The sequence below is a fragment of the Luteolibacter rhizosphaerae genome (assembly GCF_025950095.1).
GTDB classification, from domain to species: Bacteria; Verrucomicrobiota; Verrucomicrobiia; order Verrucomicrobiales; family Akkermansiaceae; genus Haloferula; species Haloferula rhizosphaerae.
Genome location: NZ_JAPDDR010000007.1, coordinates 1 through 57,152, shown reverse-complemented (window position 1 = coordinate 57,152; position 57,152 = coordinate 1). Strand labels below are relative to the sequence as shown.

General features: G+C 62.8%; 52 protein-coding genes and 1 pseudogene (1 of these 53 running past the window's edge). 23 read left to right on the top strand and 30 right to left on the bottom strand.

The annotated features are described in order from the left end of the window. The 3 genes in view from OJ996_RS14235 to OJ996_RS14225 are tightly spaced (at most 59 nt apart) and all read left to right on the top strand, a layout consistent with a single transcriptional unit that may run on beyond the window. Positions 1-1,138, top strand: the 3' portion of a protein-coding gene (locus OJ996_RS14235; RefSeq protein ID WP_264514280.1) for a PQQ-dependent sugar dehydrogenase. Its footprint begins 1,508 nt before the window's first position; 1,138 of the gene's 2,646 nt are visible here — the last part of the coding sequence; its start codon lies beyond the left edge, outside the window; it ends in the stop codon at positions 1,136-1,138. Between the two features lie 53 nt (positions 1,139-1,191). Next, entirely contained in the window at positions 1,192-2,535 is a 1,344-nt protein-coding gene (locus OJ996_RS14230) for a tetratricopeptide repeat protein (RefSeq protein WP_264514279.1), read from the top strand. A 59-nt stretch (positions 2,536-2,594) separates the two neighbouring features. Beyond that, positions 2,595-3,251, top strand: coding sequence for a L,D-transpeptidase (locus OJ996_RS14225; protein WP_264514278.1), 657 nt, complete (start codon positions 2,595-2,597; stop codon positions 3,249-3,251). An 83-nt stretch (positions 3,252-3,334) separates the two neighbouring features. On the opposite strand, the gene OJ996_RS14220 is transcribed toward OJ996_RS14225, so the two are convergent. After that, a complete protein-coding gene (locus tag OJ996_RS14220) occupies positions 3,335-3,751 on the bottom strand; it encodes a cytochrome b562 (protein ID WP_264514277.1) in 417 nt (138 codons plus the stop codon). A 35-nt stretch (positions 3,752-3,786) separates the two neighbouring features. After that, positions 3,787-4,701, bottom strand: coding sequence for a histidinol-phosphatase (locus tag OJ996_RS14215; protein WP_264514276.1), 915 nt, complete (start codon positions 4,699-4,701; stop codon positions 3,787-3,789). Between the two features lie 102 nt (positions 4,702-4,803). Here OJ996_RS14215 and mutS point away from each other — a divergent pair, with 102 nt between their 5' ends. After that, positions 4,804-7,290 carry a DNA mismatch repair protein MutS gene (gene mutS, locus OJ996_RS14210; RefSeq protein WP_264514275.1) on the top strand — a complete coding sequence of 829 codons (2,487 nt, stop codon included), beginning with the start codon at positions 4,804-4,806 and terminating at the stop codon, positions 7,288-7,290. A gap of 5 nt (positions 7,291-7,295) precedes the next feature. On the opposite strand, the gene bioA is transcribed toward mutS, so the two are convergent. The 6 genes from bioA to OJ996_RS14180 all read right to left on the bottom strand — a co-directional run bounded on the left by bioA (position 7,296) and on the right by OJ996_RS14180 (position 12,758). Then, positions 7,296-8,534 carry an adenosylmethionine--8-amino-7-oxononanoate transaminase gene (gene bioA, locus OJ996_RS14205; protein WP_264514274.1) on the bottom strand — a complete coding sequence of 413 codons (1,239 nt, stop codon included), beginning with the start codon at positions 8,532-8,534 and terminating at the stop codon, positions 7,296-7,298. 219 nt (positions 8,535-8,753) lie between these two features. Further along, entirely contained in the window at positions 8,754-9,602 is an 849-nt protein-coding gene (locus tag OJ996_RS14200) for an ABC transporter permease (RefSeq protein ID WP_264514273.1), read from the bottom strand. Continuing rightward, positions 9,599-10,519: an ABC transporter ATP-binding protein gene (locus OJ996_RS14195; RefSeq protein WP_264514272.1), complete on the bottom strand. Its 921-nt coding sequence runs from the start codon at positions 10,517-10,519 to the stop codon at positions 9,599-9,601. The genes OJ996_RS14200 and OJ996_RS14195 overlap by 4 nt, the downstream gene beginning before the upstream one ends. Positions 10,520-10,524: 5 nt before the next feature. Further along, on the bottom strand, positions 10,525-11,040 hold the full coding sequence (locus tag OJ996_RS14190) for a prepilin-type N-terminal cleavage/methylation domain-containing protein (protein ID WP_264514271.1): 516 nt from the start codon (positions 11,038-11,040) through the stop codon (positions 10,525-10,527). Further along, positions 11,037-11,669 (bottom strand): hypothetical protein, encoded by a 633-nt coding sequence (locus OJ996_RS14185; protein ID WP_264514270.1) that lies wholly within the window; start codon positions 11,667-11,669, stop codon positions 11,037-11,039. Before OJ996_RS14185 ends, OJ996_RS14190 begins: the two co-directional genes overlap by 4 nt. Before the next feature lie 57 nt (positions 11,670-11,726). Beyond that, positions 11,727-12,758, bottom strand: coding sequence for an L-threonylcarbamoyladenylate synthase (locus OJ996_RS14180; RefSeq protein ID WP_264514269.1), 1,032 nt, complete (start codon positions 12,756-12,758; stop codon positions 11,727-11,729). A 99-nt stretch (positions 12,759-12,857) separates the two neighbouring features. Between OJ996_RS14180 and OJ996_RS14175 the strand changes: the two genes are divergently transcribed. Beyond that, entirely contained in the window at positions 12,858-13,409 is a 552-nt protein-coding gene (locus tag OJ996_RS14175) for a shikimate kinase (protein WP_264514268.1), read from the top strand. 4 nt (positions 13,410-13,413) lie between these two features. Here OJ996_RS14175 and OJ996_RS14170 read toward each other — a convergent pair whose 3' ends face one another. Further along, positions 13,414-14,322: an endonuclease/exonuclease/phosphatase family protein gene (locus tag OJ996_RS14170; RefSeq protein ID WP_264514267.1), complete on the bottom strand. Its 909-nt coding sequence runs from the start codon at positions 14,320-14,322 to the stop codon at positions 13,414-13,416. 150 nt (positions 14,323-14,472) lie between these two features. On the opposite strand from OJ996_RS14170, the gene queG reads away from it, so the two are divergent. After that, positions 14,473-15,513, top strand: a complete 1,041-nt coding sequence (gene queG, locus OJ996_RS14165; protein WP_264514266.1) for a tRNA epoxyqueuosine(34) reductase QueG — start codon at positions 14,473-14,475, stop codon at positions 15,511-15,513. Positions 15,514-15,561: 48 nt separating this feature from the next. Here queG and OJ996_RS26580 read toward each other — a convergent pair whose 3' ends face one another. The 6 genes from OJ996_RS26580 to OJ996_RS14140 form a co-directional block, all read right to left on the bottom strand. After that, the gene (locus tag OJ996_RS26580; RefSeq protein WP_425605563.1) at positions 15,562-15,957 is read right to left on the bottom strand and encodes a type II secretion system protein GspG; all 396 of its coding nucleotides are present in this window, start codon (positions 15,955-15,957) and stop codon (positions 15,562-15,564) included. Continuing rightward, positions 15,954-16,334, bottom strand: a complete 381-nt coding sequence (locus tag OJ996_RS14160) for a type II secretion system protein GspG (protein WP_264514264.1) — start codon at positions 16,332-16,334, stop codon at positions 15,954-15,956. Before OJ996_RS14160 ends, OJ996_RS26580 begins: the two co-directional genes overlap by 4 nt. Beyond that, positions 16,331-16,819, bottom strand: coding sequence for a type II secretion system protein GspG (locus tag OJ996_RS14155; protein ID WP_264514263.1), 489 nt, complete (start codon positions 16,817-16,819; stop codon positions 16,331-16,333). Before OJ996_RS14155 ends, OJ996_RS14160 begins: the two co-directional genes overlap by 4 nt. Further along, positions 16,749-17,066, bottom strand: a complete 318-nt coding sequence (locus OJ996_RS14150) for a type II secretion system protein GspG (RefSeq protein WP_264514262.1) — start codon at positions 17,064-17,066, stop codon at positions 16,749-16,751. The genes OJ996_RS14155 and OJ996_RS14150 overlap by 71 nt, the downstream gene beginning before the upstream one ends. 338 nt (positions 17,067-17,404) lie before the next feature. Further along, positions 17,405-17,803, bottom strand: a complete 399-nt coding sequence (locus OJ996_RS14145) for a type II secretion system protein GspG (protein WP_319800691.1) — start codon at positions 17,801-17,803, stop codon at positions 17,405-17,407. An 87-nt stretch (positions 17,804-17,890) separates the two neighbouring features. Further along, positions 17,891-19,021 (bottom strand): citrate/2-methylcitrate synthase, encoded by a 1,131-nt coding sequence (locus OJ996_RS14140; RefSeq protein ID WP_264514261.1) that lies wholly within the window; start codon positions 19,019-19,021, stop codon positions 17,891-17,893. A 168-nt stretch (positions 19,022-19,189) separates the two neighbouring features. Between OJ996_RS14140 and tsaB the strand changes: the two genes are divergently transcribed. Then, positions 19,190-19,870, top strand: coding sequence for a tRNA (adenosine(37)-N6)-threonylcarbamoyltransferase complex dimerization subunit type 1 TsaB (gene tsaB / locus OJ996_RS14135; protein WP_264514260.1), 681 nt, complete (start codon positions 19,190-19,192; stop codon positions 19,868-19,870). A 6-nt stretch (positions 19,871-19,876) separates the two neighbouring features. On the opposite strand, the gene OJ996_RS14130 is transcribed toward tsaB, so the two are convergent. The 4 genes from OJ996_RS14130 to OJ996_RS14115 all read right to left on the bottom strand — a co-directional run bounded on the left by OJ996_RS14130 (position 19,877) and on the right by OJ996_RS14115 (position 22,711). Next, positions 19,877-20,605, bottom strand: a complete 729-nt coding sequence (locus OJ996_RS14130; protein WP_264514259.1) for a methyltransferase domain-containing protein — start codon at positions 20,603-20,605, stop codon at positions 19,877-19,879. Further along, positions 20,602-20,979: a cupin domain-containing protein gene (locus OJ996_RS14125; RefSeq protein WP_264514258.1), complete on the bottom strand. Its 378-nt coding sequence runs from the start codon at positions 20,977-20,979 to the stop codon at positions 20,602-20,604. The genes OJ996_RS14130 and OJ996_RS14125 overlap by 4 nt, the downstream gene beginning before the upstream one ends. 7 nt (positions 20,980-20,986) lie before the next feature. Further along, positions 20,987-22,186: a M29 family metallopeptidase gene (locus tag OJ996_RS14120; protein WP_264514257.1), complete on the bottom strand. Its 1,200-nt coding sequence runs from the start codon at positions 22,184-22,186 to the stop codon at positions 20,987-20,989. 69 nt (positions 22,187-22,255) lie between these two features. Continuing rightward, positions 22,256-22,711 carry a bifunctional nuclease family protein gene (locus OJ996_RS14115; RefSeq protein WP_264514256.1) on the bottom strand — a complete coding sequence of 152 codons (456 nt, stop codon included), beginning with the start codon at positions 22,709-22,711 and terminating at the stop codon, positions 22,256-22,258. A gap of 105 nt (positions 22,712-22,816) precedes the next feature. On the opposite strand from OJ996_RS14115, the gene OJ996_RS14110 reads away from it, so the two are divergent. Together OJ996_RS14110 and dinB are read left to right on the top strand one after the other, a co-directional pair. Continuing rightward, on the top strand, positions 22,817-23,818 hold the full coding sequence (locus tag OJ996_RS14110; RefSeq protein ID WP_264514255.1) for a metallophosphoesterase: 1,002 nt from the start codon (positions 22,817-22,819) through the stop codon (positions 23,816-23,818). A gap of 77 nt (positions 23,819-23,895) precedes the next feature. After that, positions 23,896-24,930: a DNA polymerase IV gene (dinB, locus tag OJ996_RS14105; protein ID WP_264514254.1), complete on the top strand. Its 1,035-nt coding sequence runs from the start codon at positions 23,896-23,898 to the stop codon at positions 24,928-24,930. 3 nt (positions 24,931-24,933) lie between these two features. Here dinB and OJ996_RS14100 read toward each other — a convergent pair whose 3' ends face one another. The 5 genes from OJ996_RS14100 to OJ996_RS14080 are packed head-to-tail and all read right to left on the bottom strand — an operon-like array spanning position 24,934 to position 30,953. After that, the gene (locus tag OJ996_RS14100) at positions 24,934-27,942 is read right to left on the bottom strand and encodes an FAD-dependent oxidoreductase (protein WP_264514253.1); all 3,009 of its coding nucleotides are present in this window, start codon (positions 27,940-27,942) and stop codon (positions 24,934-24,936) included. Continuing rightward, positions 27,939-28,982 carry a thrombospondin type 3 repeat-containing protein gene (locus OJ996_RS14095; RefSeq protein WP_264514252.1) on the bottom strand — a complete coding sequence of 348 codons (1,044 nt, stop codon included), beginning with the start codon at positions 28,980-28,982 and terminating at the stop codon, positions 27,939-27,941. The genes OJ996_RS14100 and OJ996_RS14095 overlap by 4 nt, the downstream gene beginning before the upstream one ends. 4 nt (positions 28,983-28,986) lie before the next feature. Then, on the bottom strand, positions 28,987-30,033 hold the full coding sequence (locus OJ996_RS14090; RefSeq protein WP_264514251.1) for a hypothetical protein: 1,047 nt from the start codon (positions 30,031-30,033) through the stop codon (positions 28,987-28,989). A 52-nt stretch (positions 30,034-30,085) separates the two neighbouring features. Beyond that, positions 30,086-30,445, bottom strand: a complete 360-nt coding sequence (locus OJ996_RS14085) for a hypothetical protein (protein WP_264514250.1) — start codon at positions 30,443-30,445, stop codon at positions 30,086-30,088. Positions 30,446-30,461: 16 nt separating this feature from the next. Beyond that, positions 30,462-30,953, bottom strand: a complete 492-nt coding sequence (locus OJ996_RS14080; protein ID WP_264514249.1) for a hypothetical protein — start codon at positions 30,951-30,953, stop codon at positions 30,462-30,464. A gap of 155 nt (positions 30,954-31,108) precedes the next feature. On the opposite strand from OJ996_RS14080, the gene OJ996_RS14075 reads away from it, so the two are divergent. From OJ996_RS14075 to OJ996_RS14035, 9 genes are all read left to right on the top strand, one after another. Further along, positions 31,109-31,657 (top strand): sigma-70 family RNA polymerase sigma factor, encoded by a 549-nt coding sequence (locus tag OJ996_RS14075; RefSeq protein WP_264514248.1) that lies wholly within the window; start codon positions 31,109-31,111, stop codon positions 31,655-31,657. A gap of 13 nt (positions 31,658-31,670) precedes the next feature. After that, positions 31,671-33,257, top strand: a complete 1,587-nt coding sequence (locus OJ996_RS14070; RefSeq protein WP_264514247.1) for a LamG-like jellyroll fold domain-containing protein — start codon at positions 31,671-31,673, stop codon at positions 33,255-33,257. A gap of 63 nt (positions 33,258-33,320) precedes the next feature. Continuing rightward, positions 33,321-33,782, top strand: coding sequence for a VOC family protein (locus OJ996_RS14065; RefSeq protein WP_264514246.1), 462 nt, complete (start codon positions 33,321-33,323; stop codon positions 33,780-33,782). Positions 33,783-33,784: 2 nt separating this feature from the next. Further along, entirely contained in the window at positions 33,785-34,351 is a 567-nt protein-coding gene (locus OJ996_RS14060) for an NAD(P)H-dependent oxidoreductase (protein ID WP_264514245.1), read from the top strand. Then, entirely contained in the window at positions 34,311-36,242 is a 1,932-nt protein-coding gene (locus OJ996_RS14055; protein ID WP_264514244.1) for a monovalent cation:proton antiporter-2 (CPA2) family protein, read from the top strand. Before OJ996_RS14060 ends, OJ996_RS14055 begins: the two co-directional genes overlap by 41 nt. Positions 36,243-36,349: 107 nt before the next feature. Further along, entirely contained in the window at positions 36,350-36,949 is a 600-nt protein-coding gene (gene wrbA / locus OJ996_RS14050) for an NAD(P)H:quinone oxidoreductase (RefSeq protein WP_264514243.1), read from the top strand. Positions 36,950-36,961: 12 nt separating this feature from the next. Further along, entirely contained in the window at positions 36,962-38,470 is a 1,509-nt protein-coding gene (locus tag OJ996_RS14045) for an esterase/lipase family protein (RefSeq protein ID WP_264514242.1), read from the top strand. Between the two features lie 44 nt (positions 38,471-38,514). Then, on the top strand, positions 38,515-39,288 hold the full coding sequence (locus tag OJ996_RS14040) for a rhomboid family intramembrane serine protease (protein WP_264514241.1): 774 nt from the start codon (positions 38,515-38,517) through the stop codon (positions 39,286-39,288). A gap of 81 nt (positions 39,289-39,369) precedes the next feature. Then, positions 39,370-39,627, top strand: coding sequence for a hypothetical protein (locus OJ996_RS14035; RefSeq protein WP_264514240.1), 258 nt, complete (start codon positions 39,370-39,372; stop codon positions 39,625-39,627). A gap of 16 nt (positions 39,628-39,643) precedes the next feature. On the opposite strand, the gene OJ996_RS14030 is transcribed toward OJ996_RS14035, so the two are convergent. Continuing rightward, positions 39,644-40,144 (bottom strand): very short patch repair endonuclease, encoded by a 501-nt coding sequence (locus tag OJ996_RS14030; protein ID WP_264514239.1) that lies wholly within the window; start codon positions 40,142-40,144, stop codon positions 39,644-39,646. Positions 40,145-40,241: 97 nt separating this feature from the next. Between OJ996_RS14030 and OJ996_RS14025 the strand changes: the two genes are divergently transcribed. Continuing rightward, positions 40,242-40,895, top strand: coding sequence for a dioxygenase family protein (locus tag OJ996_RS14025; RefSeq protein WP_264514238.1), 654 nt, complete (start codon positions 40,242-40,244; stop codon positions 40,893-40,895). Here OJ996_RS14025 and OJ996_RS14020 read toward each other — a convergent pair. Next, complete coding sequence (locus OJ996_RS14020; protein WP_264514237.1) at positions 40,892-41,800, bottom strand: cation diffusion facilitator family transporter; 909 nt, start codon at positions 41,798-41,800, stop codon at positions 40,892-40,894. The two genes, OJ996_RS14025 and OJ996_RS14020, sit on opposite strands and share 4 nt — an antisense overlap. Before the next feature lie 122 nt (positions 41,801-41,922). Here OJ996_RS14020 and OJ996_RS14015 point away from each other — a divergent pair, with 122 nt between their 5' ends. Beyond that, positions 41,923-42,696 carry a hypothetical protein gene (locus OJ996_RS14015; RefSeq protein WP_264514236.1) on the top strand — a complete coding sequence of 258 codons (774 nt, stop codon included), beginning with the start codon at positions 41,923-41,925 and terminating at the stop codon, positions 42,694-42,696. On the opposite strand, the gene OJ996_RS14010 is transcribed toward OJ996_RS14015, so the two are convergent. The 4 genes from OJ996_RS14010 to OJ996_RS13995 all read right to left on the bottom strand — a co-directional run bounded on the left by OJ996_RS14010 (position 42,671) and on the right by OJ996_RS13995 (position 49,826). Further along, the gene (locus OJ996_RS14010) at positions 42,671-47,074 is read right to left on the bottom strand and encodes a cadherin domain-containing protein (RefSeq protein ID WP_264514235.1); all 4,404 of its coding nucleotides are present in this window, start codon (positions 47,072-47,074) and stop codon (positions 42,671-42,673) included. The two genes, OJ996_RS14015 and OJ996_RS14010, sit on opposite strands and share 26 nt — an antisense overlap. Positions 47,075-47,178: 104 nt before the next feature. Further along, a complete protein-coding gene (locus tag OJ996_RS14005) occupies positions 47,179-48,084 on the bottom strand; it encodes a tetratricopeptide repeat protein (RefSeq protein WP_264514234.1) in 906 nt (301 codons plus the stop codon). 9 nt (positions 48,085-48,093) lie between these two features. Further along, positions 48,094-48,672, bottom strand: a complete 579-nt coding sequence (gene recO, locus OJ996_RS14000) for a DNA repair protein RecO (protein WP_264514233.1) — start codon at positions 48,670-48,672, stop codon at positions 48,094-48,096. Positions 48,673-48,785: 113 nt separating this feature from the next. Further along, complete coding sequence (locus OJ996_RS13995) at positions 48,786-49,826, bottom strand: HD domain-containing protein (protein ID WP_264514232.1); 1,041 nt, start codon at positions 49,824-49,826, stop codon at positions 48,786-48,788. A gap of 513 nt (positions 49,827-50,339) precedes the next feature. Here OJ996_RS13995 and OJ996_RS13990 point away from each other — a divergent pair. The 3 genes and pseudogenes from OJ996_RS13990 to OJ996_RS13980 all read left to right on the top strand — a co-directional run. Further along, a complete protein-coding gene (locus tag OJ996_RS13990) occupies positions 50,340-51,215 on the top strand; it encodes a hypothetical protein (protein ID WP_264514231.1) in 876 nt (291 codons plus the stop codon). A gap of 44 nt (positions 51,216-51,259) precedes the next feature. Next, positions 51,260-51,937: pseudogene (locus OJ996_RS26575) on the top strand (hypothetical protein); the annotation flags it as partial. Positions 51,938-52,600: 663 nt separating this feature from the next. After that, positions 52,601-57,152: RHS repeat domain-containing protein (locus OJ996_RS13980; RefSeq protein ID WP_425605566.1), on the top strand; the 4,552-nt coding region annotated here is incomplete at its 3' end.

Genomic DNA, 57,152 nt, shown 5'->3' with positions numbered 1-57,152 from the left:
GGTCCTGAGCTACGAATGGACTCTGGAACCGGGTGGCAAGAAGCTCGGCTCGGAGCGCGAGATCGGCACGACCATCGCGGAGCCGGGCAACTACAGCATCGGGCTCGCGGTGCGTGATCCCCAAGGCGGTGTCGGCCGTGTGAGCGCCGCCATCACCGTGGGCAACCATGTCCCGGAGATCCGCTTCCTGGAGCCGGCGGATGGCACCTTCCTCACCCCGGGCAAGCCGCTGCGCTACCGGATCGAAGTGAAGGATGTGGAGGATGGCGATGGTTCGCAGAAGCCGGACGAGATCGGCTACCGGACCTTGGTCAATGCCCGCTGGGAATCCGGCGGATCCGCCGATGGCTCGGAGACCGGGCTCGCGCTGATGAAGCAGAGCGATTGCTTCAACTGCCATGCCGTCGACCAGAAGCTGGTCGGTCCACCGCTGCTGGAGATTGCCAACCGCTATCGCGGCAAGCCGGAAGCGGTGGAGCCCGCGGTGCAGCGGATCCTGAAAGGTTCATCGGGAGTTTGGGGCGAGGTGGGGATGCTACCGCATCCGCAGATCAATTTGGATGAAGCCCACTTGATCGTGCGCTGGATCTTCGCACTTGAGCCGGGCAAAGCCTCTCCCGCGATGATGCGCGGGCTGAGCGGGGAGATCACCGTGCCCTCCAGCCCGGAGCCGCTCGGAGGAATCCTTGATGCCGCCTACACGGATACCGGGAAAGGCGTGGCCGGGCCGCTCGGTGGCAGCGCGCAGGTGCGCCTGCTGGCGCGCAAGCTCCAAGCGGAATCGGGAAAGGTCGAGGGTGCCCGCCTGCTCGGCGGCGAGGGTTCGGAGGGGCAATTCGTCGGGGCGATCGATCATGGCCACCGGATCTCCTTCGGCAGGGTGCAGCTTCAGGACAGCAGCACGGTCAGCTTCCGCGTCTCCAGCGGGAATGTGGGCGGCTTCATCGAGCTGCGCGATGGTGCGGCGGATGGCGCCCTGCTCGCCAAGGTGGAGGTGAAGAATACCGGGGCCTGGGGCAACTGGGTGGAACTGACCGCGCCTTTGGAAACCAAGGGCTCCGTGGACTTGTCCGCGTTCTTCGTGAAACCCGGCAATGGCGGACTCATGAATCTCGACTGGCTGCGCTTCAATCCCTGAACACGCAGGGCATTTGACCGGGCCCGCGAATTCCGCTTTCTTCCGATCAACGCATGAGCCGTTTCATCCTGCCTTGGTTCGCGACTCTCCTCACCGCCGGGGCCTCTCCGAAGCTGGATTTCGCGCTCGGCATCCTAGCCGAGCAGCGGGGCGATGGCCTGGCCGCTGCTGCCGCGATCGAGAAAGCACGGCTCGCCGATCCCGCAGCCTACCCGCTGATGACGCGCGCGGCGGAGCGGCTGCAGGCTGCCGGTGACATCGAGGGAGCCTCCACGCTCTACCGCGAGTTTGCCAAGGCGGCCCCCGGGCGATTGGACGCCCAGCTCGCCTATGCCGATTTCCTGCGCGGTGCTTCGCCCGATGATGACTTCGCGACCAAGATTGCCCGGGACACCTTGGAGAAAGCTCGCGCCGATCATCCGGAAAATATCGCGATCAAGAACCGGCTGTTCCGGATTCACGAGGCGCTGGGAGAGCGGAGTGAATCCCTGAAGCTTTTCGAGGAGCTCGCCGCTCCGGATGCGGACGAGGACCGCACTATGGCCGCCGTGAACATGGCGCGCACCCTCTTCCCGAAGGATGATCCGAAGGCGCGGGAGAGGCTGGATGAGCTGCTGAAGCAAGCGGTCGCCCGTTCCCCCCGGAATCCGGTTCTGGCCCGCACCGCCAGCGAACATTTTCGCAATACCGCCCGGCTTCCCGAATCGATCGAGATGCTTGCGCTGCACGTCGCGGCGGATCCGACTTCGCTGGATCTGCGGATCCGCTTGGGCATTCTCCAGCTGGCCGCCGAGCGGACGGAGGAGGGCGAGAAGACCCTGCTGGAGGTATTGGTCATCAATCCCCGCCAAGCCCTCGCGCACCACTCCCTCGCCAAGCTGTATCGGAAACAGGGGAAAGCCGATGCCGCCCGCCCCCATGCTGCGGAGGCGCTGAAGATCCGCGGTGGAGATCCCTCGGAGTTCGCCGCCTTGGCGGATGAGTTCCTTGAGGCAGGCCAGCCGCGCGAGGCCCGGCTCCTGCTGGAAAAGGCGGTGTATTTCAACATGTCCGACGCCGAACTCGCCGCGAAGCTCGCGGTGGCGACCCGTCGCGATCCGGAGATGCGCGAGCGGGCATCCCGGCTCTTCCGCGAGGCCGAGTCCCTTGCAGGTGGAGAAGGTCCGGCGAAGGATCCGGTCTTTCTGAGCGAGTTCGCGGAATCGCTGGTGGAGGGTGGTCAGAAGCTGGCCGCCGAGGAGCGGCTACGCCTGGCGATCCGTGCTTTCCCGGCGGAAAAGAAGAAGGAAACCGCTGCGGCGCTCCGCCGCCTTGCCGGGCTCTGGCAGGAGGGAAATCGTAACGCCGAAGCGGCCAAGGCCTTGCTGCAGAGGGCGGAAGGTCTGGATCCTCGTTAGATCTTAAGGGATTGCGCCCCGCGGAAAGGGAGGGTATAGACCCGGCCCCAGCCAGCCACATGAATTCCTCGACGTCCTTTCTGAGCCTCATCGCCAGCGTCCTCGCCCTCATCCTCGCGAGCTGTGCGAACAAGTCCGTGACGAGCGGTCCGGATGGCAAGCCGATCGACTCCGCCGGCAAGCCCGTGAATCCCTTCCCGCCGGGAACCTACGATCACTTCAAGGCCGAGCCGGACTATCCCAAGACGATGAAGAGCTGGAAGAACGACCAGCTTCTTTCAAGCGTAGGCACCGAGGAGACGCGGATCCTCATTTCCCTCAAGACCCAGCGCGGCTTCCTCATGAAGGGCGACGAGGTCATCATGGATTACCCGGTCTCCAGCGGCATTCCTTCCCGCCCGACACCTCCGGGGAACTACAAGATCCTCGAGAAGCTGGTGGAGAAATCCTCCAACTCCTACGGCAAGGTCTACGACGCCGAGGGCAACCTGGCCGATGGCGAAACACCGAAGGATGTGCCGGAAGGCGGCAAGTTCACCGGTGCGCCGATGCCCTACTGGATGCGCCTGACCTGGGATGGCGTGGGCCACCACATCGGGATCATTCCGCGTTCGCGCCGTCCCGCCTCGCACGCCTGCATCCGCGGCCCGCGCGCCGTGATGCCGGTGGTCTACAGCAAGGTAAAGGTCGGCACGCCGGTCTCCGTGGAAGACTGAACTTTTCAAAACGAAAAAGCCCCCGTCCGCATGCTGCGGACGGGGGCTTTTTGTATCTGAGAATCAAGCGGGGCAGGGGAGCTTCACTCCTCTTCTTCCATAAAGGTGTCGTGACCTTCTTTCTTCGAGCCCTTGATGCTGTCCACCAGGGTGGCGACCTTGTCGAGATCCTTGGCGATGAAGGCGGACTCCACTTCGCAGAGGGTCACGAAGAGCTTGCCCATCTGTGCACGGTAGGCGGCCACGCCCTTTTCCTTCACGTCGGCCGGAGCCTTTTCCAGCATGGAGGGAATCAGTGGGATGGCCTTCAGCACGGCCTCCTGCGCTTCGCGGGCAGAAGCGGCACCCTTGGCGGGATCGGTCTCCTTGCGGAAGCCCTTGTAGGCGTCATCCAGCTTCTCCATTTCCTTGGCGAGCGGCGTGTCGTCCTGGGCGCGAACCTGAACGGGAGCGAGCACGGAAGCCGCAAGGAGGATGGCCGGGAAAATGATTTTCTTCATACGCACGCGCATACAGCGCGGAGCGTGCCGACCTGTCAAGGTAGGGCTCCCAATCGCACCGGCTCCTCCACGAGCGAGGCGAGCGCCTCCTGAATCGGGACATCGCGGCGGGTGCGATCGACGAAGAAACTGACCTGTTTGTAGCCCGCTTCGATCAGGAGTTGCAGGGCCTCGGCATAGCCGTCGCCGACGCGCTCGGGGGAGTGTGCATCCGCGCCGATAACCACGGGAATCCCGCGCTCGTGCATGAGTGCGAGCTGGGAGAGCGAGGGATTCATCTCGGGCAGGCTCTTCAGCATCCCGCTGGTATTGAGCTCCATCGCCACACCGGTGGCGGCGATGCGGTCGAGGGCGCGGCAGATATCGTCGCGCAGACGCTCGAAGTCCCACTCCGAAGGCGACTCGTTTTTGACCAGATCCGGGTGGGCGAGGGTGTCGAAAAGTCCGGTCTCCGCGGACATGGCCAGGTGCTCGAAGTAGATCTGCTGGTAGGCGAGGGTATCGCCGCGGTAATAGAGCCTGCGGTAGGGGGCGAGCTGGTAGTGCACCGAACCGAGGATATGGCTGAGCGGGGCGCGGGCGTGCAGCTCCTCCAGCCACGGCTCCACGCCGGGGAAGTAATCGCTCTCGATCCCGGTGCGAACATCCAGCGAGCCGGCATAGGCCTCGTGAGTGGCGGCGATCAGATCGAGGTAATCGCCATACTGCTCCGGGCCCATGCGGATATGGGCGGAGTTCCCGTCGGGTAGCGGACAGTGACAGGTGAAGGTGATGCCCCTGAGATTCCGCGCGGCGGCTACCGCGGCGAATTCAAGCGGCTCGCCGAAGGCGTGCTTGCACAGGGGAGTGTGGCAGTGGGACTCGTAGAGCAATGGGGCGGGGCCGCTGGCGCTGGAGTTCGGGCTCACATCCGGATCTTCGCCGCCCGGGGCCGATTCTGCCAATCGCATTCCTTCATCTCCGTGATTCCACGGTGTTATTGACCAGGCGGGCGCGGGTTGGCTGCCATCCCCCTTGCCTCCCGCTCCGTCACTTCCCAAACTCCGCGCCAGATGTCCGCACCGACGCTCACTCCGATGATGGCGCAGTATCAAGCGATGCGCCGCTCGCTGCCTGACGACGTGCTGCTGCTCTACCGGCTGGGCGATTTCTACGAGATGTTCTTCGAGGACGCGAAGAACGCCGCGCCGATCCTGAATGTTGCTCTGACCAAGCGGAACGCCATCCCGATGTGCGGCGTGCCCTACCATGCGGCGGACAACTACATAGCCCGCTTAGTGCGCGCCGGGAAGCGCGTGGCCATCGCCGAGCAAACCAGCGAGCCGAAGCCGGGGAAGATCGTTGAGCGTGAGATCACCCGGATCATCTCCGCGGGCTCGGTGGTGGAGAGCAACCTGCTCGACGACCAGCGGCCGAACTACCTCGCCGCCGTGTTCATCCTCGGCAAGCTGCGCGGGCTGGCCTGTGTGGACCATTCCACCGGTGAGTTCACCGTGGCGGAATTCACCGATCAGGCGCAGCTGGATGACGAACTGGCGCGCCTGACTCCCTCGGAGCTATTGATCTCGGATGAGCAGATCGCCCACTTCGGCGCGCTGCCGGCCTCCCAGCCCTACGATGGCTACGCGTTCCTGCCGGATCCTGCGCGGCAGATGCTCTGCGATCACTTCGGTGTGCACTCCTTGGATGGCTATGGCTGTGCGGATGCCCACTCCGCCGTGGCGGCTGCGGGCGCGATTCTCCACTACCTAGTCCATCAGCTCCGCCGTCCCTGCGAGCACATGCGTTCGCTGCGGATGCGGGAGAACGGGCGACACGTGTTGATCGATGCCGCCTCACAGCGGAACCTCGACCTGATCGATTCCCGCTCCGGCAAGAAGCACACGCTGCTGGGTGCGCTGGACCGCACCAAGACCCCGATGGGGGCGCGGCTCCTACGCGATTGGATTCTGCATCCCCTGCGCGATCAGGAGGTGCTCTCCGCGCGCCATGACTTCATCGGCTCGTTGGTAGCGCAGCCTTTCATCCTCTCGAAGTGCCGCGAGTCCCTGCAGGGGATCCGCGATATCGAACGCACCGTGGGTCGGCTTTCACAGGGTGCGGGGAATGCCCGGGACCTGCAGTCGCTGGCCATCTCACTGGATAACATCCCCTCGCTGCTCGACGACCTATCCAGCCTATCCGATTCGCGGTTCGCGATCGGCAATCCGGAGTCGCTCCAGACCTTCCCGGAGCTGGTGGAGCTGCTCCAATCCTCCTTGGCCGAAGAGCCGCCCGCCAATCTCAAGGACGGCGGGATGATCCGGGACGGGCACTCGCCGGAACTCGACGAGCTGCGCTCGCTCTCCCGCGATGGCAAATCGTGGATCGCGAAGCTGCAGGAAGACGAGCGCAAGCGCACCGGCATCGACTCGTTGAAGGTGAAGTTCAACAACGTCTTCGGCTACTTCATCGAGATCACCTCCTCCAAGCTTGCAAAGGTCCCGGATGACTACACGCGCAAGCAGACGATGGCGAACTGCGAGCGCTACATCACCCCCGCGCTGAAGGAGATGGAGAACAAGGTGCTGGGTGCGGAAGAGCGCGCCAAGCAACTGGAGCAGGAGCTTTTCCTCCAGCTCCGCCAGCAGGTCTGCACACGCCTCGTGGAGTTGCAGCGCACCGCGGCGGCCATCGCGGAGATCGATGTGCTCTGCGGTCTGGCGGAGACGGCCCAGCTTCACGGCCACGTTCGCCCGGTTCTGGAGGAGTCGCGCGGCCTGCTCATCTCGAATGGCCGCCATCCGGTGCTGGAGCAGACTCTGGTGGAGGAGAAGTTCGTGCCGAACGACACCACCTTCGATCCTGTCGACTCGCTGCTGCAGATCCTCACCGGCCCGAACATGGCGGGTAAGTCGACCTACATCCGGCAGGTCGCGCTGGTCACCCTCATGGCACAGATCGGGGCCTTCGTTCCGGCGGAGAGCGCGGTGGTAGGCATGGTGGACCGGATCTTCTGCCGCGTCGGCGCTTCGGATGATCTCTCGCGCGGTCAATCGACTTTCATGGTCGAGATGAACGAGACCGCGCTGATCCTGAACCACGCCACCGAGAAGTCACTGGTGATCCTCGATGAGATCGGTCGCGGCACCGCGACCTTCGACGGGCTTTCGATCGCGTGGGCGGTGGCCGAACACCTCCACGACATCATTGGATGCCGCACGCTCTTCGCCACCCACTATCACGAGCTCACCGATCTTGCGAACACCCGTGCCGCCGTCGCGAACTTCAACGTCGCCGTGCGCGAGTGGAACGACGAAATCATCTTCCTGCGCAAGATCCTACCGGGTGCCGCGGACAAGAGCTACGGCATCCAGGTGGCGCGTCTCGCCGGCCTGCCGAAGCCGATCATTGATCGTGCGAAGGCGATCCTCTCGCACCTTGAACTTCACTCGACCAAACCCGACGCGAAGAAGCAGGGCCCGAAGGCGAAGAATACCCGCCAGCCCACGATGCCGGAGCCGAATCCACCGCAGATGGATCTCTTCGGCGAGATGTGAGGCGATCAGAGGCTTTTCCGCAGCGCTGCCACCGTCAGGCGGATCTCCTCTTCCGTCGCGCAGAGCGGGAGCATGATCACGATGGTGTCCCGGATCGGTCGGGTCAGGACGCCATGGTTCCGCATCGCGAGGCAGGTTTGCGTGCCGAGGCCTTCGGCCAGTTCGACCCCGGCGACGAAGCCGCATTGTCTTACGGCCTTCACCTTGGGCGAATTAAGTCCGGCCAATAGTTCCGCGAGCAAGGCGATCTTCGGCTGCAATCGATCGAGGGTCTTTTCTTGCTCGAAGAGCTCCAGGCTCGCCAGCGCGACCGCGCATCCCAGCGGATTCGCCGTGTAACTATGCCCATAGTAGAATGCGTTCTCCGCCGGTCCACGGAACGCATCGTAAACATCCGAGGTGGTCAGCGTTGCAGCCATCGGCATGTAGCCGCCGGTGAGGCCCTTCGCCACGCACAGGAAGTCCGGGATGACCTGCTCGTGCTGGCAGGCGAACATCTTCCCGGTGCGGCCGAAGCCTGTCATCACCTCGTCGAGGATCAGGTGCACTTCATGCGCATCGCACCATTCCCTCAGCTCCCGAAGCATCCCCTGCGGCCAAGGGCGCATCTCGTTGACACCTTGGATCATCGGCTCGATCACGACCGCGCAGGCCTGACGCACCGCCTCGCCGGGCAGATGCCGCAGCGCTTCCATCCCGCTCACGAAGGTCACCGGTGCCCCGTGCTTGCGGAAGCGCTCGTGGAATCGCGAAACCCCGCCCAGCGAGGCCGCGCCCATAGTGTCCCCGTGGTAGGCTTGTTCGAAGGCGATGAAGCCGTTGCGATCCGGCTCGCCGCGCTGCTGGCGATACTGGATTGCCATCTTCATCGCGCACTCGATCGCCGTGGATCCATCGTCGGAAAAGAAGACCCGCTCCAAAGTATCCGGGGGGAAGAGGGCGCAAAGTCGCGCGGCCAGTTCGCTCGCGCGCGGATTCGCGAACCCGAGGTAAGAGGTGTGCGCCACCTCGCGAAGTTGCCGCTCGATCGCTGCATTCAGCGCGGGATGGCCGTGGCCGTGAATGTTGGTCCATATCGAGGAATTCCCGTCGATGTATTTCCGGCCCTCTGAGTCCCGAAGCCACACGCCTTCGCCCCGGACCAGAATCAATGGGTTGGATTCAACCCATTGGTCCTGAGGGGTGAACGGGTGCCAGCAATGGGCCTTGTCGGCTTCGATCCAGCCTCGCGTGTCCTCGCGCATCGGGGTGATTCTTGCCGGGGATGAGGCGTCTGGGAACGGCGAAGTTTGCGACCCTACGCGATCAGGGAATAGGTCAACTGCAAATTTCGTGGGAGTCTGATCACGTTCCCAAGAGGAACCCATTCGAACGATCTCCCTCTCCGCGGGCGATCGGCAGCTCCGGGGAAGGCGACCCCCGGTGACCCGCCGATCGCCCGCTGTGTTTTTCAGGGGACGGGTTCAGGTCTTGAAATCCCGCAGCCGGAAGGCTGTGAAGCCGATCAGGAACAAGGTCGCGTTCAGGCCGAAGAGGAAAGCATAGGACCCCGCGATCTTCGGCCATGAGATGGTGTTCTCCAGCAGGTAGACCCAGTTGCTCATCCGCCAGGTCACGAAGTACTGCTCGTAGGGTCGGAAGAAGGGGAACTCCTGCAGCACGAGGTCCACGAAGAGGATGCTCAGCGCCACGATGGTTGCCGCCGCCGGCTTCATCTTGAAGCAGGAGAACATGAAGGCGATCGAGGAGAGCGTGATCATGCTGATGCCGATGCCGAGCGCCGCCATCGCGATCCGCCCCATCCCGTCGCCCCAGGTGGCGAAGGCGGAGAAGACCTTCATCTTGTAGTTCCACACGAAGAGCCCGCCATCGAAGCCCAGCGCGATCACGGACATGAGGTAGCCCGTCACGCCGACGAAGATCACGAAGCTCACCGTGTAGATGGATACCGCGGCATACTTCAGTAGCAGAATCCGCAGCCGTGACACGGGGCGGGCGAGCACGAGTCGCAGGTTCCCGTCCTCGGACTCCTTCGCCACGATGTCTCCGGCGACCAGCGCGAAGTAGATCGAGCCCAGTAAGAACATGCTGAAGCCCATCACCCAGTAGGTCACCGTCAGCGAGCTGTAGTATTCATCGAAGCCGAAGCCGTTCGTCTCGATCAGCGTGCGCATGGTGCGCTGGCTGCCGGGCAGCTTGAAGACGAGCAGGATGATTGCCTCCATCACCAGGAAGACGATGTAGCCGAGGTAGGTCCGCTGGCGGCCGAAGAGCTTGCGGAGTTCGCCCCCGAGTTGGCTGAGGAAATTCATGCGGCAGGGATGAAGGGGAGGGCGAGGTCTTTGGACGGGGTCGCGGTGATCTCCAGGTAGAGGTCTTCCAGCGATCTCCGGACCGGCGCGAAGGCGGAGACGCGGATGCCGCTGCCGACCAGCGCCGCTACCACGATGGCGGGCTCCAGATCCGGAGGCAGCGCGATCTTCCCGGGGCCGATGATCCGGGCGCCGTTCAACTCCAGGAAGGGCGCGGCCTGAGACCACGGCTCCAGATTCACCTCGTAGACGGGAGCCTCATCCTGCAGCGACTTCAGGGAGCCCTCGTGCACCAGCTTGCCCTCGCGCAGGATCGTCACCCGGTCGCACATCTGTTCCACCTCGGCCAGCAGGTGTGAGTTGAAGAGCACGGTCATGCCGCGCTCGGCACGGAGATCGAGAATGAAATCGCGGAACCACTTTATGCCTTCCGGGTCCAGCCCGTCGGTGGGCTCGTCGAGCAGCAGCACTTTCGGTTCGGGGATCAGCGCTTGTGCCAGTGCCAGCCGCTGCCGCATGCCGTGCGAGTACGAGCCTACCTTTTGGCGGATCCGTTCGGTCAGGCCCACGCGTGCTACCACCTCTTTCGTAGCCGCAGCATCGAAGCGGCCCGAGTAGCCCGCCAGGATCTTCAGGTTATCCCAGCCGCCCAGATACTCATAGAAGGCCGGGCTCTCGAAGATGGCGCCGACCTGCTGCAGGGCCGCCGCGTGATTCTTCTGCACCGAGATATCCCCGATCCATGCCTCGCCTTGGTCCGGCTCCACCATCCCCAGGATGATGCCGAGCGTCGTGCTCTTGCCCGCGCCGTTGTGGCCCAGCAGGCCGTGAATCTCCCCGCGCTCCACTTGGAAGGAGACATTTTGCAGGGCGGGCCTGCCGCCGAAGGATTTGTGTAGGCCGGAAACGCGGAGCATGAGGTCTAGCGGTTGACGCCGAATTGGACTTTGCTGGAGGCGGAGAGGTCCGCGTAGAGAAAGTTCACGCCCGGGTCCCCGGGGTGCCAGTCCTCCTTGTCGGTCACCAGCGGGATACGTTGGTCCGCCCCGCTTTTCCCGAAGAACTCCAATTGCCGCCGGTTCCTGCCGCTCTGGGAACTGTTCCAGATGTAGCTGCAGCCGGACTTCTCGCAGATCTCGTGATCCGCCGGGCAGTGGAAGACCTCCGGATTCGGCAGATAGCTCGCCAGCTCGGTCTCCAGTACCGGTGTGTCCTCCGTCTTGGATTTCCGCCCGGCGGCGATCGCGGGCATGGTCTGCGCGTTGTCCTGCAGGTAGCCCTCCAGCGCCACGCCGATCTGCCGCAGGTTCGAGAGGCAGGCCGCGCTGCGGCCGCGGGCGAGGATCGCATTGCCGATGGGGAAGGCGATTGCTGCCAGTGCCGCCACGATCAGCAGCACCACCAGCAGTTCCGTCAGCGTGAATCCCTTGGCCTTCATCGCGAACCGGGTCCGAATTCCTGACCGCGCAGCCCCTGCATCACCTCGTTCATCGATTCCATCAGCGGGGCCAGGTCCAGCTTCGTGTCCGAGCTGGCCTTCTCGAAGTAGGCACGCATCCCCTCGGAAGCGATCGTCTCCAGCAAGTCATCGCCCAGCTCTTGCGCCCGCGACATCTCCTCGCCGGTCTTGCCGCTCTCGATCTCACGCAGGCCCCGCTCCACGAACTCCTTCCGCTTCTCGGGCGGGAGCTGGTCGATCGCTTCCATGAATTTGCCCATCGATTCCCGCACCGTCAGGTCGATGAAGAGCCTCTTCTCGTCCGGGCTCATCAGGCGGAAGAGCCGTTCGGTCGAGCGGTCGTCGCGGTTCCGCTCCCGCTCCGCGAAATCGAGGCGGTTCACGAGGCCGGCCACCTCGCGTAGCTTGCCCTCGCGCTGCTTCGCCTTGGCGGCATCCGGCGGGGAGCTCTGGCCGGACCAATCCTCAAAGGCTGCCGCTTCCACTTCCTTGGCCACTTTCTCCGCCGTGATCTGGCGGGAGCCCGCGTAGGCACGCACTGCCGCCACCGCCCCCCACAGGAGCACGAGGAACACCAAGGACTGGATCAGGATCTTTTTCCGGTGCATCGGATCGACCCCGAAGCTAGGCCCGATTCTAACACGCGCAAGGGCGGGAGCGTGACGCTAGCGGGGGGCGGAGGCCCGGCGCAGGCGGTCCATGATTGCCACGCCCAGACCGGTCTCGCTCACCGGCTCGGCCACGATCGCGTCCAGACCCTCCTCGTCGAGCACCCGCATCACGTGGAAAAGGCGCACCGCGGCCTCCATCAGCTTGCCGCTGCCGGGGCTCAGTTCCTCCACCCGCTCCCACTCGTGCAGGTCCACGTAGCCGGCCTTCGGGTCGCCGCGGTAGCTTAGCAGGCCGTATCTCTTGCCCTCTTCCGGGCGGAAATCCTCCGGCTTGTCGAACATCAGGAGCGGCGTCCGCGGCGCGTAGTGGCTCTCCAGTTGGCCCGGGGCATCGGGGCGCTCGCTGATCTTCTTCTCGATCACCACCTTGCCGAACTTCTGGAGCTCCTCCTTCGTCACCGGTCCGGCCCGCAGCACGCGGATTAGCGGCTTCTGCTCGCCGGCCCGGTTCTCGATCGTGATGATCGTGCTCTCCAGCCCTTCGCGGCAGGCGCCGCCATCCACGACCAGCGGGATGCGGCCTTCCAGCTCCTTCATCACCGCGCTGGCGGAGGTAGGGGAAATCCGGCCGAAGCGGTTTGCGCTCGGGGCCGCGATCGGGCGGCCGAGGGCCTTGCCGATGCTCCGGAAAATCACATTCCCGCTCTGCCGCACCGCTACGGTCGGCAGGCCGCTGGTCACCAGATCCGGGACCTTGTCCGATTTCGGGAGGATGATCGTCAGCGGCCCCGGCCAGAAGGCTCCGGCCAGGCTCTTCACCGTCCCGGCGATGTCCTCCGGCAGCACCGCCACCTCCGCCAGTTCCTTGAAGGAGGCGATGTGGACGATCAGCGGGTCGAAGGCCGGGCGCTCCTTCGCCGCGAAAACCTTCGCCACCGCATCCGCGTTGAAAGCATCCGCAGCCAGCCCGTAGACCGTCTCCGTCGGCACGGCCACGATCTCGCCCTTGGCGAGCGCGGCGGCAGCCTCGCACACGGCGGACTTCATGTCTTCTTCGTCGGCGGAAATGATGCGGGTCTCGGACACGGCCGGAGTTTGGCGCTAAGGAATCCACCCGGCCAGCCCGTATTTACATTTGCAGAGTTGGCACTTCCCGACATTACTTCCCGCCATTACAATCCGAGCATGAGCCCTATCGAAGACCTACCGAAGAACATTGTTCTCGTGGGGCTTATGGGCTGCGGAAAAACCACGGTGGGCCGCAAGCTGCAGGGCCTGCTCGGTTACCCGATGATCGATACCGATCACCTCATCGAGGAGAAGGCCCGGCTCTCGATCTCGGAGATCTTCGCCCGCCGGGGCGAGACTGCCTTCCGCGAACTGGAAAGCGCCGTCCTGAACGAGCTCTCCGCCCCCGGCACCCCGCGCCGGATCATCGCCACCGGTGGCGGCATCGTCGGTCGCAAGGCGAACCGCAAGCTCCTCTCTCGCCTCGGCTACGTCGTCTGGCTGCAGGCTCCGGTCGATGTCATTCTCCAGCGCACCGGCCGGAACCGGGACCGGCCCCTGCTCCAGACCGAAAACCCGCGGGAGAAGATCGAGAAACTGCTCGTCGAGCGCAGCCCGCTCTACCACGAGATCGCCGATCTCGAGCTGGAGACCTCCGGCCTTGAGACCGAGGAAATCGCCTGCGGGATCCTTGAGAGCGCCCGCTACCACTTCGCGGCGAAGCCCTGAGGCTTCAGTCCACCGTCTCCGCCAATACGGGGAAATGATCGGAGGGCAGCTTTACCCGGTAGTCCTCGAAGGTCACCTCCTTCGGGAAATTCCCTGACTTGCTGTCCTCCGGATCCGCCGTCGGTGCCGCCCGGTAGGAGTCCGTCAGGATGCCATAGCGCCGCACCGGCACGCCCTTCGAGACGAACACATGGTCGATCCGGCTCTCGGTTTTCGCATTGCCGTCGAACTTGTTCGGCGTCCCGTTCAGGGCGAAGCGGACCTTGGCCACATCGTGGGAGTCGTCCAGCCGCGTGGAATCCTTGAGCAGCTGGTAGCTCTCGCTGTGCTGGTCGACGTTGAAGTCGCCGGTGAGATACACCGGGGCCTCGCCCGCGATCTCGATCTTCTTTAGCACCAGCTTCACCCCTTCCTTGCGCGAGACCTCGCCGCGATGGTCCAGGTGCAGGCTGAAGGCGTAGAACACCTTCTTGTCCGCCTTGCGCAGCAGCTTGGCCCAGCCGCAGATCCGGGGCAGGGAGGCATCCCAGCCCTTGCCCGGCTGGTCGGGCGTTTCCGAAAGCCAGAAGAAGCCTTCGTCCTGCAGCTCATACTTCTCCTTCTTGAAGAAGATCCCGATGTGCTCGCCCGCCGCCTTGCCGTCGTCGCGGCCATGCATCGAGCAGCCGTAGTCCGGAAGCAGGCGGCAAAGATCCTCCATCTGGTGGTGAAAGCCCTCCTGCGTGCCCAGCACATCGAAGTCGTGGAACTGGATCAGGCTTGCGATCACCGGTGCCCGCTGGGGCCAGCCGTTCCCGGCCTGCACGTCGCCCTTGTTGTCGTAGCGGATGTTGTAGGAGCCGATGATCGTGGCCTGCGTCAGCGGGGCCGCGGAAACCAAGGCCGCCGCCGTCCAGAGCTTCGTCAGATGCATGCCGGGAGGGAACTGGCATCGCGCCCGGATGTCAACGGGGGGGCCTACGGGGGCGGGAGCTCAGTCCGAAAGGCCCCGAGGTCGAATTTCCCGGATCGGGCAGGCCCCGAGCATTCTTGATGTTTCCCCACGCTCTCCCACAGTCCTTGCATGCAGCCCGCCGACGCCATCAAAGCCCTCGCCCGCGAGGTCGGCTTCGATGATTGCCGGATCGCCGCAGCGGCTGAAGCGGGGCATGCCGATTCCTTCCGCGAATGGATCGCCGATGGTTGCCATGGAGAGATGGCCTGGATGGAGCGGACGCCGGAGCGCCGATGCGATCCTCGCGAGTTGCTACAGGGCTGCAAGGCGGTGGTGACATTGGCGCTGAACTACTATCCCGGTAGTAATCCGGCGCAGGGCTACCGCATCGCCCGCTACGCTTGGAGTGACGATTATCACGACATTATCGAGAAGATGCTCCGCCGCATGGATGAAGGCATGCAGGCGCTCGGCGGCACCCAGCGCTTCTACGTCGATACCGGCCCGGTGCTGGAGCGGGATCACGCCAGCGCCGCCGGCCTGGGCTGGAACGGGAAGTCCACCGTGCAGATCCACAAGGACCTCGGCACTTGGTTCTTTCTCGCCGAGTTGCTGACGACGCTGGAATTGCCCGCGGACAAACCCTTTGGCGACCATTGCGGCAAATGCACCCGCTGCATCAATGCTTGCCCGACGAATGCGATCACCGCTCCGCATCGCGTCGATGCCCGCCGTTGTATTTCCTACCTCACCATCGAGCACAAGGGGCCGATTCCCGAAGAGTTCCGCGATGCGATCGGCGACCGCCTCTACGGCTGCGACGAGTGCCTCGAAGTCTGCCCTTGGAACAAGTTCGCCAAGCTCTCCCGCGAGTCCCGCTTCCATGCCCGCGAGAACGTGTTCGCCCGGAAGCCCCGCGACTTCCTTGCTCTAACAGACGAGGAGTTCCGCGCTGTCTTTTCCAAGTCCCCGATCAAGCGCATCAAACGGCCGCGCTTCTTGAGGAACGCGTGCGTGGTGCTGGGGAATACCGGGACGCTGGAGGATCTGCCTGCACTTGAGAAAGCGGCTGAGGATCCGGATCCGCTGGTGGCGGAGCATGCGGTGTGGGCGATCGGGAAGATCAGGGCCCGAGTTGGAGTAGGGACCGGGATGGATAGGATGGATTAGATAAGAGGAGATGGGGCGCTCTTTGTGGTGAGCGCTGGATGTGTCCGTCTATTCAGGGGGGAGAGAAGAGATGTCGTCCTCTGTTCCGTCGATCCCATCCTTCCCGGCTGACCAGATCTCAAAGCGCCCCGGATCGCCTTCCCGTAAACGGATGTAGCGATAAGCCCGGCCCCACCGATCGCAAGGAACCTCTCTCATCATGGCCTTCCAGCGCTTCGGCAGAGACGGAACGGTAGGCCTTTCCACGAGCGCTTTAAGCCCCTGTTCCGTGGTCGGAAGATGCCCGACCCTTTTCTGGTAGGTAAGAAGCGACGCCCCTAGTGAGTTGAAATCCCGGTCTTCCTTAGTTGTGACACATCCGCTGGAAGGTAGGAGGAGATCCCGATAGCAATAGCCGGCTCCCACCAAACAAGAAACAAGGAACACTAGGATGTAGTCCTTCATTTTCCAGTGCCGGTATCGAGCGATGAAAGGTCATCTTTCGTCCCGAAAGTTCCATCGGGACCTGACGAAAGGAATTCGTGCGTGTCTCGATCCGATTTCCGAACCCGGCGGTAGGTATAGTGGTTTCCCCATGGGTCGATGGGTAGGCGTCCGTAGTGCGGATATAGCTCCTTCACCAGAACTTCGAGATCAGGAGGCAACTCCTTTCCCTTCTCACGATATGCGGATAGATCAGATTCAAATAGGACGAAATCCTGATACGCCCGGGATGCCCGGACGCCGTGTGCAACTCCGGGGATGACGATGCGGATCACCAGCAAGGCAAGGGCACAGGCACAAGCCACGAAGATGAGCGCCGGACGGAGCAATCGCTTCATGGGTAGACTGAGGAGAGGACGTCGCTAGTTCCGAACTTCTTGTCTTTTCCCGCGCTGATCACCTCGAAGGCTCTCTTGCCGGATCCAGACACGAGTCGATAGCGGTAAGGCGTTTCCCAAGGGTCCTCAGGAACTTTATTCGCAGTCTCTTCCCATTTTTCAGGAAGGCGGTCGGAGGAAGGCCGACTCACCACGGCTTCGATACCCTGTTCCGTGGTCGGGTAGCTCCCGGTCTTGCGCCGGTAGGCTTCGATCGAAGATCCGATCGCATTGAAATCCGCATCGACTCGCTGGAGTTTGGCTCCCGATGAAGGGAAGCCCGTCAAACAAAGGAAGCCAAACGCGAGGACAGCCATCGCCACGATGGTGAATGAAATGGAAAACGCTTTCCACATACGATTGCGGATACCTTGCTCAAGGAGAGTGGTAGATATTGTCGTCCTTGGTGCCAAAAATTCCGTCGCGTCCTGCGGAACGCAGTTCAAAGTCAGAAGGATCGCCTCCTTCAAAGCGCCGGTAGCGATACTCGCGATTCCAAGGATCGGTCGGCACGCGGTCCGCAATCTTCGTCCATCTACCGGGGATCGGGGCGGTGTCCGGTTTATGCACCAAGGCTTCCAGTCCTTGTTCCGTGGTTGGATAGAAGCCCGCGTTGAGGCGGTAGGTTTTCAGGCTCGAGCCGATGGCATTAAAGTCCGCATCGGTGCGGCTAAGCTTATGGCTGCGCGGCAACAGCTCTAGAACGTCGGCGTAGAACTAAGCTCCCCCGCCAAGCATGGTCAGGATGAGAATCCCCGTGATGACTTTCAGCACTTGAACCAGCTTTCTCATCTTCCGTCTTTGATGAAACCCGCCGGACAGAAGAACTGCCGCTGGATTTCCCAAGAGCGGATTCTTTGGAGATATGATTCTTGTAGGCTCGGAGGCTCTTCCCAATTCCGACAAAGTCTTCATTCACCCGGCTAAGCTTGCATTTATCCTGCCAAGGCCACGAACGATCATGCCATCGAAGCGCGCTCATCGCGAGAACCAACATGCATGGCATCGCCAACCAAGAGTTCATGGATCCACTACTCGAGCTCTAGAGAGGAGAGGTCATCCTTGGTCCCCAAGAGGCCGTCCTTCCCGGCAGAGAAGAGCTCAAAGATTCTTTCGTCGTCTTCAGGGAGTTTTCGATACTGATACGGATTGTTCCAAGGGTCGGTCGGCACGCGGTCCGCAATCTTCGTCCACCGGCCGGGGATCGGATTAGTGTCAGGTTTGTGCACCAAGGCTTCTAGTCCCTGCTGAGTCGTAGGGTAGAAGCCCGCGTTGAGCTTGTAAGTCTTCAAACTCGCAGCGAGAGCATTGAATTCACCGATCAGAGGATTGTACACGGTGCCTCGTGGAACCAACCCGAGCAGATCACGGAAGAGATACACTCCTCCCGCCATAACGGTGAGAACAAGAACTCCAGCGGTAGCTTTCATGGCATTCTTAAAGAGAAACCCGCCCAACAAAAAAACTGCCGCCGGATTTCCCGACGGCAGTTTTTAGAGAGCGGTTCGCAGGACGCTTCAGCGCTCACCGATCGGCGGCACCGGCACCGGACCCTTCGGCCCGATGTAAAGGGTGAGCGGGCGATACAGGCGGCTGTCGCGGAGCTGCTCCAACACCTGTGCGGTCCAACCGGAAGTCCGCGCGATCGCGAAGATCGGGGTGAAGAGATCGGTCGGGATGCCCAGCGAGTAGTAAACCGTGGCGGAGTAGAAATCGACGTTCGCGTTGAGACCCTTGCGCTCGCGCATGATCTCCGCGATGCGGTCGGACATCTGGATCCACTTCGGTTCGCCGAGTTCGCCGGAGAGCTTCACGGCGATATCGCGCAGGTGCGGGGCGCGGGGATCGAGCACCTTGTAAACGCGGTGGCCGATGCCCATGATCTTCTCCTTCCGCTCCAGCTTGCCTTCCACGAACTCATCCACCTTTGAGGGGTCGCCGATCTTCTCCAGCATGTGGATCACGCCTTCATTGGCGCCGCCGTGCAGCGGGCCCTTCAGCGTGCCGATCGCGGAGGTCACAGCGGAATACATGTCGGACAGCGTCGCCACCGTCACGCGGGCGGAGAAGGTGGAGGCGTTCATGCCGTGGTCGGCATGGAGAATGTAGGCCACGTCGAGGGTCTTGGTGGCGGTCTCGCTCGGCGTCTCGCCGGTGATCAGGTAGAGGAAGTGAGCGGCCTCCGAGAGGTCCTCGCGGACCGGCGGCAGTTCCAGCCCCTGGCGGTAGCGGTGGAAGGCTGCGATGACCACCGGCACCTTCGCCACCAGCGAGTAACCGATCTCCTCGACCTTCGCCAGATCCGGCTCACCGATCGCCACCCGGTTGTCGTAGAGAGCGAGCATCGAAACCCCGGTGCGCAGCACGTCCATCGGGCTGGCGTCCTTCGGAGCCGCCTTCAGGAAATCCAGCACTCCTTGCGGGAGGGCGCGGTCGCCGCGCAGGCGCTTCTCCAGCGCATCCAGCTCGGCCTGTTTCGGCAGGCGGCCCTTGTAGAGCAGGAAAACGACCTCCTCGTAGCAACAGTTGGCCACGAGGTCGTCGATCGAATGACCGAGATAGGTCAGGCGGCCTTCGGCACCCTCCACGTTGCTGAGAGCGGATTCATTGGCGATGACTCCTTCGAGGCCTTTGGCGTAGTCGGTCATGGGGTTGTTCGGGACGGGTTACGGGTGCTGAATTTGCACGGAAGAAAGCGGGTCGCGCGGAGGGCTGCAAGGGGAGAATCCCGCGCTAGCCGGAAAGCCTCGCAGACTCCTTGGATTCCGGGGATTGCAGGGTTGCGGACGGGCAGGGGATTGGGGGAAGCTCGGCGTGTGCCGGAGCCCGCCAGACTCTTTATCGAAAGCAGCACGCCCCGTGCCTCGCTGGCACTCCTGCGTGGCAGCGAGCTCGTGTTCGAGGAGTCCTTTATGGGCGATCGCAGCCACAATGCCCTGCTTTTCGACCCGCTGCAGAAGGCCATCGCCCTGTTGGAAACGGGAGAAACCCTCGCAACCGTTGTGATCGGCACCGGCCCCGGCAGCTACAGTGGTACCCGCGTGGGCATCGCGGCGGGGCAGGGGGTGGCGCTCGTCCATGGCTGCCCGGCCACCGGTCTCAGCTCGCTGTTAGCCGTGCCTCCGGCCCGCGGCCGAGCCCTCGCCATCGGCGATGCCCGCCGCGGCAGTGCCTGGCGGGTGAGGATCGAGGGCGGCAGTTTGTTAGGAGAACCGGAGCTTTGTCCAAATGCGCTGCTAGAAACCGAGATCGAGGCGGTCCTCGCGCAGGGTATCGCCGTCTTTTCCTTGGAGCCCGTCGATCGCCTCGGCTTGCCGGAAGAGCTCGTCGCCCGCATCACCGTCGAGCATCCGGATGCCCGGCAACTGGCCACCGCGTGGGCGAATCTCCCGGCGGAAGAAGAATCCCGGATTTCAGCGCTGCCGCCGCAGCCGGTTTACCTCCGCCCGCCGCACATCACCGAGGCCAAGGCCGGCCACCCCCTTCTGCGGAAGTGAGCAGGGCTATTTCCGTCGCCACAGCGTCACCATCGAGCTGGTCCACTGGAACTTCCGCGCCGTTTCCCGGATCAGGAAGGGCTCGTCGGTCACCTTGAGCAGCTCGAAATCGTGGGCCAGTTCGTCCTGCAGCCAATCCAAGGTGCTGCCGACCGGCCAGTTCTCCGGCGGGGTGAATTCGCCCAGCCAGGTGCAGGGGGTCGCCAGCACCAGTTCGCCCCCGGGCCTGAGCAGCGAGGGCAGCCGCTTCAGCAGCACCGCGGGGTTGAACAGGCGGCACAGCAGATTTGCCGCATGCACCCGGTGGAAATCGCCCAGATCCGCGCGCAGCGAAGTCGCGTCTCCCGTCTCGAAGCTCACCGCCCCGATCGGCAGGTCCTGTGGCACCCGTGCCTCCAGCACCGTCCGCAGGTTCGCTTCGTCGTGGCGCTGGTAGTTGAGGGGGCCGCCTGCGAGCGCCGCGGCTGCCTGAATGAAGCTGTGAGAGTAATCGATCCCCAGCACTTCCGAACTATCGCGGGAGAGCTCGTAGGTTGAACGACCCACCGCGCAGCCCAGATCAAGGGTCCGGGCCACTTGGCCCGGGGAGAAATGTCGGGTGGTCCGTACCGCGAAATCGAGCGCCTCCTTCATTCCCGGAGGGGCCTCCGCCGGCAGGATCTCGTCCGCCTTCCCGTAGTGGAAGAGCAGGTATTCCGCGAGCAGCCGCTCGCTTTCGTAGGGATTCGCGCTCAATGGACCGGGACCTCTCCGGGTTTCACGGCCGACTCATCGTAGTAGAAGTCGGCGTCGTCATGCTTCGGCACGGGGATGTTCAGGATTTTGAGCTTCCCGATCGCCCGATGGCGGCAGCCCGGCCGGATCATCACCGTGCTCAGCGGCTTCACCGGCACCAGCTCGCCATCCAGCTCCAAGAAGCCTTCGCCCTCCAGCACCACGTAGATCTCCGTCGTCTTGAGATGATAGTGGCTGGTGGGCTCTTCCTTCACCTCCAGATAGTGGGCGGATGCGGGAGCGTCCGGCTGGTCCACGAAGGCACGCCGCGTCGTTCCGCAGCAGCACTCGATCGGCGGCAGCTCGCTGAACTCGACCTGATGATAGCGCTTCATGGCTGTCTCAGCCTGCGAGCGCATCCATCAGGTAGCGCGCCGGACGGAAGTTTTCGATCAGCACCTCATGCTGCGTCCCGCGCTTCATCCGCACCTGCTTGATGTTGAAGTTCGGCGTCTTGTGCGGCGCGAAGAGAATGTCGTCGTGGGTCGAGTTCTCGTGCTTCTTGAACATTTCCGGCACGATGTCCCCGCCGAGATGGTCGTCGCGGCCCGTAGCAAGGTGGCAGGTGCCCAAGACCTTCTCGTCCTGGATGTCCGCGTAGGAAACCGGCAGCACCTGCGTGCCGAAGCCCAGCTCGCCGAGCGTCCCGGTCATGGGGTCATCCTGAAGCCGCTCGTTGTGGCGGTCGATCGTTGCCTGGTTCCCGGCGATCAGGTCGGAGCGCAGGATGCAGCGGTTTTCCACCGTCAGCAGGCCCAGCGTTCCATCCTCATACTTCATCGGGAAGTGCCCGCGCGCATCCTGTGGCACGAAGTAAACTTCACCCGCCGGCAGGTTCGCGATGTCCGGCTTCGTGCCTTGGCAGAGACCGTGGGACTTCTGCGCCTCCTGGCCATTCAGGCCCAGCCAGGCCGTGAGGATCCGGCCATCTTCCAGCTCGAAATCGATCTCGATCTCATCCGCCTTGGTCAGCGCCAATCGGAGCTTCTCCGCATCGACGGAGACCTCCTCGTAATCCACTGCCAGCCCGGAGCTCAGGATGATGTCGTTCAGCCCGTGCAACGTCGCGCCGCGGAAGCCGAATTCCTTCGCCTTCGCCGTCAGCGGTGCCGTCGCGGAGAAGGTGGAGATGCAGAGGATCAGGTCGAAATTCGGGTAGATATCCCGGTCCAGCGAGAGTTTCGTGCCGGTCGTGTCCCAGACCTCGTCTTCCAGATCGAGGTTCGAGCCATGGGTAGTCTTGTAGGCGAACATGTCGCCGCCGCTCATGCCCAGCTCCTTCATCGCCCCGTCCTTCAGACCCAGGTAGAAGGCTTCGTGGGCTTTCTTCTGCACCGGAAAACCCTCTGCCTTCAAGAAGGCCAAATCCTTGATCAGCCCGGCGGGCTCTTCGAAGTCGGTCAGGATACAGACCCGGCATCCCTGCGTCGGCTTGAACACCGTCCCCAGCAGGCGGACGAGGTCGAAGGGCGGGAATTGCCGGTTTTCGGGGTGGAGCAGGATTTCCTCGGAAAGGTAGTGAGGGAGGCTGGCGGTCGGCATGGCCACCCAAGCTAGGAGTGAACCCTACCTGCGCAAGGGGAGTTTCATGCAAAGGTTGCAAAAATCCCGTCACCCGCCGAGGTCCATCCCCTTGTCCTTCATCTCCTGCAGCACCGCCGTCATGTCGTCGAGGGATTCCCACAAGTCCTTGACCACGAAGATAGGCGACCCGGATCGGACGGCGATGGCGATGCAGTCGCTCGGCCGGGCATCCAGCTCCACGATCTTGCGTTCCATGATCTCGTTCTCCGCCTCCAGGATCAGGCGCGCATAGTAGATCTCCTTCTCCAGCGCCACGATCACCGCCCGGCTTACCTTGGCCCCGAAGGCTTCCAGCGTGAAGAGGTAGAGATCGTGCGTCAGCGGTCGCGGCGGCGTCTCCCCGGCCAGCGCCGCGTTGATCGAGGCACCGATCGCCAGGTCGATGTAGAACACGATCGATTTCTGCCCGTCGCCGAGGAAAACGGCGCAACCGGCAGGGGTGGGGAGGAGGGCGATGGGTTCGACGCGGACCAGTTCAGGCACGCTGCACTTGTCGTCCCGCTTCGTGATCTTTCCAAGGTGAAATCACGTCTAAACCTCCGTGGAGCGCGGACCGTATATGCGTCCGAATCCAAGCCCTCCTCCGCCATGGCCTATTCCATCAACCGCCGCCGCGCGCTCAAGACCCTCTTCTGCTCCAGCGTCCTCATGCAGCAGAATCTTGCCAGCCACGTGCCCGCCCAGACAGCGCGGGCCGTGGGCTCCCTTGATCTCCTCGCCCTCGGGGATTTCGGCACCGGCGACGAGCGGCAGAAGGCCGTTGCCCGTGGCATGGCCCGCTATGCCGCCAGTCTCGGCAAGAAGCCGGATGGACTCCTTCTCCTCGGCGATAACTTCTACGGCGCCATGCCCGGCGGCGTGAAGTCCCCGCGCTGGCGGAGCGGCTTCTCGGATATGTATCCGGGCAAGGATTTCCCCGGTCCCTGCTGGGCCATCTTCGGCAATCACGACTACCACGACACTCCCGGCAACGAGCAGGCCCAGCTCAACTACGCGGGCTCGCTCAAACGCAAGACCCGTTGGACCTGTCCGGCCAAGTACTACCGCGTCGATCTCCCCGCCATCAACCCGCAGGTCACCCTGCTTATGATCGATACCAACTGGGAGTCGATCAACCGTGCCGTCCACGGCGACAAGCGGCCTTGCTGGATGAAGGCGGAGGAACTCGAAGCCCAGATGAAATGGCTCGGCGAACAACTCGACTCGAAGCGCGCTCCATTCACCATCGTTGCCGGCCATCACCCCGTCTACTCGGATGCCTCCCATGGCGATACCAAGGAGCTGGTGGATGACCTCGCCCCCCTCCTCGAAAAGCACGGCGCGCACCTCTACCTCTGTGGACACGATCATGACCTCCAGCACCTGGAGTTCGAGAAGCACCGCACCTCCTTCGTCCTCTCCGGCGGCGGCGGCGCCCGCCTCTACAAGACCGGCGAGACCCGGAAGGGCTCGACGGTTCTCGATGTCCACGGTTTCACCCACCTCTCGATCGCGGACAAGCTCATGACCGTCCGCCACGTCGATCCGAACGGGAAGGTCGTCCACGCCTTTACCAAGGCGGTCGATCACAAGTGGAAGATCCTCGCCTGAGGCTCACGGCATTTATCCGGCAGGCATCTCCCGCCCTTGCCCCCGGTGGCTCCTGCGCGGACACTCCCGCGTCTTCCATGCGAAAGATCGTCCACATCGACATGGATTGCTTTTACGCCGCAATCGAGGAACGGGAGAATCCCGCTCTCGTCGGGAAGCCTGTGGGGGTGGGTGGCAGCTCGCATCGCGGCGTGCTCACCACCGCGAATTACGAGGCCCGCAAGTTCGGCTGCCGTTCGGCCATGCCTGTCTTCAAGGCGCTGCAGCTTTGCCCGCAGCTGATCATGGTGCCGACCCGCTTTGAACTCTACCGCTCCGTCAGCGCCCAAATCCGGGCCATCTTCGGCCGCTTCACGGATAGCATCGAGCCGCTCTCGCTGGATGAAGCCTACTTGGATGTATCGCATCTGAATTCGCCTGCCGCCGTCGTCGCCCGCGAGATCCGCACCCAGATCCGGGAGGAAACCGGTCTCACCGCTTCAGCCGGCATCGGGCCGAACAAGCTTATCGCGAAGATCGCCAGCGATTGGAACAAGCCGAACGGGCAACACGAGGTCACGCCGGAGAATGTGGAGAGTTTCATGGCCGCCCTTTCCGTCCGCCGCATCTGGGGGGTCGGTGGCAAGATGGCCGCCAAACTCGAAAGCGTGAACATCCGCACCTGCGGCGATCTCCAGCGCTTCGACAAGCTGGAGATGGCCCGTCGCTTCGGTCGTTGGGGCCTCGAACTCTGGGAACTCTGCCGCGGAATCGACAACCGGGAGGTGCAGACCAAGCGCATCCGCAAGTCGATGAGTACGGAGAGCACCTTCCGCGAGAACCTGAACTCCGTGGAAGATCTCCGTCCGCGCATGCACTCGATGATCGAGGAACTCTCCGCCGATCTTGTCCGCTACGAGGACCGCGTGATCCGTTCCCTCGTCCTCAAGATGAAGTTTGCCGACTTCACCCGCACCACCGCCGAGCGCGCGCATTCTTTCGTGGAGCGCGACATCTTTGAGGAACTGCTGGCCGAAGCTTGGCAGCGGGGAGAGGGCAAAGGAGTCCGCCTCCTCGGCGTCGGCGTCCGTTTCAAGGATCCCGAGCAAAAGTATCAGCTGGACCTGCTGTGAGGATCAGGGCAGCGGCTTGCCGCCGGAGAGCTTCCACTTGAGGAGAGGCAGGGTGACCTTGCCGATACCTTGCGATACCGGATGAACCCCATCCGGTACGAAACCCTGGAAGGTGGCAAGGTCACCCTGCTGAAGGGCCGCCCAGTTCGGGTGATGGTCGATGAGAAGCAGGCCGCGTTCGGCGGCGACTTCCCGATACATTTGATAGTAGGAAGGGAGATTCGGCCGCAGGGTGGCGGAGGCATTGCTGCCGGCGGGGGAATCCCAGACGGTATTCATGGTCTGGAGGATGATCTCCGCGGCGGGGTTCTGCCCTTTGATCGCATCGATCATGGTGATGAGGTTCGAGCGTGCCTGCGCAACCGAGAGCTGCGGGGTGCCATCGCTGTAGAGGAAGGCATCGTTCATCGCGAACTCGATGAAGACGGTGTCGGGATTGTGGGCGAGGACCTTCGTGTTGAGCTGGGCGAGACCTTCCGCTGAGTTCTTCCCGCTGAGGCCGCTGTTCACGACAGTGAGGAGGCCGGGATATTCGGCGGAGAGCCATGAGTTCATGCCTCCGACCCATGCTCCGCCCGCGGTGAGGCTGGTGCCGTAGACGACAACCTTGCGCGGCTGCCCTGCAGCGAGCGCCGAAACGAGGGAGGATGGTGCGGTATCGAGGGCGACACGGAAGAAGTCACGCGGGCGGCTCTTCTGGATCGGCAATGTGTAATCCGCGAAAGAAGTCGGAGATCCGGTTGGCCAGAGGGAGAAGGCGAGCTGGAAGTTTGCGGGGCCGGAGGGCGAAAGTCCGGGCCGGGTAATGCGGAGATCGAAGATGTTCTCCTCCGTGAAGAGACCGAAGAAGGAGGGGTGACCCTTCACCGCATTGATGAAGGGTTCATCGGAAACATAGGGGTCCAGACCGAGGGTGATTTCCTGCGCATCGGTCATGCCGTCATTGTCGGTATCCTCATAAGGGTCGACGGGGAAGAATCCCACCGCATCGGCGATGACGTAGCCATTGGCTGCCGTGTTCTTTACGGTGATGCCTTCACCCGGTGCACCGGTGAATTGATAGAATCCGACGAGGTTCCACTTGCCGCCATTGGCGCGCTGATCGACGGCTTGAAGCGAGGTGCCTCCGGCGTGATGGATCTCGACGGCAGCATTCGATGCGCGATTGGTATGGGCGGTCCAGCGGAGGAAGACACGCTGGAATCCGGTGGTGCCCGCGGGCAGGGCGAAGCGGACTTGCTTGGTGCCTTGGCCGGCGTTGTTGTCGTGAAGGTAGTCGCTGCCAACAAAGCCGGTAGCAGAGGTGCCGGAAAGCCAATCGCCGGTGACGGTGACGAGGGCCGTATCGGTATTGTCCACGATCGAGGTGGGCAGGCCGATCGAGGTATCGCCCAGGGCCTGACCGGCGGAGAGCAGAAGCGGACGGAGTTGGGCGTAGGGCACGCTCTGCACCGCGATGTCCTGATCGATGGCGTAGGATGCGGCGATGGCGGCGGACTGCGAGAGTGCCATGAAAACCGGCTCCATGCGGATGGAGCCGAAGGCCATGTGCGAGGCAGAGAGGCTCCAAGGCACGAAGAGATTCGGGCACTGCCCGATCTTCGGGACGATGGAGCGATAGGAAATCGGATAAGGATTCGCGAGCGAAAGCTGAATGTCGCCCTCGTTCTTCACCATGCCATTCTTCACATGGCGTTGCACGTTGTGCGAATCCATGGCGTAGGCGGCCAGTCCCACGGAATCCGGCGCCACGAGGGCACCGGTGCAGTGGTGCTGGTTCATCACGAAGTCGGAAACCATGCGGCGCGCCTCGCGAACGTAGAGCTGATAGGGCCAGTTGCCGTTGTCGGTGAACTCGTCGGCAGGCAGTCCCCACTTCGCGTAATTGTTGCGGATGGACTCCGGGACGCGCGGGTGATTTTGAAGCGTCCAGACGAGGCCGCGCTGCCAGTTCTCGTGCTGCTTGGCGAGGGCGAGTCGGGCGTCGTGATCGAGGGTGGTCCAGTCCCAGCCGGGGCCGTAGTTCTTGCCGATGAAGTCGGTGGAGATGCCTCCGGTGTTGTTCGAGTCGGTCTTGCGATTCGGCATCAGGTCGAACTTAAAGAAGCCCGAGGTTTGGCCGGCCTCGATCGAGCGGAAGAGGAGTTCGTAGTCAGCCTCGTTGTAGCCCGGTGGTTGGGCGATCATCACCCGGTTCGCGACGGTGTCCGTAAGGACCATGCGGAAGCAGTAGGCCTGCAAGCGATGATCGGCACTGCCATCCGTACCCCCCGGTCCGGAATTCACGCCGGGTAGCAGGCCGCTGGCGGCATTGCCGGGCGTGAGGTAAGGATCGATGTTGTCACGGAGCTGGTTCTTGGTCGCCCCGGCGGCTTGGATGCCGTTCACGGTTTCGCCATGAGTGGCATTCGCTTCACGGCCGACGGTGAAGCTCACGCCCGCTCCGGGAAGCAGGTCGCCTTCATAGCTGGCATCGATGAACATCTTCCCGGCGTACTCGCTGCCGTCTTCCAAACGGATGTGCGCGATCTTGCCGGAGTTCATGACCACGCCCTCGTCGAGGTCGAGACGCCCGGTCACGACGGTGACGCTTTGTTCCGTGAGGAGCTGGTTAAAAACCGCTTCGGCAACCTTGGGTTCAAAGACCGAAGCGATCTCCAGAGTGGCATTGAAAGCGGGCCCGCCTTGCCCGGCATTGCCATAGCTTTCACGCGTCTGCCAATTCCATGCCGAGCCCTGCTGATAGTGCAGGTAGAGCCGGTGGTAGAATTCACGACTGAGGCCGCCGAGGATCGAGGACTTGCCGAGGTCGGTCCAGCCGAGGCCGCTGGTGGTCAAGCCGCCGAGATGCGCGGTGGGCGAGACCAGCACCACGCTCTTGCCGGAGCGGGCGGACTGGACCGCAGCGATGACCCCGCCGGAAGTACCGCCGTAAACGACAACATCCTTTTGAACCGGGACGGCGGAAGCGGTGGCGATCGAGGCGGCAGCGAGAATGAGGAAGCGGTTCAAGGCGTGGCGAGGTGAGTGCGAAGGAAAAGGCGGGCGGGTGGAGCAGGAATCGGCTCAGTGATTGTATCGATCACGGCACCATCCGGTTTCACGAGATCGACCGAGTAGCTCGGGGTCCCAGAGAGAGAGATCGAGGGACGGCGCAGGCGGGCATCGAAGATCTCGTTGGCGGAGTGGATGCCGAAGAGTCCCGGGTTCGCCCGCACGGCGGCGATGAACTGGGTGTCGGGAAAGAAAGGATCGAGGCCCAAGGTTTCTTCCTGCGAATCGGTGAGGCCATCGCCATCGGTGTCCGGATCGGTGGCGGGAACGTATGGCGTCACATCCGCGAAGGTTTGGCCGATACGGATCTCATCCACCAGCGTGGAGCGTCCGTTCTGCGCGGCCACACGGATGCGGTCGAACTGCAGGCCATCGATGCTCAGCGAACCATGGGGCGCGCCGGGTTCGAAATCGAGGGCAGGGTTGAAATAGACATCCAGCCGATCGAGCGCGGGATCTCCGCCGCCGCCATCCGGAACGAGGTGGATCACGGCGAGCACCGGCGCTCCGATGGTGGTGGTGTAGGCCGCGGAATTCACGAGGCCTCCGGCACGACGAGCCAGACGGAGATTCTTGCCGCCGGCGTGTTCGATGGCGAAGCGCGCATCCGCATTGGCGAGGCCGTTGTCATAGAAGGACACGCCGATGAAGTCGGTAAAGTTCCCTTGCGGCTGGATGAGCATGGAGATCCATGCTTCGCCATTGTGGTCACCGACTTCGCGCGAGCTGATGGTGGTGGCCGCACCGCCGTCCGCCGTATCGAGCGCGGATCCCGAGGTCACGAGGGTATTCCCGATGGAGTCGGAAAAGCTAAGTCCCGGCGAGGTGACAATGACCGGATTGGTCCCTTGCCAGGCGGTGGTCCAACCGCTCCCGCCGGACCCGGCGAGATCACCGTCCGGGTAGGAGAAGTTATCGTGGATCAGGAGATCCGCGTGGAGAAGGCCCGCGCCCGACCCGATGAATGCAAAGACCAGCGTGGTGAGTTTCGTCGTCATGGCTTCAGGGGTTATCGAGCGTGACACGGAGGAAGTTCTTCCCGCCCGGGAGAACGACGCTGCGGGTGAAGGTCTCAAGCGGTGGCCATGTGCTGAGGTGGGTGCTGTGCTGCACCTCGAATGTGAAGCCGACCGGATCGTTCCCGGTCTGCGGCAGCACTACCCCGCCATTGGTCAGCTGGAGCATGCCCGCGGAATCATACAGCCCGAAGTAGTCGGGATTCGCCTTGATCGCTGCGACGAGGCCGGCATTCGACACGAAGGGATCGAGCCCGAGCACCGTCTCTTGTCCGTCGGTCAGGCCATCTCCATCCGTGTCGGGGTCGCCCCCGGGTGTGTGTGGCGTGACATCGGCGAAGGTCGACCCCACGCGGAACTCATCGACGAAAAGCGTGGCTCCGTTCTGCCCGGCGATGCGGACCGTATCGAAGTTGAAGTTCGCGGCTTGGATGGTCCCATCCGGCTGCGAAGGAATCGCGGCGAAAGGAGGATCGATGAAGGCTTCCACCTTGTCCGGAGAGGTCCCGCCCTCGGTGAGATGGAGCACGACCAGGTGAGTGGTGCCGAACACCCCCTTCAGGGTATTCACGTTGGCAGGGGTCACCGAGTTCCCTAGCGTGATCGAGGATGACGTGTCCACACTCGTATTGCTGATAGAGAAGAGCGCGGTGGAGCCGCGATAGAAGCTGACCCCCTCGAAAAGGGAATTGCTGGCCGGGAGGCGGTAGAGGAAGGAGATCCAGACATCCGTAAGCGGGCCACCCGAGACCGTGCGGAAGTTCCGGGTGGTGGCGGAACCGGTGGTTTCCATGCCTAGGCCTGAGACCGTGAGCACATTGCCCAAGGAATCCGTGTAGCTCATGCCGGCGGAGGAAATCACGCCGGAGGAACCGTCTTGGGTCCATGCGGCATTCCAACCGCTGCCACCCGCGAGCGAGGTCACTCCGGTCGCGGCGGTGTAGTTGAAGGGTTCGTAAACGAGTTCAGCCGCCCAAGCATGGGAGAGCGTGAGGAGTGCAAGGGGGACGAAAGTGAAGATGGGGTTTTTCATCGGCTTGTGAATTGGCCGGCAGAGGGCCGGGGGTCTTGGGAACCAGCGCGTCTCAGGCCCGGCGGCGGAAAAGGAGGAACAGACCGAGCGAGCCCAACAAAGCGACGGAGGGCTCCGGCACGGAGACGATCTGCAACGAGTTCAGGAAACCGCGGCGGTCGACGGCGTCATTGCCTCCATCGATCGCGAGGAAGAAGGATTGACCCTCCAGAATGGTGAAGGAGATGGCCTGGTAATTCTCCCCCTCGACAAAGGAGTTATACTGCCCCGAGTAGCCGGCCGCAGCGTAGCTGGCATTCGTCTGTGTTTCGGCCACCAGCGAGGCGAAACTGAATGAGGAAGAACTCGCGCCGACGCTCGAGTACATGTTCATCGAATACCCGGTGGCATTCGAATTGGTGTTTCGGGCCATCACGTAGGCGACATAGTCACCCGCCGCGAGGCCATCCAGCCGCAGGCCGATGGCAGCGCCGGTAGTGGTGGCCGCCCCGCCGCCGAAGAATCCGTCCCGGCCCGCCGCTACTATTATCACCGTAGATCGATCCGGTGCCGAGCAGGCTCTGCTGGCCCGGGACCGCTCCACCGCTGCCTGCGAGCGCGAGGTTGGTGATATTGGTCCCGAAATCGATGGTGCCGTTGCCGCCGGTGCTTTCCTGGCCGAGATCCATCGTGACTCCGCTGGCGGCACTGCCGTCGCCATAGACGAGGTCGTTGCGGTTGGCGGAAGTGGTGACGGTGTTCCAGGAGGTCTGGCCACCGGGGATACCACCCGCCACGTGACCGGGACTAAGGGCCAAGTACGGGGCAGCAACGACGGAGTTCGACGCCGGATTTCCGAAGTCGAGCAAAAGGTTTACGGCCGACACGGGGGTGACCGATGCGGCAAAGATCATGCCGCTGGCAAGCAGGAGGGTTTTCATGGGTTTCCTGCTTGAATGGCGGGCGGAATGGGGAACTTAGCATGCGAAACGGGAAAAAAGTCCGCATCAGCCCGGGTCGCGCACAGGGCGTGATTATTTCGGGCCCGGATGCTAAGTTCCGGGTCGCCCGCTGCATACTAAGGGGACGGGAACCGATGTCCGAGGAGCTGAAAGGAATGAACCAGGAGGAAGCCCACACCGCGGCGGTGCAGGGCCTCTTCCTGCAATTCCAGCCCGCGGTGCGCGGCTATGTGATCTCGATGCTGCCGGACTTCTCCTTGGCCGACGATGTGATGCAGGAGATCTTCCTGGTGGTAACGCGGAAGGCCGCGAGCTTCGAGATCGGCACGAGCTTTCCGGCTTGGGTCAAGACGATCGCGCGCTTCAAGGTGATGGAGGCGATGCGGGCCGGGCGAAGCAAATGCGAGACGCTCTCCGAGGAAGTGCTGCAGGCGCTGGACGCGGAGCGGACGGAGTTCCGTAGCGGCGGGGACGAGCGCCTGCACCTGCTCGCTTCCTGCATGGACGAACTGGCTCCACAGGCCCGGCGCTCGATCGACTTTCGCTACAAGCAAGACCATCAGCCGCCGCAGATCGCCGAGCTGATGGGCTGCACGGTGCAATCGGTGAATGTGACGCTTTCACGAGCACGCGCTTTCCTTCGCGAGTGCGTGCTGCGCAAGATGGATGCGAGCAAGATCTGAGTCCTTCCCAGCCATGTTCGACGAAGCCAGACTGGAGCGCTTGATCGCCGCCTATTTCGACCAAAAATTGACGGCGGAGGAGAAGCGCGAGCTGGAGGAGATGCTGCTGGCCTCCTCGCGAGCACGGGAGATTTTCCTGGATCGCTCGGACTGGCACGGGCTTTTGCGGGAGCAAGCACTGCAAGGCCAGATCTCTTTGCTCTCCGAGGACCCGGCGGGTGCGATCACCAAAAAAGTCACCCCCTTCCGCAAGAAGGCGTGGGAGGTAGGGGCGCTGGCCGCTTGTATTGCGCTTGGCTGGTGGGTCTTCCCGCGCAGCCCGGAAGAGCCGTCCAAGATAGCGGGCAAGAAGGTATCCAGTAATCCGGATCAGGTCGCGATGCTGGCGCAGGCGATCGACGTGAAGTGGGAGACGGGCAGCGGGAGCTTCGGCGTGGGCGCCGCACTGCCGCGGGGCTGGCTGAAGATTTCCAGCGGCACGCTGCGGCTCGATTTCTACAGCGGCGCGCGGGTGATTCTCGAAGGCCCCGCTGCGATCGAGTTGCTTTCGCCCGATCTGGCGCGGCTGGAGACCGGCAGGTTGACCGCACGGGTTCCCCCTCCGGCCGAAGGCTTCACGGTACTGAGTTCGACGCTGAAGGTCGTGGACCGCGGCACGGAGTTCGGCATGAACGTGAGTGGCGCGGAGGCCTGCGAGGTGCATGTCTTCGACGGGGAAGTGGAACTGCAGGGCGACCTTCCAGCCACCGCGGAGAAGTCGCTGCAAGAAGGTAAGGCGATCGCGATCCGTAGCGGACAGTGGAGCGCCTTCCCTGCCGACCGTTCCTCCTTCATGGATACCGCCACGGTGATGTCGGCCGCCGCCAGGGAAACGGAGAACCGCTGGAAGGCATGGAGTGCATCCTCCCGAGCCCTGCGCGACTCCTCCGACCTGAAGATTTACTTCGATTTCGAGGACTTGGAAGCGGGCGATCCGATCTTGCGGAATCTGGCGGGTGCCGCCGACCATGGGTCGGATGGCACGGTGATCGGTTGCGATCCTCTGCCAGGGCGCTGGGGTAGGAAAGGGGCGCTCGGGTTCGCGAAGACGAGCGATCGGGTGCGTTTCCGTGCGACCGGAACGACACCATCCATGACCCTGGCGGCGTGGGTGCGGGTGGATAGCCTGCCGCAGAGCCACAATCACCTGTTCTCCATGTCGCCAGAGAAGCAGGGCGAGGTACACTGGAAGATCGACCGGAGCGGCCGGCTGGTGCTCGGCATCCGGGCGGAGGCGAAGCTGAGCTACGATGCTTGGGAGCGGCTGGAGAGCCCGCAGATCGTGACCGAACAGGACTTCGGCCGCTGGGTCTTCCTCGCCTCGGTAATCGATGGCGAGAAGGGACTGATCAAGCACTACGTGGACGGTGAAGAGGTCGCGAGCGGACCCTTGAAGCGCCGGACTGCCTTGCAGTGGGGAATGGCGAATCTTGGAAATCTCGATGCGGTCGTGCCGGAGCGGCAGGATGCAGGCGGAGCCCGGAGTTTCAACGGCCGGATCGACGAGTTCGCGCTCTTCGCCCGTGCCTTGAGCCCGTCGGAGATCGCGGATCTGAAGTGATGACATCTCTGCCGCCCATCCGGGCTGGCGAAGGACTGCGGCCCGTGCCACAGAGGGGATGCCATGAGCAATTCCAACATTCCCCAAGGCTACCATTCCATCACCCCGTCCCTTACCGCTCGCGATGCCAAGGCCGCGATCGACTTCTACATCCGTGCGTTCGGTGCGGAGCTCCTGTTCAAGCTGGACGGCCCCGAGGGCAAGATCGCCCACGCGGAGCTCCAGATCGGCAACTCGCGGATCATGATCTCCGACGAGTATCCGGATTACGGATCGATGGCGCCCGAGATCGGCAAGGGCGGGACCTTCATGCTCTACGTCGAGGACGTGGACGCCGCCTTCGCCCAAGCGGTGGGGGCTGGAGCGGCGGCGGTGCAGGAGCCGACGGATATGTTCTGGGGCGACCGCGCGGGTCGGATCAACGATCCGGTAGGATACCGCTGGACTCTGGCGTCCCATGTGAAGGATGTTTCCCAAGAAGAGATGGAAGCAGCGATGAAAGAGTGGGGAGAAGGGAACGCCTGACGATGGGACAGGTCCTGGTGATTTTCGCCCATCCGGCCTTCCAGCGGTCGCGGGCGAACCGCGCCCTGTTGCGGGCGGCTAGTACGACGGAGGGGGTGACCGTTCATGATCTTTACGAGACCTATCCCGACTTCCTGATCGACGTGCGCGACGAGCAACAACTGCTCGAGAAGCACGATGCAGTGGTGCTGCAGCACCCCTTCTTCTGGTACAGCAGCCCGGCCCTGATCAAGGAGTGGCTGGATCTGGTGCTGGAGTACCGCTGGGCCTACGGGGAGGGCGGAGACGCGCTGCGCGGGAAGATCCTGGCACAGGCGATCACCGCCGGGGGACCGGTCAACGCCTACCGTCGCGAAGGCCCCAACCATTTCACGGTGCGCGAACTGCTCGCCCCTTACGAGCAGACGGCCCGGCTCTGCGGCATGGGATATGCCGAGGCCTACGCGGTGCACGGCGTGAACCATCTGGACGAAGCGGCGTTGGCCGAGGCCGCCCGCGGCTACCAATCCTGGCTGGAAGCCCTGCGCGATGGCAGCGCGCCACAGTGGCTGGCTCCTCCCTCCTCCTGACCCATCATCCACCGCCGTGGCCTTCGAGAGCTTTTTTACGCAAGCCTTCATGTATCTGAGCGCGGCCCTGATCGCCGTGCTGGTAGGGAAGCGTCTGGGGATGGGTGCCGTGCTCGGCTACCTGATCGCCGGTGCCCTGATCGGGCCCTTCTGCCTGAAGTGGGTGGGCGGCGAGAGCGAGCAGATCACTCACTTCGCGGAGTTCGGCGTAGTGATGATGCTCTTCCTCGTGGGGCTCGAGCTGCAGCCGACCCATCTGTGGAAGATGCGGAAGCAGATCTTCGGGATGGGCACCATGCAGGTGCTGCTCTCGGCGGTGGCGGTGGGCGCAGTGACCATGGCCTTCGGCTGTGGCTGGAAACCTGCGCTGGCCATCGGGCTGATTCTCGCGATGTCGAGCACGGCGATCGTCTTGCAGAGCCTGAGCGAGCGGAACCTGATGAAGACCGATGCGGGACAGAGCTCCTTTGCGGTGCTGCTGTTTCAGGACCTTGCGGTGATTCCGATCATGGCGCTGCTGCCGCTGCTCGCGGCGAAGCATACGGGGGGCGATAATGGACAGGGTCACGGCCATGGCCATGGCGGAGCGGAATGGATCGATCGCTGGCCGACCTGGGCACAGCCGCTGATCACCATCGGCGCGGTGGTCCTGATCGTCCTGGTGGCGCGCGTCGCTGTCCGGCCTTTCTTCCGGGCGATCGCGAAGACCCGTCAGCGCGAGGCTTTCACCGCGGCAGCGCTGCTGCTCGTGATCAGCGTGGCGCTCCTGATGACCAAGGTGGGGCTCTCGGCAGCGCTGGGGACTTTCATGGCAGGTGTGGTGCTGGCGAACAGCGAGTACCGGCACGAGCTCGAAAGCGACATCGAGCCCTTTAAGGGCCTGCTGCTCGGCTTGTTCTTCCTCGGGGTCGGGACCGGGATCGATTTCGGGCACATCGCGAACAACATGGGTTTGGTCTTCGGCGGGGCGGCGGCGCTACTGCTGGTGAAGGGCGGCGTGCTCTTCGCGCTCTCGTGGTTGCGCGGTGCGCCTTGCGGATCGGCGATGATTTTCTCCTCGGCCCTGGCGGCCGGGGGCGAGTTCGCCTTCGTGCTGATCACCTTGGCCGCGGGTGCCGCAGTTTTCCCGGAAGAAGTCTCCCGGACCTTGGTAGCTGTGGTGGCGCTGACCATGGCGGTGACGCCGCTGCTGATCATGGCCAGCCATCGCTTCAGCGAGCGGGGCAAACCGAAGGACAAGCCGGAGCGGGAGAGCGACGTGGAGGATCTGGGTGCGCCGGTGATCATCTGCGGTTACGGCCGCTTCGGCCACGCGGTGGGTCGGTTGCTGCATACCCAAGGAATCGAGTGCACCGTGCTCGACAATGACTCGGATCAGGTCGAGACGCTGCGCCAGATCGGTTTCAAAGTTTACTACGGCGATGCCGGTCGACCCGATCTGCTGCTAACGGCAGGTGCTGCCCGGGCGAAGATCCTGGTGATCGCGCTGCGCGACCCCGAACTGGCGATGCGGATCGTGGAGACGGCCCGCAAGCACTTCCCCCACCTACAGATCTTCCTGCGGGCGCACAGCCGCCGGGAAGCCTATGAGTTCATCGATGCCGGGGAAGAGCGCATCTACCGTGAAACCCTCGATTCCTCCCTGCGGATGGGCACGGACGTGCTGCGATCGCTGGGCATGCCGGCCTACTCCGCCCACCGCGCGGCGAAGCTCTACCGCAAGGCGGACGAGAAGTTCGTGCGGGAGCTGGCCAAGCACCGCAACAACCGGGTCACCTTCCTGAACGCTGCGCGGGATTCGCAGGCGATCTTCGATACGGTCATGCGCGCCGATCCGCTGGACCGCGAGCCCTCCGAAGACGGCTGGGTGCCCCCCAGCACCGACCGCTGAGCCCTGCCCAGCATGCCGGTTGCGCATGCTGAGCCCAGCGAGATGATATTTCCCGGATCCGCGGGATTCGGTCACGATGAGAGCCGTTACCCCAATACCTCATTACCATGACCAAGGTCCTCGTTCTCTACTACTCCACCTACGGCCACATCGAAACCATGGCAGGGGCGATCGCGGAAGGCGCACGCTCTGTCGATGGCGTGGAAGTCACCGTCAAGCGGGTGCCTGAAACGATGCCGGAGGACATCGCCAAGAAATATGGTGCGAAGCTCGACCAAGCCGCCCCGGTGGCTGAGCCAAGCGAACTGGCGGACTACGACGCAATCATCTTTGGAACACCGACACGCTTCGGGAACATGGCCGCACAGATGCGGAACTTCCTCGACCAGACCGGCCAGCTCTGGATGAAGGGCGCTCTGGTCGGCAAGGTGGGCAGCGTTTTCGCCAGCACCGGCACCGGTGGTGGCAATGAATCGACCATCCTGACTTTCATTCCCACGCTTCTGCACCACGGCATGATTTACGTGGGCTTGCCCTATGCGGCCCCGGAGCTGACCGATATCAGCGAGGTTCGCGGCGGCAGCCCCTATGGCGCGGCAACCATCGCGGGAGCGGACGGTTCGCGCCAGCCGAGCGAGAAGGAGCTCTCGCTGGCGCGCTTCCAAGGGAAGCACGTCGCGGGAATCGCCGCGCAGTTGAACAAGTGATTTGATGGCGTCGTGAGCAGACTCGCGGCATGGGTTCTGGCTATCGGCCTCGTCGTGGCGGCATGCGCTCCGGCGAGGCTGGAACGCGTGCGGGAAAGGCGTAGTCCGGAACCCGCGCCGAGCGATCTGGAACGGGCCTTCGGCGGGGCTAGCGATCCGGCCGCAGCAAAAGCGCTAGGCAACTGGATCGAGCAGGCTCACGGGGCCGGAGCCAAGGACCAGGAAATCGGCGGGTATCGCGTGCGCTTCCGGAACAAGGTCGATGGAGGCTATGCACCGGGATACTTCGACCGGATGGAGCGTGCCTCGCGCTATGAACCGGTGGGGCTGGAACCGCAGCGGGAAGCAGGGATCGGCGTGCCGCTGATCGGGCACCGTGACAACCATCGGCGGGAGGCGATTGAGAAATGGTATCCCCCGGAAGCGATCAACCGCGCGGTGACAGCGGTGGCGATTCCCGGAGCGATGCGGCAGGGGAAGCGCGAGGTAGAGATCCGTCTCTATGATCGCCTCCAAACGGAGTCCGTGGTGATCGCGGGCAAGCGGGAGCATTTGGCTGCCGACTTCACCGTGCCATGGGCCGGGCTATTGGCAGAGACACGTTCGCTGGCGACCACGGGCCTGACTTCGGTGCTGCGTCAGCAGACGGGGCGCGAAGCCGGCTTCTCTTTGATGGAGGCCTACGATCCGGACAAGACACCGCTGATCCTGGTGCACGGTCTCTTTTCCACACCGCTGGCATGGGCGGAACTGACCAATGAGCTGTGGTCGGACCCGGCGGTGCGGACCCGCTACCAGATCTGGCACTATCTCTATCCCACCAATGCGCCACCACTCTATTCGGCGCGGGTGATGCGGAGGCAGCTTGATGAGCTGCGGGCTTTCCTCGATCCCGATGGACGCGATCCGGCGATGCAACGGACGGTGGTGATCGCACACAGCATGGGCGGCTTGCTCACGAAGTCGCTGGTGGTGGATCCCCGCGAGGCCTTCTGGGATCCGATTTTCACGCGGCCCTTCGATAAGCTGGAGCTGACCGCCGAAGAGCGCGAGGCGATGAAAGAGGCTTTCTACTGGAAGCCACGGACGCACGTGGACCGGGTGATCTTTTGCTCCGTGCCCTTCGGTGGCAGCACATGGGCAGCCTCGTGGGTCGGCCGGACCGGCAGACTGCTGGTGGCTCCGAGCCGCGGCTTCAATGACTTCTTCGATCGGATCGAGAAGAAGAACCCCGGGATGTGGCAGCCGGTGTATGAAAACCTCGCCGCGGGCACCGTGAACAGCGTGATGAGCCTGGCCCCGAAGCAGCGCTCGATGGAGATCTTTCGCACCTTGTCCGTAGTCCCGACGACCGCGAGCCATGTGATCAAAGGTTCGCGGGATCTTTTCGTCTCCTCATCGAGCGCGGATATTCCGGGAGCGGAATCCGTGCTGACGGTGTCCTCCGGTCACGGCTCCTTCCATCACCCGAAGGCGATGGAGGAGATCAAGCGGATCCTGGCATTGCCACCGCACCACTGAAGGAAAGGCTTGGACGGCAGGGCAGGTGTGGGGATCTTAGCCGGGTGATCTTCCCCATTAGCGATGACGACCGGCACCTGATGAAGCCCGCATGGGTGAGCATCGGCCTGCTTTTGGCGAACGTGGCCTTGTTCTTGGTCCAACTGATGGATCCTGCCTTCACCTATGGCTGGAGTGTGATCCCGCTGGAGATCGTGAAGGGGGTGGATCTGGTCGATCCGGTGCTGGTGCGAAGCGGGCGGGAGATCCTGCAACTGCCGCAGGCGCCCGGTCCCAGCCCGATCTACCTGACCATCCTCTCCGCCATGTTCATGCATGGCGGATGGGCGCACATCGGGGGAAACATGCTCTACCTTTGGATCTTCGGGGATAACGTGGAGCACCGCTTCGGCGCGGTGAAGTTCCTGATCTTCTACTTGTTGAGCGGGGTGGTCGCGACCTTCGCCCAGATCGCGACCGATCCGAATGGCGTGATCCCGAATCTGGGTGCCTCCGGTGCCATCTCGGGCGTGCTCGGTGCCTATCTGGTGCTGTTCCCGCGGAACATGGTGAATGCGGTGTTCTTCTTCCGCATCGTCTCGCTGCCTGCGATCTTCGTGATCGGCATGTGGGCCTTCATGCAGTTCGTGAATGGCGCGGGCTCGATCGCTCAGACCGAGCAGACTACGGGCGGGGTCGCCTATGCAGCACACATCGGCGGCTTCGTCGCAGGCGTGGTGATGGGCCTCTTCGCCCGCTTCGGGATGAAGAACAACGAACCTCCCTCGGTGTTCCGGCGGATCTACGAAGACGAGCCGGGGGTGAAGAGGTATTGGTGACCCGGCGGCTTGCCGTCCCCCGGTTCGCTTCCCAAGCTGAGTGAAATGCGTGATCAAAGCACGAATGCCAAATCACGCAAGATGGCCCGCTTCATTGGGCTCATCGTGATCTGCATCGCTTTCGGTGCTTTCACGAGCCAGCTCATCGCCCGCCTGGTGATCGGTGATGGCATCGGTCCCACCGCCTACCTGATGGATGGAGCTCTTGCCGGTGCGGTATGGGGAGCGGTCCTTGGCTTTTGCCGCCATTGGTCCCGGCTCATCGGCCTCGGCATCACAGGCATGGTTGCCTTCGCGCTGCTCTACCATCGCTTCATCGTGGCACTGATCGGCGTTTAGGATTGGGGTCCTGCTCTCAGAGCGGATCCTCCGCCACTCTGGCAGACAGCCTTGGCTTCAGGTCCTTCACCTCGGACGCCGGTGAAGGCGGCTTGCCGATTAAAACCGGCAAGCGCGACTCCAGCCATTCACGCGCGGACCTCGTCTTCACCGCGCAGGCCCACAGCGTCACCACGTGCCAGCCGAGAGAGCGGAGTTCGGACTCCACGCGGGCATCGCGGGCGCGGTTGCCTTCGATCTTGGCAGTCCACCACTCGGTCTTGGACTTCGGCATCTTGAAGTCCGGGCAGTGTTCATGGCCGTGCCAGAAGCAGCCGTGGACAAAGATGACGACCTGATACTTCGGCAGCACCAGATCGGGATGCCCGGGCAGGGACTTGTTTTTTGGGCCGTGGATGGTGAAGCGGTAGCCGAGGCGGTGGAGCATCGAGCGGACCAGCAATTCCGGCTTGGTGTCGCCGCCACGGATGCGGGACATGACCTCGGAACGTTTCGCCGCTGACCAGATGTCGGCCATGTGGGAAGTAGCGGGGAGCCGCCTGCCGGGGGCAAGGAGTTAGAAGCAGACAAGGGAATTTCTGGCGCTGCGGCTCCTCACAATTCAGGATGCTGCCATGAATATCCTGTCCTCCCGCCGTCGCTTCCTGTCGCGGTTCACCCTCGGTGCCGCCGGACTTTGGGTGCCGGGTGCTTTCGCCGAGGCGCTCACGCTGACGCCGCGCCAGACCGAAGGACCCTTCTATCCGGTGGATCTGCCGCTGGATACGGACAATGATCTGGTGATCCTGAACGACGGGCTGACTCCGGCGCTGGGAAACATTACCCACCTGAGCGGCAAAGTAACCGATGTGAAGGGCAACCCGATCCGCAATGCGCTGGTCGAGATCTGGCAGGTGGATCACCACGGCGTCTACCTTCACAAGGGCAGCAGCGATGCCGAAAAGCGGGACGCGAATTTCCAAGGTTTCGGGCGCTTCATGACCGGCTCCACGGGCGAGTACTACTTCCGCACCATCAAGCCGGTTCGCTATCCCGGCCGCACGCCGCACATCCACTTCGCGGTGAAGATGAAGGGCCACGAGAGGTGGACGACCCAGTGCTACATCAAGGGCGAGCCCCAGAACGAGAAGGACGGGGTGATCCGCGCGATCAAGGATGAGAAGCAGCGCGCCTCGGTGATCGTGGATTTCGCCCCGCTGACCGGCGTGACGACGGGAGAACTCGCGGCGCGGTTCGATATCGTGATGGGCTACACCCCGCAGGCCTAGCGGACTTCCCAATCATACACCTGATGCTCCGCGGAACGCGGCTCGAGGTGAGAGATGACCCGGACATCCGGGCCGAGCAAGGCCGCGATCTTACCCTCCATGAGAGTGGCAACCTCATGCGCCTCCTGCAGCCCGGCTTGATCCGGAAACACCAGGTGAAACTCCACCCAGTGAGTGCGACCCGAATGACGGTGCCGGAGATTGTGATAGGACAAGCCCGCCTCAGCGCACTCGGCATCCAGACAATCGCGGAGCTCCTTCTCCACCCTCAGGTCGGCTTCATCCATGAGTCCTCCGAAGCTCTCCCGCATGAGCTTGGCTCCGGTCCAGAGCAGCTTGGCCGCGGCTAGGGTGGCAAAGATCGGGTCCCACCATTTCCAGCCGGTGAATTGAATCAGCGCGAGCGCGATGAGCACGGCGCCGCTGGTCCAGACATCCGCCAGAACGTGATGGCCGTTCGCCCGCAGCACGGCGGAATTCCTCTTCTTGCCGACACGGAGCAAAGCACTGCCCAGCACCAGATTCACGACGGCTGCGGCGGCGGTCAGGATCATCCCCAGCCCCATGCTGGAGATCTCCGCACCGACCAATGCCTGGCGTCCGGCTTCGTAAACGATCAGGAGCGCCGCAGCGCTGATCATCGCGCCCTCGAAGCCGGAGGAAAGGAAGGCCACCTTGTCATGGCCGAAGTGGTGGGTGTCGTCGGAGGGCTTGTGCGAAAGCCGCAGCGCCCACGCGGCGAAGGCGACCGCGAGCACGTGGGTCACCGACTCCGCGGCATCCGAATAGATCGCGGATGAACCGGTGATGGCGGCGGCGGTGACCTTCACGATCAAAAGGGCCACGGCGATCCACAGCGACAGGCTCATCACCTTCGATTGATCTTCCGACAAGCTCCCGCTCACGGGGAAAGCGTGTGAATTCCCCTCCTCTTGGCAACCCTGGGAAAATCGTCTTCGCATGCGGCCTTGCAAGTGATTGAATCCACTCACTTCGAGTGAAGCGCCTTGCCCTAACAATCTTAGCCTTGGCTGCAATTCTTTGCGCGGTCTGCTGGCATTTCCGGGTGCAGCTCGCTCCGCTGTGGCGTGAAGCTAGGGTGGCGGTCATGCCCGCCGCCATGCAGATCCCCAAGCCCGACATCGCGCGCTACCGGACCCTCAAGGAAGAAGCCGCCCGCTGGCGCAAGGATCTGGCCCGACGTCATGCGAAAGCGCAGACCACTGCGGAAAAGAAAGCCGTGTTGAAGGAGACGAGAAGCTTTCTCGAAACCGTGCTGCCGGAGATGATGGACTGCTGGCTCGGCACGCCGTGGGACTTCCATGGAACCGCCGAAGGTCCCGGCCAAGGTAGGATTGCCTGCGGCTACTTCGTGGCCACCGTACTACGCGATGCCGGCTTCCAGGTGGATCGCTACAAGCTGGCGCAGCAGCCTTCGCAGAATATCCTCCGGAGCTTCGTACCGCGCGAGGCAATGGAGGTGAAGGTTGGCATTCCTTACGAAACATGGGCCGCGGAGATGCGCACGGCTGAACCGGGCATCCGCATCGTGGGCCTCGACAGTCACGTGGCCTTCCTCGTCACCGGCAGGGATGGCTTCCGCTTCATCCACTCATCCGGCTCCCGACCATGGTGCGTGGTGAACGAAAGCGAGACGGATGCGGAAGTACTACGCCGCTCGAATTACCGCGTGCAGGGGTTGTTGAGCTCCGACCCCGATCTCCTCCGGGCTTGGCTGGCCGGGAAGAAGATCAAGGTGATGGGCGAGGGCCCGGCTACGGCGTCGGCGGCGCGTAGGTGAGCCGGTAGAAACGTCTCGCTCCCGACGCGCTGGCGGGAATCGGGATGTTCCATCCATCCGCGGCGACCGTGATAACCTGCGATCCCGGCCATGTTCCGCTCAGCGAGTCGCTCCACTGCAGGGTGAAGGTTCCTACAGTGACCAGACGGTTCGCCACGAGGTTCACGTTCGATCCTTGGATCCCTCCGAGCGTGAGCTTCAGGCGCGAGCCGGCATCCGCGGGGCTGAAGCCGAGATGCATCTCGGCGACATTCGGGAATCCGTCACCATCGGGGTCCGCATTCTTCTCGGCAGCGGCACCCGCAAGGGGATAGCCCGCAACCCAAGCCGAATAGGGATCCGGCGCTTGGAAGGAAGCAATCACCGTCTTGGCCGCACTGCGGCTCACCAACACGTTGTCGATCGTGAAGTCCGAGTTGATGCCGTTATTGCGGATGTAAATGCTGTCGTAAACCGGCGGCCATCCCAGCGCCAAGGGCGCGGTGGTCAGCATGGAGCTCCCGATCGCAGCGGAGATCGTGTACAAATTCTCGCTCGTGCGATTGATCGACATCACGATGGTGAACGGGGCCGTGCTCACCGGGGAAATCGCCGGTCCGGAGGCTGTCGCGGCGAGCAGCCCCACCGAGCCGGTCCCGGGCGAGAGGTCGGTCGGGGAAATGTCACGGGCAAGGGAGAATCCCGCCGTGGTGCCGGTGCCGAAACGCACGGAAAGCGTCTTGTCCCGGTCTGCGGACGCGGCGGAAGTGAATCCCACCAACAGCGCGTTCGCAGCGTTCGTGGGCGTCTCGTGATAGTGACCGTCGATGCTCAAGGAAAGAGTCTCGCCCACGGCCAGAGTCACGGGAGAAGCCATCGCGCCGAGCAGACCGCGGTTATTTCCGCTCACGCCATCGATCCGCAATCCCTCGCCCCCGCCGATGATCGTGGAGTTCACGATATCCATGTTCGAGGTACTCCCGAGGAGCGACCATGTGAGATCGCTGGAAGCTGCCACAGGAGCCAGCGCGGCGGTTCCGTCCGTTAGGCTCATGGAGGTGAAGTTCGCTCCGGCGATTCCAAGCGGCTTGGTGTCGATCACCACGTCCGTGGCGAGCGAGGAAGGGCTGTCGATTCCGGTGCCGCTCCAGCCTTGGAAAGGTGGCGCTCCTCCTGCCGGACTGGCGGAGATCGGAACTTCCGTACCCAGCAGATAGACGCCGGAGCCGGAGGTCGTGGCGCTGGCAGGTGGCGTGGCCTGCACATTCAGTGAAGACAGGAGCGGCCCCGGCGAGCGGAAGGAGATATTCAGATTTCCACTCCCCGTGCGTGGCGGTGACCCGTTGTCGGTAACGCTGATCTGAAGCTGATAGGAGGCAGTCGGATTGATCTGCGCGGGATTCTCCACCGTGAGACACCCGTCCGAGGCTCGGATCGCGAAAAGCCCGGCGCTGTTCCCGCCGGTGATGGCGAAGGAGGCGGTCTGTCCGGGGTTCAGGCTGTCGTCCGCAGCGGCGAATCCGAAGCTGTTTCCGGGTGCCGCATTCTGGAAGAGCGTGAGCGTTCCGGGAACCAGCTTCGGGCGATAGTTCATGCTATGCGGCGCCAGATAGGTGCCGGGGATCACCTCCCGGGCGATCAGGGTTTGTGCTCCGGACTTGGCGCTCCAAGCGACCGAGAAGCTCTCCGTGTTGCTGCCCTGCTTGTGACGCGCCTCGATGTAGCAGATCTGCCCCGCCGTCAGCGGGATATCGGCGGATTTTTGGGAGGTGGAGATGTCCCATTGGAATTGGCCCGTGGAGGTCGTGGTGTTGGCAATGGGCGCCGCGCTGGCGGGATTGCCGTTCGCCGCGAAGAGGAGCTGGCAGGCATCGTCGCCGCCGATCCAGAAGTTGTAGGTGCCGGTCTGGGGGACGATCAGGAAGGCCCGGGTAGCACTGCCGAGGTTCACCCCTTGTCCGCTGTCCGCCATCGAGGTGAGGAAGATCTCGCGATCCGGCTCGAGCGGAAAGCGTGTGCTCCCCGTCAAGCTCGTGAGGGTGTTGCCGCTGAGATTGTCGTAGAGCGTGCGCCGCGCCCCGCCGGGCTGCGTGCCTGCCGGAGTCGCCAGCAATTGCACCGTGACCGTGGTGGTAGCCGTGCTCACAGGGCTGCCTGCATCCTGCGCTCTCACCGTGAGCGTGTAAGTGCCGCCACCCGTAATGAGCGGAGGCACCGTGGTCGTGACCACCCCTTCTGAAGAAATCGCAAAGACGTTCCCCGTGTTCCCGGAGATGATCTGATAGGATGCAATCCGGTCGAAGCGATCCGGATCCGTGCCGGTCACGCGGAAGACTTGCGCCCCGCTCATGAGCCGCTCCGGAATCACGACAGAACCACCGGTGATGAGCGGCGGTTCATTGACATTGGTGATATGCACCACCACCCGTAGCACCTCGCTGAGCGCGGAGTTCGTGAGGTCCTGCACGTTTACAAACATTTCGAACCAAGCTGGCGTCTCCCATGTGGTGGACAGGGTTTCGAAATTGATTGCGGAAGGTGTGGCGAGCGTGAGTTGGCCCGTGATGGAATTCAGCGCGAAGGCCCCGCTCGTATTCCCCGAGGCTATCGTGAATTGAAGCGGGTTCGTGCCGTGGGAAAGCAAAGGCGTCACGCTTCCAACCACGGTCCCGGCCGGAGCGGTTTCGGCCAAGGTGAAGCGATCCGGTTTCACGGCACTGCCGACGGAGCCGGTCATGGAGTAGGCACCCAGCGAACCGTACTTGGTGTAGCCTGTAACGAGGGGATCACCCATCCCCACTCCGGAGACGCGGAGGATGTATTCCCCCGCGGGAAGGGCGCTGGCCGTGACAGTGGCCTCTACGGCCGTGGGCAGATTCGCGCTGGCCAAGACGGTGCCTGTGGCGGTCACGATTTCCGCTAGGAGATCCAGATTCGGATTCGCCGCGACGGGCTTGACCGTGATGCTGGTGTTCCCCGTTGCGCTCGTGCGGAAGCGGAAGGCATCGGAGTCGGTATTGGTTTCGATCAACCCTTGGCCGGAAACGGTGTTCGTGGAGCCTTGGATCTCCAGATAGCGGGCCGTGGCATGGGTCGCACCCGTGTCGTCCGCACGATAGTCTACGGAATTGTTAGAGCCGACGATGATGGAGAGATCGTCTTCGAAGTTGTTGGCACCGGCATACTCGCCCTTCGACCATTGGGTGAGGTTCGGATCAAAAGCGGATCCCATAATCGGTCCCCAGGACACGGGACCGGTGCCCCCATGCCCATCATAGTAGGTTTCAGCAGGAGAGGACCTGCCATCGTGGCGGAGGAAGAAGGTGTGCCCGAGTTCGTGGGACACGGTCTCCGCGCAGGCTTTGTCCCCGCTGTTATAGACCCAGCAGGAGACCTCTGCCGAGTTATTGAAGGATCCGATGTAGGCCACTCCCCCTGCGCTGGGAGCGGCATTCCGTGTGGGGGTGATGATGCAACGCTGGCGGCTATTGATCGGAGCCGCGAGATAAACAGCCAGATCGGTGGTGACGTTGATATTGAAGGGAGCGAGATCCTCCGAAACCCTCAGCCAAATACCCCGGATCTTGGAATTGCTGAAATTGTAGGAAAGAGCATCGAAGTTTCCCCAAGAGACGTGCGGCCCTTCCTCGCCATCGAAATCGAGATAGGCCACGGCCGCGGCACCAGGGAGACTCTGCAGCGGGATCACGCCATTCTGATACTCGGGAATCGGGACATTGGTGGGATGATCGGAGGGCAGTTCCTCCACATCACCGCCTTCATCGGCCGCCATGCCCCGGCACACCACGGCATCGGCGGGAAGGGCGACGAGTTCCGGCTGCCCCTCCCGGGTTTCGACGCGGTAGGCGGTATCACAGGCAAGGATCTCGACGGTGCCGGAAAGCGGGAAGAAGACCCCTTCCAAACGCTCGCGCGTGAAGGTGAAACGGCCGGCTCCGGGATGAGTCAGACGGCCCGAAATCGTATCGATCGTTCCATCCGCGCCGGGCACCCGCATTTCGATGACGCCGCGGGCCTCCCGACCGTCGGGCAGGGGAAAACTCAGGTCACCCGGCAGTGCCGCGAGGCGTCGGACGAAATCGAGGTCGAGGGGAAGGCTCGCGGCAGGAATCGAATGGGAGGTCTTGCAGTGCTCGCACTCGGGAAGGGGAGTCGCCGCGGTGGGCGCTGGGGAATTCTCGCGGGCAAGCGACTTCGACGGTCCGCGCTGCGATGGCGTCGGGAGAGCTTCCAGTCCTTCGGGACGGGCAGCGGGAGATCCCTTCCGCGCGACCCCGGAGACGACCGGATTCGGAGAGGTTTGGAGGGAAAACCAAAGAGCGGAGAGGAGGAGGGCGGAGCAAATCCATGCTCCGGCACGCCGGGGGCGGCTGTTCATAAGTTATGGGCAAAAACCAATCAGGAGATTAGCCGATGATCTTATGCGATCAAAGGCCAATCTCCTGGTCAGAAGTCAGCCCGCAGGGGGCGCTAAGCTGCTTGTCAGGCCGGCTCCGGCTCGGGAATCGCCAGGCCGCCGGGAACCCGGGCGGCGATGGCTTCCGCGTGAGCTTCGTCGCCCTCGGCGCGGAGCACCGCACAGAAGTTCTCGGCGACGGCTTCCAGATCGGACGAGTATTCGATGCCGAGTGCTTCGAAGCCGCTGACGGCTTTCTCGAAGTGGCGGCGGGCCCAGGCGCTATCGCCGGTGGCTAGCAGGGCCAAGGCGAGGTTGTTGTGCGACTGCGCGGTGTCCGGATGGTTGTCGCCGAAGTTTTTGCGGCGGGCCTCGAGCGCCATCATATGCATCTCGCGGGCTTGTTCATGCAGACCGGCGGATTGATAGAGCGCGCCGATATTATTGCAGACGGCTGCGGTTTCCTCGTGGTCCGGGCCGAGCTCGCGGTGCAGGATTTCGAGTGCCTTCAGGTACTCGGCTTCCGCGCCTTCGATATCGCCGGAGTTGCGCTTGAGCACGGCGAGGTTGTTCGACATCGAGGCGATATCGAGCGAGGCCGGCGGATCCGAAAGCTCGAAGTAGCGGACCGCTTCCTGCCAGAGTTCGGCAGCGCGCTCCGGGTGGTCGAGCTGGTCGTGGACCGAGCCGTAACCGGCGTGCAAGCGGCCCAGCTGCAAGGAGCGGTCGGGCCGGTTGTCGAGCTGGTCGATCGCCTGCTTGTAATCGTCGCGGGCTTCCTCGAAGCGGCCGAGCAGACGGTAAACGTCGCCGCGGACTTCGAGCGAACTGGCGAACTCGTCGATGCTATCAAGGTCGCTACTCAGGGTCTGCTGGGCCTTGAGAACGGCGGCAGTGGCGGCGTGAACAGCCTCGTCGAGATCGCCTGCGGCAACGAGTTCGTCGACTCGGTTGCGGAGGATATGGATGAGCGTGGTGGTAGGTGAGTCCATGGCTTGTATTTACTTTAAATCACCGGATTCGGATTCTGCAACGGGGAATTCCGCGCGTGGTGAAAGTCGTTCGAGAAGCTGGGCGCGCTGGGGCGGCAGGCCGCCGAGGGCCTCCCTCAGGGTGGGGGCGGCAGGGCGTCGGTCCCGGGCAATCCCCAGATTTTTAGCCAATTCCTGCTCGAAGTGCTGCATTGCCCGGACCGAGGCTCCCTTCTCCGAAATGTGGTTCAGGGCCCGGCGGAGAAGATCGAAGAGGTCCGGCTCCGGATGATCCCGCTCGACGGCGAGTTCCAGCAGGCGACAGCAATAGCCAGACAAAAGCATTGCATTGTAATTACCTCGGATCGGCTCGCGGGTGGCCGCGACGGCCACCTCGCGGAGCCCGTGGAGCTCGCCGCTGCGGGCCTTGGACCAATGGATCTCGGCGTCGAAGAAGAGATCCAGCTTCCCGGCGAAGGGGCTCTTCGGGCTGCGGGCACCCTTGGCCACCGTCTTGATCAGCCCGTGCCCGGCGGTGAACCAGTGGACGATCCAACTGGTGTCCGTGAGCTTGGTGAGCCGGATCAATGTGCCTTGGCAGTGCTCCATGGTGGCGAAAGGGGAAACCCGGCATTCGCCCGATGGTTTCTTACGTTGCCCGCCAAGTTGCGCAGAAAGGCGGTCTCCGCAAGGAAGGGCTGCTAGAATGTCCGAAAATTTCCTCAGCCTTCAAAGGCCGGGAGCGGATCGACCAGATTGGCCGGCAGGGGGAACTGCTTCTCGTAGATGCCTTCTGCGAGCTCTCCGGCTTGAGCATAGGCGTCCTTCACCATCTCCAGCTTCGCATCGAGGTTGTCGATGTAGTGGAGGGCGAAGGCTTCCGGCGTGCGCGGCAGCGTTGGGGACCCGAAGGCGAGCTCGCCGTGGTGGCTGGCGATGAGGTGGAGGAGATGGAGGCGTACCGTTTCGCTTGCAGGTTCCACGGTGAGCCAGTCCTTCGCCTCGGGCCATTCGGCCACGTCGCGCCAGAGCTTGTTCACCAGTTCGATGCCGAGCGGGATGTGGCCGAGCATCTCGCCATGGAGGGTGTAGGCCTGGCTGAAGCCGCGCTCCGGGTACTGGTTTTCCCAGAGCTTGCCGCAGTCGTGGAAGAGGACGCCGGTTAGCAGGAGGTCGCGGTTGAGCTGGGGGTAGGCACCGCAGATGAGATCCGCGGTGCGCATCATCTGCGCGACGTGCTCGGAGAGTCCGCCTCGACGGGCGTGGTGGTTCTTCCGGGCCGCGGCCGCGCGGCGGAACTTCGCTCCCAACTCGGTGATGAAGTGCTTGGTCAGCGCATGCAGGCGGGGATCGCGGATCCCGGCGCAGAAGTTCACGATGGTCTCCCAATCGCGGCGCTGCTTCTCCGCGGTGACGGCATCGCCGGCGAAGAAGGTCTCGAGCTCATCGCCGCTGAGGCGCTCCCAAGCGAGGTTCGCGGCATTCACGCCGTACTGGTTCTGGGTCCACTGGGCGTCCAGGCCGAGGACCGTGCCATCGGGGATGCTGGCGACCGCCTCATAGAGCGGGGCGTCCGACCAGGCGTTGAGATTGAAGCTGCCGGTAGCGTCCGCGAAGGTCAGGACGAGGTAAGGCTTCCCCGCCTTGGTCTGGCGCTGGCTGCGCGATTGCAGCTCGCAGTGGACAAAAGCGACGAGCGGCTGCTCGCCGGCTTGTTCCTTCAGGGAGGAAATGGTCAGCAGGGTCACGGAGGCAGCATCCATGACTCGGCTCGGGTGTCACGCTGCAAGCCGCCCGAAGGGGGCGAAGGTGACGAAATGTCTGTTGATCCGGATTCCGGCGGGGAGGCTTGCTGGCATGAAACGGGAGAATCCGGTGGAGATGCCGGCAGGTATGGCGACTCGGGCAAGTTCCTGAAGAACAAAGAACCGGACATTGTGTTCGCGGCATGAGTCGGTGATCTTTTTTCCTCCATCGGCCTGCCGTAGGATGCGGATCCTCACTCCGTTCGTGTAGCATTTGCTTTCATCGTCGTGTTTGGCCTATGGGCTACGCCCTCGGACCAACATTCTCCCTGGCGCGAAAAAGCGAGGTCACGCGCATCACTGCCAGACTACAACTTTCCCACGGACAGCAAACTGTCGCCTCGATTTCACAGTAGGGGAATTGACATATCAAAACCTCGAACTCAAACAGCGTCCGAACCCCAGCGAGGGCTCAGTTCACTTCGATTCAGCGAACGGTAGAGACACCCATGCCATTCGCATCCCTTCACCATGAAGCTCCTCTCACCCGCTTTGATTCTGCTCGGCCTGTACGTTGCTGCACACGCTCAAGAAAGCACGCCCAAATGGGAGGTCGGGCTTCCCCAGCCGATCACCGATGGAACCGCATCGGAACCCAAACCGCAAGCGGAGTCGGTGGAGTTCGCCGTGCTTAGCTCAAGAACCACACGGATAGAAGTTACAAAGGCAGCGGAAACATCGGAGCTCCCTCCAATCCAAGGCACCATCAACGTGACCGTCCAGATGGTCGCGGATCCGAAGCTTACCGATCCCCCGCCGCCACTACCGGCTCTTTCGCCTGATGATCCAGCGGTCATTGCCAGGCTTGAAGAACTTCGCGCAAACTATCGTGGCAGCGAGCTTCTGTTCCTATCCGCAACCGTTTACGACAAGCACCGCACCTTGCTCCGGATCTACCCCAATGGAAAGATCGACAAGATGGTCACCGCGTGGTCGAACCTGAACTTCAACCACTTTTCGGGCTTCAGTTGTTACCGGGTGAAGGAAGCGGATGGACGTTTTCTGGATATCGGGTTGCTCATGGGCATCGGCAACATGAACACCTCGCGGATGGCCCAAGGAGCCCCCGCCATTGCCGAACTTCCCGATCTCGTGACTGCCGGACCGGCTTTCCAGGTGGTCGAAGGCGACGCGGAGAGTCCCGCAATGGATACCCTCGAGCAGATTCACGAGTTGTATCGCAAGGAAGGCGAGAAAATGGAAACCGCCTATCACGCCCGCGAGCGCGCCCGCGCCGAAAGGAAGGCCTTCCTTTTGGCCAATCCTCCCAGGCCCGAAGACGTGACCATCCGGTTCTGGAACAGAGAGCGTCCACAACAACCCCAAATCGAGGAGGGCACCCGGTGAGACGCTGCACTTCGACCCGAACCATTGCAGCGATTCTCTCGGCTATGCTTGCCGGGAATGCCGCTGCCGATCCGCTGCCACAAGCGCAGATCTCGTTCACGACGGGATCGAGCGGGACGTGGAACGCCGACTGGCTGGGCGTGGAGGGGCGCACCTACTTTTTCCAATGGTCCCTTGACCTTGATACCTGGCACTATGCGCCGTTCGTGGAATTTGGCGAGGGCCCGAAAAGCTGGGGATGTTCTTCGACATCGGAAAAGTTTTTTGTCCGGCTCAATTACATCGACGATCCCGCTATTACCACATTGGAGGACGCCCAATCAGCGGACCTCGACAATGACGGGCTAAGCAATTTGAAGGAACTCGAATCGTTCCAAACCAACCCTTTTGACGAGGATTCGGATGATGACGAGATGCGAGATGGTTGGGAACTTGCAAACGGGCTCGACCCCAAAAGCGATGATGCCGCGGGAGATTCGGATGATGACGGGCTGACAAATTTGGAAGAATACCAAGCCGGTACCAAGCCCGCCTACTACGACTCGGATGGCGATCAATTTGGCGACGGTTTCGAAACCCAAGCTGCGGGATTCGATCCTCTGGTGTTCAACAGCGCCGGGACCGACTCGGACGGAGACGGATTGTCCGATCTCGCCGAGCTTGCAGCCGGAACAAGGCTGGACTTGTGGGACAGCGACGGCGACGGGATATCCGACCTTGCCGAGTCCGTGGCCGGGACAGATCCCCGGAACTCCAACAGAAGGCCGTTCGATCTTGAAGCGCTTCATGGGGTGTCCGTGGATCCGGAGGGGGCGATGCAACCGATGGGTGATCTGGGAACCACGTTCGATACGGCGGGAAAGTCCGTTTTGGATATCACCCTTTCCGATTCCCTTTCATGGGATTTTGTGAATGATCGATACTACACGGAGCAAGAGTCCTGGCGGGTATGGATTGGCACGGAACAATACATTGACACTCTTCCTTATGGATTCGTTTATAATACTGAAAGCCCTTTCCGTGTTAGGCTTCCATATACCACCCCCGCCGGAGGAATCACGGTAGACGGTTCGAAAATCTACGAGATCCGAGTGCAACACATGGGGGTCGCCGGAGTCGCACATCCCATGTATTACTGGGCGGACTCTTCGGTCGACTACCAGCACTCGATTAGTTTTTCGGCAGATGGCTTCCTAATCGTCAGCAACATACCGAATTCATTCATCCGGCCTCTACTTAGCCTTTCAACTACCAACCCTGTCTACAATTGGCGAAATCACCGGGCCTATGCGATTCCATGCTCCCGGACCAGCTATTCGTCCAGCTACTCGGGTGGCGACGCGACGGGACCGCGATTCCGTAAGATTTCCCATTTCGGCCGACCGGTGCCGGACAGCAAACCCGAGGCGGAAGCCGAAAGCGACGAGGCCGCGGAGGAATCCTATGTGGATGCCTTCGACCTGAGTCTCCACCACGACACCTCGTTCGCCTCGATCCCGCTCGCGGCCAGCGACCTGCGCTTGGAGGCCAATGCATCGGTGCGCGAAACCACCTGGTCGAACCGGAGCGGTCTGCGGCCCCATGAGGAACTCACTTCCCCATTTGGAATCTCGTGGTCGTCCAATCTCTGCGCCTACATCGAAACGGTCGAGACGCTCGGTACCACCACCACCCGCCCGACAAGCGTCAACGTCGTGGACGAAAGCGGCCGGACCCAGAGATTCGGCACCGCGGACAACATGGCGACGTTCTTCCCTTGGCCGTCTTCGCTCACCGACAAGAAAACCTACTTGAACAAGCTGACGAGAGACGATGATTCCATCGTCCTCGAGAAAAAGTATGGCAACAAGCTGACCTACCGCCCTTGTGACGCCTGGTTCTTGTATTCATCGGACCGACTGGAGCCATCGCCCACCGTGGTACGGCACCGCTACTGGCGATTGGAGGAAGTGGAGGACCGGTTCGGCGTCAAAGTTCTGTATGATTACGGGAGCAATCCGTTCTCGCTCATTCCCGTGGAGATCCGAGCCGTCGACCGGCTGGATCAGAAGTTGACCATCGGGCGCAGCAGCAACGGACGAAGGGTCGAGTGGATCAAGGACGCTGAGGAGAACATCACCAAATTCCACTACGCGAACCGTACGGTCTCGGTTCCGGATACCATCTACCAGTATCCCTATCAGGAACTCGAGCGGGTGGAGTTTCCCGGCGGGGCCGAGGAGACCTATACCTACGAGGTGCTGGCCGATCCCGAGTTTGAAACCGCCGAGCCAAAAGTGACCCGGCACCTGCACGCGAACCTGAAATCCATCCAGCGGGACGGTTACGCGCGGCGTGTTTTCACCTACGGCTTCGACCGCACAAAAAAGTGGTTCGACCATTCCCTCGGCCGCAATGCGATCAGCGTCAACCTGGATTCGGTCCCCGCCGAGGTTGCGGCGCGGGCCAGGACCTATGTGGCCACCATCAACAAGGAGCCCCAGCCCTTCGCAACCTTACGCGTCCAATACGGAATTCCACGGCAAGTGACGGGCGTCTCCTGGCCGGCCATGGGCATCCAGTCCGCGTTCGCCAAGACCGCCGACACCCAGACGACCTACGGCCCGTCCTTTTCGGCGAGCAATGGAACCGAGGTCACCGACGCGGGAGGAAAGAAGTATACCTACACCTTCGGAGGGACCCACGGGGAGATCATCGACACGGATTCAAGCCAGATAGGGGGAACGACCAATGTTTCCACCCAATGGCTCATCTACCACACCCAGATGACCCTCCAATACAAGAATCCGGGCGGTGCCATCCTCGGGTCCGAGAGCTTCGAGTTCGATCCCGATTCCGGGTTGAGCCTGAAAAAGACGGTGGACTTCTGCGGAAATGAAACGGTTTGGGGTTTTGAAGAGGAGCGTCCCGCCGGCCCTCGCATTGCCCTGGCGAACAAGCCCGGCTTTTTGACGAAATGGGCGGACCCGAGCAAGAAGACCGATGCCTTGGGACGGATCGAAGACTACGCTTACGGAAACCACCGGATGCTGAAGCGCCTCACCGACATCCACGGAACGGTGACCCAATACACGGTGGACGATCTCGGGAGACGCAGGGACATGAGCGTGGAGGATGCCGCCGGGAATCCGCTGCTGAAGGAGACTTACGACTACGACGAGGAAGCGGCGGACGGGCTGTTCCCGGGATTCATGGTCCGGAAGACGAAGAAGGCTTTTGCCAATCTCTCCGGCAAGCCTTGGGAACAGGATCTGGTGGTGGAATACATTCACGACTCGCGTGGCCGGGTCTGGAAGGAGCGGGTCGATCCCGCCGGCGAGGACTTGGTGACGGTTCACACTTACGATCTCAACAACCAACGGGTGACCACGCTCGATCCCAAGAACATCGAGACCAGCTTCGACTACGACGGGCGCAACCGCTTGGGGAGCGTGACCTACGCGAGCAACAGCGCCACCCCGACCGTCAAGTCCTTCGGCTACGACGACAACAATGCCAAGATCCGCGAGACCGACGAGAACGGTCACTCGACGCTCATGGAGCGCGACGGCTTGGGACGGGTGATCAAATCCGCGCGCGATCTCAACGGGGATAACCTGATCGACCTCGACGACGACATTGTCACGCAGTTCGCTTACGACGATGTCGGGCAGCTCCGGAAAGAGATCGACCCGCGTGGTTTCGCCACGGTGAGCTTCCGGGACCATCTCCATCGCCCGCAGCATGTGTTCGGCGGCGTGCCGGCGGCATCGGCGGACGGAACCTTCGCGGACCTCTCCGAGCTGGCCGAGTCCTCCAGAGGTATCACCCGCGGTGAATTCTCCTACAGCACCGTGAAGAACACGGGAGGCGGCTTGCTCGCTCCCTTCAAACCGACCGAAACGGTGCGGTACCATGCGGTTTCGATGACGTACGGGCAAGCCGACTCGACGCTGACCGACTCCGCCACCTACGACGATGTCTATCGTCCGGTCGAGACGACTTCCGAGTACAAGCCGGGCTTTTCCAAGACCACGGAGTTCGACCATGGCACGGTGAATGCCTCAGGGCGTGAGTCGCTGGTGAGCACCGTGACCGACTCACTCGGCAAGGTCACCCTCACCACCCGCGACGGGCTGGGGCGCGAAACGGAAGTCATCGACGGATTCGGGAATGCCGATGCGGATCTCGTGCTCGCCAGCACGAAGCACTACACGAGCACCGGCTTGGTCTGGAAGGCGGTGGACCCGCTTCTCCGGGAAACCGGGACGGAGTACGACCGTGCCGGCAGGCCGGTGAAGGTCTTCCAACCCGATCCGGTCACCGGGCAGGTCACCGCCGGTTCATCCGTCACCGAAACGGTCTACGACGACAACGGCAATGTCTCCGCCGTGATCGATCCGCTGGGCCGGCGGACCGACTTCGATCATGACCTCCGCAACCGCAAGTGGCGCACCCGCCAGGCAGCGGTGAGCGACTCCACCGATCCCGACTCACCAATCGCCAATGTCCGGCCGACCACCACGGTGGCTTACGACGATGCCGGCAATACGATCGCGGTCACCGATCCCCGCGGTTCGACCACCCGGACCTTCCACGACCCGGCGAACCGGCCGGTGAAAGTCCGCACCAATCCCCAAACGGGCAATCCATCGGCAGATCGTGACTCGCCGGGAACGCACGACATCACGGTCGCCACCAGCTACGACAAGGGCGGGCTGGTTCGCTCCGTGATGGACGGCAACGGCAACACTACCCGTAATTCCTACGACAATCTCGGACGTTTGATCGGCACGGCCACCGATCCCGACAGCGGCAACCCCGCTTCCTTGCCGGAGAGCGGCTTCGACCCGGCTGCGTACCGCGGAGCCAATCCAACTGCGATCCTGGTTTCCTATCTCCACGACGACTCGGGCAACATCATCGGCGTCACCGATGGCGAGGAGCACCAGACCGCCTTCACCTTCGATGGTTTTTCCCGCAAGACCGCAACCCTCTGGGATCCCGGGAAGATGTTGGAGAGGGTGGAGAGCTCGGAATACAACTCTTTCGTCCAGACCGCCAGGGTCGATGGAAAGGGCCATCGGACCGAGTACGGTTATGACGAGCTCCACCGCCTGGAGGACGTGATCTACCGGTCGGACACGATGGGGACCACCCATCCCGACAACCGTCACCTCGACTACGACAAGGCCGGGAAGGTGCTCGCTGTTACCTACCCGAACGACCCCGGTTCGATCCGCGCCGTCTACTCCGTGTATGACAAGCTCGACCGGCTCACCAGCGAGACATCGGCAGGCATCACCCACACCCATCCGGAATACGACAAGGCCGGGAACCGGAAGCAAACGACCTACGGGCGCACCGGCACCACCTTGGTCTCCACCTACGACGCTCTCAACCGCCTTGAAACCTGCGAGGAGCGCTCCGACGCGGCGACGCCGTCCGGCCGGACCACGGTCTACGCCTACGACCGTGGCGGACTGGTGACCCGCAAGACCCTGCCCAACGGCAACGCCAGTAGCACCGGCCGCGACCGGCTCGGCCGCACCTTGTCCATGGTCGAACGGACTTCCTCCGGCGCGGTGGTCTCGTCCTTCGACTATTCGCAGGCGGTCGGCGGATGGCCCTTCAGCCACGATGGTGCCGGCAACGTGCTGCGCTGCGCGGAACACCACAGCATGAGCGGCGTGGACGACCGCGTGGTGGTCAACACCTACGACCACGCCAACCGCCTCGACACCGAGACCATCACTCCCGCGGGGGGAGCGGCCGTCGCCACGGATTACGGCTATGATCGCGCGGACAACCGGGTGAGCAAGACCATCGGTGCGACCGTTACGGATTACCAGTTCGGCGATGGCGACAACGGGGCGAATTCAAACCAGCTCGGCGCTTACGGGCCTTCCGGCCAGCCGGTCACCCACAGCTTCACCTACGATGCGAACGGCAACCGGG

Excerpts from the sequence above, each read along its gene's own strand:
- OJ996_RS14185 (WP_264514270.1), bottom strand. The coding sequence starts at position 11,669 with ATGCACCGGAAAAAGATCCTGATCCAGTCCTTGGTGTTCCTCGTGCTC.
- mutS (WP_264514275.1), top strand. The coding sequence starts at position 4,804 with ATGTCCGCACCGACGCTCACTCCGATGATGGCGCAGTATCAAGCGATG.
- OJ996_RS14230 (WP_264514279.1), top strand. The coding sequence starts at position 1,192 with ATGAGCCGTTTCATCCTGCCTTGGTTCGCGACTCTCCTCACCGCCGGG.
- OJ996_RS14190 (WP_264514271.1), bottom strand. The coding sequence starts at position 11,040 with ATGAAGGCCAAGGGATTCACGCTGACGGAACTGCTGGTGGTGCTGCTG.
- OJ996_RS14090 (WP_264514251.1), bottom strand. The coding sequence starts at position 30,033 with ATGAAAAACCCCATCTTCACTTTCGTCCCCCTTGCACTCCTCACGCTC.
- OJ996_RS26580 (WP_425605563.1), bottom strand. The coding sequence starts at position 15,957 with ATGAAGGACTACATCCTAGTGTTCCTTGTTTCTTGTTTGGTGGGAGCC.
- OJ996_RS14005 (WP_264514234.1), bottom strand. The coding sequence starts at position 48,084 with ATGGACTCACCTACCACCACGCTCATCCATATCCTCCGCAACCGAGTC.
- OJ996_RS14200 (WP_264514273.1), bottom strand. The coding sequence starts at position 9,602 with ATGAATTTCCTCAGCCAACTCGGGGGCGAACTCCGCAAGCTCTTCGGC.
- OJ996_RS14225 (WP_264514278.1), top strand. The coding sequence starts at position 2,595 with ATGAATTCCTCGACGTCCTTTCTGAGCCTCATCGCCAGCGTCCTCGCC.
- OJ996_RS14195 (WP_264514272.1), bottom strand. The coding sequence starts at position 10,519 with ATGCTCCGCGTTTCCGGCCTACACAAATCCTTCGGCGGCAGGCCCGCC.
- OJ996_RS14120 (WP_264514257.1), bottom strand. The coding sequence starts at position 22,186 with ATGCCGACCGCCAGCCTCCCTCACTACCTTTCCGAGGAAATCCTGCTC.
- OJ996_RS14125 (WP_264514258.1), bottom strand. The coding sequence starts at position 20,979 with ATGAAGCGCTATCATCAGGTCGAGTTCAGCGAGCTGCCGCCGATCGAG.
- OJ996_RS14025 (WP_264514238.1), top strand. The coding sequence starts at position 40,242 with ATGAATATCCTGTCCTCCCGCCGTCGCTTCCTGTCGCGGTTCACCCTC.
- OJ996_RS14170 (WP_264514267.1), bottom strand. The coding sequence starts at position 14,322 with ATGCATCTGACGAAGCTCTGGACGGCGGCGGCCTTGGTTTCCGCGGCC.
- OJ996_RS14035 (WP_264514240.1), top strand. The coding sequence starts at position 39,370 with ATGGCCCGCTTCATTGGGCTCATCGTGATCTGCATCGCTTTCGGTGCT.
- recO (WP_264514233.1), bottom strand. The coding sequence starts at position 48,672 with ATGGAGCACTGCCAAGGCACATTGATCCGGCTCACCAAGCTCACGGAC.
- bioA (WP_264514274.1), bottom strand. The coding sequence starts at position 8,534 with ATGCGCGAGGACACGCGAGGCTGGATCGAAGCCGACAAGGCCCATTGC.
- OJ996_RS14060 (WP_264514245.1), top strand. The coding sequence starts at position 33,785 with ATGGGACAGGTCCTGGTGATTTTCGCCCATCCGGCCTTCCAGCGGTCG.
- OJ996_RS14055 (WP_264514244.1), top strand. The coding sequence starts at position 34,311 with ATGGCAGCGCGCCACAGTGGCTGGCTCCTCCCTCCTCCTGACCCATCA.
- OJ996_RS14140 (WP_264514261.1), bottom strand. The coding sequence starts at position 19,021 with ATGACCGACTACGCCAAAGGCCTCGAAGGAGTCATCGCCAATGAATCC.
- OJ996_RS14070 (WP_264514247.1), top strand. The coding sequence starts at position 31,671 with ATGTTCGACGAAGCCAGACTGGAGCGCTTGATCGCCGCCTATTTCGAC.
- OJ996_RS14065 (WP_264514246.1), top strand. The coding sequence starts at position 33,321 with ATGAGCAATTCCAACATTCCCCAAGGCTACCATTCCATCACCCCGTCC.
- OJ996_RS14145 (WP_319800691.1), bottom strand. The coding sequence starts at position 17,803 with ATGAAAGCTACCGCTGGAGTTCTTGTTCTCACCGTTATGGCGGGAGGA.
- OJ996_RS14175 (WP_264514268.1), top strand. The coding sequence starts at position 12,858 with ATGAGCCCTATCGAAGACCTACCGAAGAACATTGTTCTCGTGGGGCTT.
- OJ996_RS14110 (WP_264514255.1), top strand. The coding sequence starts at position 22,817 with ATGGCCTATTCCATCAACCGCCGCCGCGCGCTCAAGACCCTCTTCTGC.
- OJ996_RS14160 (WP_264514264.1), bottom strand. The coding sequence starts at position 16,334 with ATGAAGCGATTGCTCCGTCCGGCGCTCATCTTCGTGGCTTGTGCCTGT.
- OJ996_RS14010 (WP_264514235.1), bottom strand. The coding sequence starts at position 47,074 with ATGAACAGCCGCCCCCGGCGTGCCGGAGCATGGATTTGCTCCGCCCTC.
- dinB (WP_264514254.1), top strand. The coding sequence starts at position 23,896 with ATGCGAAAGATCGTCCACATCGACATGGATTGCTTTTACGCCGCAATC.
- OJ996_RS14075 (WP_264514248.1), top strand. The coding sequence starts at position 31,109 with ATGTCCGAGGAGCTGAAAGGAATGAACCAGGAGGAAGCCCACACCGCG.
- OJ996_RS14080 (WP_264514249.1), bottom strand. The coding sequence starts at position 30,953 with ATGAAAACCCTCCTGCTTGCCAGCGGCATGATCTTTGCCGCATCGGTC.
- OJ996_RS14215 (WP_264514276.1), bottom strand. The coding sequence starts at position 4,701 with ATGCGATTGGCAGAATCGGCCCCGGGCGGCGAAGATCCGGATGTGAGC.
- OJ996_RS14030 (WP_264514239.1), bottom strand. The coding sequence starts at position 40,144 with ATGGCCGACATCTGGTCAGCGGCGAAACGTTCCGAGGTCATGTCCCGC.
- OJ996_RS14085 (WP_264514250.1), bottom strand. The coding sequence starts at position 30,445 with ATGGCCCGAAACACCAATTCGAATGCCACCGGGTATTCGATGAACATG.
- OJ996_RS13995 (WP_264514232.1), bottom strand. The coding sequence starts at position 49,826 with ATGGATGCTGCCTCCGTGACCCTGCTGACCATTTCCTCCCTGAAGGAA.
- OJ996_RS14095 (WP_264514252.1), bottom strand. The coding sequence starts at position 28,982 with ATGACGACGAAACTCACCACGCTGGTCTTTGCATTCATCGGGTCGGGC.
- OJ996_RS14220 (WP_264514277.1), bottom strand. The coding sequence starts at position 3,751 with ATGAAGAAAATCATTTTCCCGGCCATCCTCCTTGCGGCTTCCGTGCTC.
- queG (WP_264514266.1), top strand. The coding sequence starts at position 14,473 with ATGCAGCCCGCCGACGCCATCAAAGCCCTCGCCCGCGAGGTCGGCTTC.
- OJ996_RS13990 (WP_264514231.1), top strand. The coding sequence starts at position 50,340 with ATGAAGCTCCTCTCACCCGCTTTGATTCTGCTCGGCCTGTACGTTGCT.
- wrbA (WP_264514243.1), top strand. The coding sequence starts at position 36,350 with ATGACCAAGGTCCTCGTTCTCTACTACTCCACCTACGGCCACATCGAA.